Here is a 55,481-nt window from a genome sequence, read left to right as displayed (position 1 = left end):
GTTGTTCACTCAATTGTTCGCTGTCGTACACGGCCCGCACGGAGTCCATCAGCGGCGCGGGCCCGCACAGGTAGGTCAGCGCGCCCGCGTACCAGGGCGCGGCCTCGACCAGGTGTTCCCGCGAGAAGAACCCGCTCAGTTCGCCGCCCGCCGCGTGCGTGCAGGCGAGCACGACCCGCACGTTCGGAGCCTGCCGCGCCAGCTCGCGGGCGTAGAGCACGTCGTCCGGGGTGTTCGCGTAGTGCAGGAACACCACCTCGCCCTGGTGCCCCTCGTCGGCGAGGGTGCGCAGCATCGACATCAGCGGGGTGATGCCGCTGCCGCCGCTGATCAGCAGCAGCTTCTCCGGTCGCGGCTCGGGCAGGGTGAACGTGCCGTCCGCCTGGGACAGGCCGAGCACCCAGCCCGGCCGGGCCCGGTAGAGGTGCTGCGACACCAGCCCCTGCGCCTTGATCGTCAGCTCCAGCCGCCCGTCCCGGTGCTGCGAACCGGCCGGCGAGTAGCACCGGGTGCGGCGCACGCCGTCGATGTCCACCGAGACCCGCACGTACTGGCCCGCCTGGAAGCCGCGCCACGCCGAACTCGGCTTCAGCGTCAGGGTGACCGTGTCGGGGGTCTGGTGCTCGACCGCGGTGACCTCGCCGCGGATCTCGCGGCGGACCAGCATCGGGTCGATGAGCTCCAGGTAGCGGTCGATGCCGTGCGGGGTGAGCAGCGCCTCGGCGATCGCGGCGAGCCGCATGATTCCTCCCCGGGAACATTTTCGGAGAACACTTGTACACTCAATGGTGGCGTACCCGGCGGGGGCGCTGTCAACCGAAGGAGGTGCGGGCGTGACGCAGGTCGCACCCGGAACCGGACGTAGGATCGGCGACGTGTCGGCCGAGTCCGTGAAGCCCGTGAGCCGGCAGGAACGCAAGCAGCGCACCCGCCAGGCCCTGCTGGACGCCGCGCTCGCCCAGCTCGCCGACCGCCCGTTCGCGGTGCTCAGCCTGCGCGAGGTGACCAAGCAGGCGGACATCGTGCCCACCGCCTTCTACCGGCACTTCACGTCGATGGACGAGCTGGGCCTGGTGCTGCTCGGCGAGTCGATGGCGGTCCTGCGCCGGATGCTCGACGCCGCGCGCGACACCGGCACCGACTTCGACCAGGTCGCCCGCACCGTCGTGCGGACCCTGCACGAGTACACCCGCGCGCACGAGGCCCACTTCCGCTTCCTGACCAGGGAACGACACGGCGGGTCCGGCGCGGTGCCGCAGGCCGCGCGCACGGAACTGCGCATGTTCGCCGGCGACCTGGCCGTCGACCTCGCCCGGTTCGACTGCCTGCGCCGCTGGCGGACGGACGACCTGCGAATGCTCGCCGACATGATCGTCACGATGCTGCTGTCCACCGCGGTGGAACTCATCGAAACCGTGCCGCGCAGCGCGGAATCCGACGAACGCATTCTGGCCACCGCGGAAAACCGGCTGAAACTGATCGCCCGCGGGGCCGAGCACTGGCAGTGACCCTCATTCGAGGGACACCGGCGGTTTGCGCGCGCCGACCGGGCTTGTCACCGTCGGATTCATGCGAAAGATCGCCGTACTGACCGCCGCCGCGTTCCTGCTGGCCACGGCGCCCGCCGCCGCCGAGCCGGCGTTTCTCACGTCGTACTACGGGAACGGCTGGGGCCTGCAGGTCGAAGGCGCCGTGACCAAGGACGGCGACCAGGCCTATTCGATCGAGCTGAGCGTTTCCGGCACCTGCCCGGCGGCGCAGATGCTGAGCACGCCGAAAATGGGTGTGCGATACCGGTCGCCGCGCGAGGACTGGCACACGGTGATGTTCCCGTGCGGCACGAATCCGGAGCCGATCAAGGGATCCGGGTACCTCTTCCCCGGTGACAGCGTGTCGATCCAGGCCATCGGCGAAGCCGGTTTCCCGCCGTCTCCCGGCTACGGCTTCGAGGTCCAGGTGCAGCCGGCGGAACCTGAGACGGCACCCACCCCGAGCTTGTGATCATCGAACACCTGTTCTAGCGTCGTGCACGGAGGGTAGGGAGTGCACGATGAACCGGCAGGACGAGGAAGACCGCCTGGAGCGGAAGCGGATCGCCGAGCTGGCGGACCAGTGGCGCTCGCTCGCGGGCGCACTGCCGTTCTGGACCCAGGAGCGCGAGGGCGACGAAATCGTGCTGCGCAACCAGTTCGGCGACGAGCTGCTGGTGACCCTGCACGGGCGCTGGGCCCAGCACTTCGCCCAGTACCTGGGCTCGCTGCAGAAGACGGCGGGCTGCGCGCTGGCCGAGCTGCTCTGGACCATCGGCGGCCACGGCGACTCGGTGCAGATCCGCCGTCAGGCACGGGAACTCCTGCGCGCGATGCTGCTCGAAGAACCCCGGCCACCCGGCCGGCAGCGGTGACGGTGCGTGACCGTCCACTCGCGACAGATCAGCTGGCCGCCAGGAAGCGCGACGCCCGCTCGGCGACCTCCCCCACCGGGGCCGCGTCCGGCCACAGTTCCACCTCACCGCGCTGGAGCAGGGCACGCGCCCGGGCGTCTGCTCGCCGCGGGTCGTGCACGACGCTGCGGCCGGCGATGATCGCCAGCACCGGCACGGCGAGAGCACGCAATTGCTCGTCGGTGAACGGGACCGGCCGCGGCAGCGTGGTCCGGAAGTGCTGGAACCCGGCGCTGAGCAGCCGTCCTTCGACGGTGTCCGCCGGGTCCGCGCCGGTCGCCCAGCGGAGGAACCGCGGCCGGGCCCAGCTCGAGACGTAGCGCAGGCCGACCGGGAGGGCCCGCAGCACCAGCCCGGGCGGCACCGGGGCGAACGTGGCGACCGGGTCGGCCAGCGTCAGCGAAGCGACCCGCTCCGGCCGCCGGACCGCGAGGTTCGCGGCCAGCCACCCGCCGGTCGAGACGCCGAGCAGGTGCGCCCGCCCGAGGCCGAGCCGGGCCAGGGTGTCGTCGAGCCAGCGTGCCTGGTCCCCGGCGTCGCGGATCGGCGCGGTCTGCTCGCTGCGACCCGGTTCGCCGAGCGGATCGACAGTGTGGACGCGGTGGCGCCGGGCCAGCGCCGGGATGCCCGCCCGGAACGCGACGCTCGTGCCGCAGCGCCCGGGCAGCAGGACGAGCGGGTCACCGGCCGTGCCGAAGCGGTAGACGCGGACCACGCCGAAGGCCGTGGGCATATCGCGCACGGCGGCCGGCTCGGGCATCGCACGCATCGCTTCGTCGTAAACGGCGTCGTAGCGTGCCCGGTTACCCGCCGACCGAAACCCGCCGAGCCCGCTCATTCGCACCTCGCCATCGTGAAATTCGGCACCGTCGCGGCCGCCGTCGGTGACCCGGCACTGACACCCCGTTGCCACTCCGAGGAAAACGGCCATGTCGATCGTCGCCTCCCCCGGCCACGAGGTCGAATCCGGGAGTTACCGTGGAAGGCATGTTCGGTATGGCCGCGGTCTGGGCGGAACGCACGTCCCGTCGGACGCTGAATCATCTGCACAGCCAGCTGGGCGCCGCGGGGCTCGTCGCCGCCGTGGCCACCGCGCCCGGTCTGGCCGCGGTGGTCGACCAGCACGCGGCCGCGGTGCGCGACATCCTCGCCGCGGGCGTGGAAGGTTCGGCGGCCGTCGCGGGAGTCGTGTTGCTCGCCGGGTACGCGCGCGGCCTGCTCGACCACGCGCGCGAAGCCGGCTGGCGGCTGACCGTGCCGCACGGCCCGGAATCGGGGCCGATGGACTGGCTGACCTTCCGCCTGCTGGCGGTCTGCACGCTGGCGAACTCGATGGACGACCCCCACTACCGCCAGGGCTTCGAACTGGAACTGCGCTAGGCGCAAGAGAACGGCCGGTCCGTCGCCGGACCGGCCGCCTCTCCCTGTGCTCCCCGTCTTGAGGGTGCTCCCCGTCGTTACCGGAAGCTCTCCGGCGGCCGCATGGTCGCGCCGCGGTCCGACCCCATGGAACCGGTCGGCTGGCGCATCTCCTGCGTGGCCTCCTCCGCGCTCGGGGTGGTCGCGCGGGTCGCGTCCTCACGGCCACGCTGGTAGGCCTCGGCGTGCGCCTTGGCGGCCGGGATCTGCTCCTCGGCGCGGCCCAGCCAGCGCTCCCAGCGCTGCTGCATCGGCTTCACCAGGCCACCGCCCATGCCGACGATGACGACACCGCCGATCGTCGCGAGCACGGTGACCAGCACCGGCGTGGTGACGGTGGTGGCGACGCCGATCTGGTTCAGGGCCGCGATGATGCCCAGCGCCCAGATGAACACCGCCGCGATCGTGCCCAGTGTCTTGCCGTAGGACAGGCCGCTCAGCGCTCCGCCGACCAGGTCCTTCACCGCGCGGGCGATCGCGCCGGCGACCACCACGATGATGATCGCGACCGCGGCCTTCGGCAGCCACGCGACGATCCCCGTCAGCAGCCCGCTCACCGGGTTCGGCCCCCACACGCCGAAGGCGAACTGCAGGGCGATCAGCAGGACCGCGTAGTACACCAGCTTGGCGATGATGTCCGAGGCGTCGTACTTGCTCTTGGCGAGCATCTGCTTGATGCCGCCGCGCTCGACCACCCGGTCGAACCCGACCTTCTCGAGCACCTTGTTCACGATCTTGCCCAGTGCTTTGGCGATGAACCAGCCGATCGCGAGGATCACCAGGAACGCGACGAACTTCGGCACGAAGGTCGCCACCGCGCTCCAGGCGTTGGACACACCCTGGCCGAAGTCGACGGCCGCCAGGTTGGACGTTGCCACTGGCCTCTCTCCCTTCCGTTGCAGGAGCAACCTGCGCCCCGTTTCTGAAGCGCTTTCGATGAAGTGGCTACCCAGCCCTGGCAGGGCCACACTTCAATGACCTGCAGGTATCCCCCACGCGTGTGATGCAGGACCCATCGCGGCAGGGGTACCAAAACGGCTCCCACCGGCGGTTTCGCGACGATTTCGCGGCCGCGCCGACCGGGTGGAAAAAGTCAGTCGGCCGCCGCTCGCGCGGGGCGTCGCGCCGGCACGGCGATGCGGCTGATGTCGGATGCCACCACGATCTCGCCGCCGAACGACGCGGCCGCCTCGGCGCGGAACGCCTCCGGGTCCGGGTAGCGCTGCGAGAAGTGCGACAGGACCAGCTTCCGCACCCCGCACTCCGCCGCCACCCGCCCGGCCTGCGCGGCTGTCAGGTGCCCGTACTCGGTCGCCAGCGCGGCGTCCGCGGACAGGAACGTCGACTCGATCACCAGCAGGTCCGCGTGCTCGGCCAGCTCGAAGACGCCGTCGCAGAGCCGGGTGTCCATCACGAACGCGAACCGCTGGCCCCGGCGCGGCTCGCTCACCGCCGGCAGCTCGACCCGCCGCTCGCCGACCTCGACGAACCCGTCCCGCTGCAGCTGCCCGACCGCGGGGCCACGCACGCCCAGCGCCGCCAGCCGGTCCGGCAGCATCCGCCGGGTGTCCGGCTCGACCAGCTGGTACCCGAACGACTCGACAGGGTGCGACAGCCGCCGCGCGAGCAGACGGCCGAACGCGCCGCGCGCGATCTCACCCGGCTCGGCCACCGGCGACTCCACCAGCTCCGCCGTCTCGCGGAAGGCGCTCGCGTGCCGCAGCCGCGCGAAGTACTCCGCGCCGGAGGCCGGGTAGTGCGCGACCACCGGGTGCCGCACCCCGTCCAGCGACAACCGCTGCACCACGCCCGGCACGCCGAGGCAGTGGTCGCCGTGGAAGTGGCTCAGGCAGATCCGCGTGATCGAACTGGCCGCCACCCCGGCGAACAGCATCTGCCGCTGTGTGCCCTCGCCGGGGTCGAACAGCAGTCCCTCGCCGTCCCAGCGCAGCAGGTAGCCGTTGTGGTTGCGGGTGCGCGTCGGCACCTGGCTCCCGGTCCCCAGCACCACCAGTTCACGCACGGACACCCCCCGACCCTAGGCCGCGCAGCCGCAACGCCGTCCACAGCTCCGCCCGCACGTCCGGGTCGTCGAGATCGCGCCCGGTCAGCTCGGCCACTTTCGCCATGCGGTTGCGCAGGGTGTGCCGGTGGACGCCGAGCCGCGCCGCCGCCGGGTCCCACTGCCCGTGCCGCCGCAGCCACTCCGCGAGCGACGCCACCAGATCGCCACGCCCGGTCTCGTCGTGGCGCACCAACGGTTCCAGCACCGCCGCGGCAAACGCTTGCGCCTCCTCCGCGGGCAGCAGCGAGACCAGGTCACCGCGGAACCGCACCAGCTCAGTCGTCGACGCGACGCGCGTCGCCCGCTGGTGCGCCTGCGCCAGTTCGGCGTAACCGGCCGCCGGCGCCACCCCGCCGGCCAGCTCCGGGGACCAGCCGGACGGCGCGATCGCCACGACCAACCCGTCCAGTTCGGCGGCGAACGCCGGGCTGCCGTTGAGGGCGTCGAGCACGCGCTCGGCCTGACCGGTCAACGCGAACACTTCGACCGGCTCCGGCGGCAGGCCGACGATCCCGGCGACCAGCTCGTGCTGCCCGGCCAGCAACAAACGCATACATGCGGTATGTACCTTGCGGCGCTCCGACTCCAGCCCGCGCGCTCGCGTCAACGTGAGGGTGAGCAGTGACGCGGCAGCGCTCAGCACGTGCCCGCTGGTCCGGTCGAACGGCTCCGGCCGCCCGGCTACGAGGAACCCCTGGTTGCGCAGCACCTGGACGACCACGTGCTGCCCGTCCACCTCGAAACTGGCGCTCGCCGGCCCGCCACGCAGCCGCGCCAGCTCGTCCGCCACGGACGGCAGGCGTTCCGCGGCCGCCGCCGGGGCGGCCCGCACCAGCTCGCCGCCGCGGCCGACCAGCAGCACGAACCCGTCGAGCAGCCGAGCCAGCCGTCGCACCGCCGCGTCCGGCCCGCGCAACGCCGCCCGCGTCAGCTCCTGCTGCGCCGCGTTGGTGGCGGTGACCTCGGCGTAGGAGTCCGCAGCGAGGGCCGCCGACACCGCCTTGCTGATCGCGATGAACGGCGTCCGCCGCGGCACTTCCAGCAGCGGCAGCCCGGCGTCGGCGGCGGCGCGCACCAGCGCGGCGGGCGCCTCGGCGTGGCTGAGCCCGATGCCGAACCCGAGCCCGGCCAGCCCCCGCGCCGTCAGCCTGGTGACGTACTCAGGCTCGCCGGACAGCCGCAATCCCGTGGTGAGCAGCAGCTCGCCGCCTTCGAGGAACGGCGTCGGGTCGTCCAGCTCGCTGACGTGCACCCACCCCACCGGGCGGTCCAAACCGGACTCCCCGGCCAGCACGCGCAGACCGAGGGTCGGGTCGGCGAGCAGTCGCCGCAGGGTCACCGGCACGACCACCACTCTGCCACTTCGTCCAGTTCTCCGAGCCCTTATTGGCCGGTTCGGCCATTTCCGTCCGCGCCGGGCGAGCAGATGCTGGACCGATGAGCTTCCCCTACTGGGTCGCCGGCCGCCCGGCGACGAGCGACGACCTCGTCGAAGTCCGCAACCCCCGCGACGGCGCGCTCGCCGGAACCACCAGCAACGCGACCGCGGCCGACGTCGAAGCCGCCGTCGCCGCCGCGCACGACGTCCGGCACGAGGTCGCGCAGCTGCCGGCGTACGTGCGCGCGGACGCCCTCGACCACGTCTCCCGGCGCCTGGCCGAGCGCGCCGACGAGATCGCGGACCTGATCCACGCCGAGTCGGGCAAGCCGCTGAAGTGGGCGCGGGCCGAGGTCGGGCGCGGGGTGTCGACCTTCCGCTGGGCCGCCGAGGAGGCCCGCCGGTTCTCCGGCGAGCTGCAGCGGCTCGACACCGACGCCGCCTCCGCCGGGCGGCTGGCGCTGGTCCGGCGCGCGCCGCGTGGGCCGGTCCTGGGGATCACCCCGTTCAACTTCCCGCTCAACCTCGTCGCCCACAAGGTGGCCCCGGCGATCGCCGTCGGCTGCCCGATCGTGCTCAAACCCGCGCCCGCGACCCCGCTGACCGCGCTGGTCCTCGGCGAGCTGCTCGCCGAGACCGCCCTGCCCGCCGGCTCGTGGTCGGTGCTGCCCCTGCCGAACGAGGCGGCGAGCGAACTGGTCGCCGATCCGCGGTTGCCGGTCGTGTCGTTCACCGGGTCCGGACCGGTCGGCTGGTCGATCCAGGACCGGGTGCCGCGCAAGCACGTCACCCTCGAGCTGGGCGGCAACGCGGCGGCGATCGTCTGCCCGGACTGGACGGACCTGGAGTTCGCGGCGCAGCGCATCGCGACCTTCGGCACGTACCAGGGCGGCCAGTCGTGCATCTCGGTGCAGCGGGTCTACGCGCACCGCGACGTGTACGCCGAGCTGGCCGACCGGGTCGTCGCCCACGTGCGCAAGCTGGACGTGGACGGCGAGGTGGGCCCGCTGATCAACGAGGCGGCCGCGGTGCGGGTGCAGTCGTGGGTCGACGACGCGGTCGCGGCGGGCGCCGAGCTGCTCGCCGGCGGGACGCGGCAGGGCGCGACCGTGGCGCCGACCGTGCTCGCCGGTGCGCCGGAGGACTGCGCGGTCAACGCCGAGGAGATCTTCGGCCCGGTGCTGTCGCTCGCGCCGGTCGACTCGGTGGAGGAGGCCTTCGAGCGGGTCAACGCGTCGCGGTTCGGGCTGCAGGCCGGGGTCTTCACGCACGACCTGCGGGTCGCGTTCGAGGCGTCGGCGCGGCTGGAGGTCGGCGGCGTGGTGGTCGGCGACGTGCCGAGCTACCGGGCCGACCAGATGCCCTACGGCGGGGTGAAGGAGTCCGGCACCGGCCGGGAGGGGGTCCGCGCGGCCATGGAAGACCTCACTGAGCAGCGGGTTCTCGTGCTGACCGGGGTGCGCTGAAGATTTCCGAAAGAAAATTGTCCGCCGTTGTCGATTCGCCCGGTGCTCGATCGATGTCATCGTGACGGTCCCATTGGGGACCACCTCGACAGCAGGGAGAAGACGATGAAGTTCATGGTCCTGGTCAAGGGCGACGAGAACACCGAGGCCGGCGCCATGCCCACCGAGCAGGAGCTGGCGGACATGACCAAGTTCAACGAGGAGCTGGTCAAGGCCGGTGTGATGCTGGCGGGCGAGGGCCTGCACCCGAGCTCGAAGGGTGCGCGGGTGCGGTACTCCAGCGAGGGCACGACCGTGATCGACGGCCCGTTCGCGGAGTCGAAGGAGCTGATCGCGGGCTTCTGGATCCTCGACGTGAAGTCGAAGGAGGAGGCCGTCGAGTGGCTGAAGCGGGCGCCGTTCCGGGACACCGAGATCGAGATCCGGCAGGTGTTCGAGGCCGAGGACTTCGGCGAGGCGTACACGCCGGAGCTGCGTGAGGCCGAGGACCGGATGCGGCAGAAGATCGAGGAGCAGCACGGGCGGTAGGAACTTGCCCTCGCCGCGGTGAGGTGGTGTGCTCGGTGACCGTGACGGTCACCGAGGCACATCGCACCATCGACGCCGTGTGGCGCATCGAGTCCGCGAAGCTGATCGCCGCGCTGACGCGCATGGTGCGCGACGTCGGGCTGGCCGAGGAGCTGGCGCAGGACGCGCTGGTGGCGGCGCTGGAGCAGTGGCCGTCGTCGGGTGTGCCGTCGAACCCGGGCGCGTGGCTGATGACGATCGCCAAGCGCCGCGCGATCGACCACTTCCGGCACCTGAAGATGGCGGAGCGCAAGCACGAGGAGATCGGGCTCGACCTGGAGACGACGCAGCAGGCGATCGAGGTCGAGCCGGACGAGGTGCCGGACGACCTGCTGCGGTTGATCTTCACGGCGTGCCACCCGGTGCTGAAGACGGAGGCGCGGGTGGCGCTGACGTTGCGCTTGCTGGGCGGGCTGACGACGGACGAGATCGCGCGTGCGTTCCTGGTGCCGGAGTCGACGGTGGCGCAGCGGATCGTGCGGGCGAAGCGGACGCTGGCGCAGAAGAAGGTGCCGTTCGAGGTGCCCGCCGGGCCGGAGCTGGCGGAGCGGCTGGGGTCCGTGCTGGAGGTCGTGTACCTGATCTTCAACGAGGGCTATTCCGCGACGGCCGGCGACGACTGGATGCGCCCCCAGCTGTGCGCTGACGCGATGCGGCTGGGGCGGATCCTGGCCGGGCTGGCGCCGCAGGAGCCCGAGGTGTTCGGGCTGGTGGCGTTGATGGAGTTGCAGGCGTCGCGGTCCAGGGCGCGGGTGACGCCGGACGGTGAGCCGATCTTGTTGCTGGACCAGAACCGGGCGAAGTGGGACCGGTTGCTGATCGGGCATGGGCTGGCGGCGCTGGAGCGGGCGGAGAGCCTGTCGCGGGCGCGCGGACCGTACGTGCTGCAGGCGGCGATCGCGGCGTGCCATGCCCGGGCGGGTGCGCCGGAGGACACCGATTGGGAGCGGATCGCGGCGCTGTACGGGGAGCTGGCGGAGGTGACGCCGTCGCCGGTGGTGGAGCTGAACCGTGCCGTGGCGGTGTCGATGGCTTCGGGCCCGGAGGCGGCGCTGCCGTTGGTGGACGAGCTGGCGGCCTCGCCGGCACTCGCGAGGTACCACCTGCTACCCACAGTGCGAGGCGACTTGCTCGCGAAGGTGGGTCGGCTGGCGGAGGCGCGGGCGGAGTTCGAACGGGCGGCTGCGTTGACGCGGAATTCGCGGGAGCGGGATGTGCTGCTGGCGCGGGCTAAGGCTGCGGCTGGGGAGTGAGTGGGGTTTCTGGCGGCTGTCCGGAGTGGACGGTTCATGTTGGTGCGAGTGGTCCTTTCGCGGGGGGGATGAACGGACCGTTCACCTTGATGCGGCTGGTCTCTTCGTGTGGCGCTGGCTCGAACGTTCATCGTGATGCAGCTGGTCTCTTCGTGTGGCGATGAATGGACCGTTCATTGCGGTGCGACTAATGGACCGTCCATCGTCGTGCCGCTGGCCCCCACGCGCGGCGATGAACGGACCCGTTCATCGCCGCCGCCACCGCCTGTCCACCCGTGCGTGATTGAAAGGACCATTCATCAGGTCACCGCTGGCCCAACGGCTACACCGGTGAAGCGGTGCAGCCGTGAAGCGATGAATGGACCATTCATCGAGGCACCACCGGCCCACCCGCCCGCGAAGGCATGAACGGACCACTCATCGACACACGACCGGCCCACCCGCGAACCTATGAACGAACCATTCATCGAGGCGCGACATGCCTACCCGCCCCGAAGGCATGAACGGACCGTTCATCAAGCCACGACATGCCGCCCCGCTCGCGAAGGCATGAATGGACCGTTCATCTACCCATGAACGGATCATTCATCCACACACCACAGACCCCATCATCGCGGCATGAACGGGCCGTTCATCGGCGCACGACAGGCCCGCCCGCTCGCGAAGCCATGAACGGAGCGTTCACCTACCCGCCACAGATCCCGTCATCGCGGCATGAACGGGCCGTTCATCGGCGCACGACAGGCCCGCCCACTCGCGAAGCCATGAACGGAGCGTTCACCTACCCGCCACAGATCCCGTCATCGCGGCATGAATGGGCCCTTCATCGGCGCACGACAGGCCCACCCGCTCCCGAAGCCATGAACGGACCGTTCATCCACACACCACAAACCCCACTACCGCCGCGTGAATGGACCGCTCATCAAACCCGCTCGATCCCCTCCACGCCCGGGAGCCGTAGCAACTGAAGCTAGAGCGACCCCAGCCCAGCCTCCAGCAGATCGAACATCCGCTCCCCAGCGCGCCCCACCGCCGCCGCGATTTCTGGCTCCGGCTCGCCGGCTGCGGTGCGTCGCAGGACCTCGTCGAACAGCAGGCGGTGCACGCCGGCGATCTGGGCCGCCGCGGCGCGCGCCGTGTCCTCATCGAAGTCCGACAGCGCAGTAGCCAGCGCCTTCTCCCGCTCCTCGTGCAACTCACGCAACCGCGCGAGCAGCGTCGGGCTCTCGACGACCATCCGCGCGAACTCCGGCCCCGAGAAACCCAACAGCGCATCCCGGCGCTCGAGCCCCGCCCGCCACGCGCGTCGGAACGCCGGCACCAGCGGCCGCCCCCGCACCTCGGCCAGGCTCGCCACGAACGACTCGTGCACGTCGAAGACCAGGTCCTCCTTCCGCGGGAAGTGGTTGGTGACCGTCATCTTCGCCACCTCCGCCGCCTCCGCGACCTGCGCGATCGTCACCTCCTCGAACCCCCGCGAGATGAACAACCGCGTCGCCGCGTCGGAGATCGCCTGCCGTGTCCGCTGCTTCCTCAACCCGCGCTCCACGGACCCCACCCTACGCTATGCTTGACCTAATATTAGGTCCGACCTAATAAAACCCGGAGGCCGAGATGCGACTCATGACCGTCCACGCCCACCCCGACGACGAGTCCAGCAAGGGCGCCGCCACGATGGCGCGCTACGCCGCGGCAGGCGCGGACGTCCTGGTCGTCACCTGCACCGGCGGCGAGCGCGGCGACGTCCTCAACCCGCGCCTGGACACCCCCGAAGTCCGCGCGAACCTGCCCGAGATCCGCCGCCGGGAGATGGCCCGCGCGAGCGAGGTCCTCGGTGTGCGGCAACGGTTCCTCGGCTTCCGCGACTCCGGCCTCACCGACGACCCGCCCGCCGACAGCTTCGCCAGGCAACCCCTCGGCACCGCCGTCGACAGGCTCGTCGAGGTCATCCGCGAGTTCCGCCCGGACGTGCTCGTCACCTACGACGAGACCGGCGGCTACCCACACCCCGACCACATCCGCACCCACCAGGTCGCGGTCGCTGCGTTCGACGCCGTCGCCGAAACGCCCTGGCAGATCGCCAAGCTCTACTACCTCGCCACCCTCACCAAGGAGTGGTTCCAGGCCATGCACGACGCCCTCACCGCGCGCGGCCTCGACTCCGGCATGGCCGAGGTCCTCGCCGAACTGCCGGACACCCACACCCCAGTCACCACGCGGATCCACTGCGCCGACCACTTCGACACCCGCGACCGCGCCCTGCTCGCCCACGAGACCCAGGTCGGCCACGACAACCCGTTCCTGCGCCACCCGCGCGACGTCGAACGCGAGGTGTGGCCGACCGAGGACTACGTCCTGGCCCGCTCGCTGGTCCCGGCCGACCTGCCGGAGGACGACCTGTTCGCCGGGATCACGGCTGCTGCGGCGGATCCAGCATGACCGTCGAATCCGCAGGCGCCGGCTCGACCTGCTTGCGCCGCCGCTCCCGGAACACCCACCCGCCGACCACGCCCGACCCGAACCCGAACAGGTGCCCCTGCCAGCTGATGCCCTCCTCGGCCGGCAGCAGCGCGGTGAACTGGTAGGCGAAGCACAGCGCCATCACGAGCCCGATCACGATGTCGATCGGGCGCCGGTCGAACAAGCCACGCACGATGATGTAGCCGAAGTAGCCCAGCACCACGCCGCTCGCGCCGGCGGTCACCCCGTTCGGCGGCGACACCAGCCACACGCCGAGCCCGCTGCCGACCACGATCAGCGCCGTCACCCCGAGGAACTTCCGCACCCCGCGGTAGGCGGCGAGGAACCCGAAGATGAACAGGGGCCCGGAATTGCTTTCGATGTGCGCCCAGCTGAAATGCAGGAACGGCGCGGTCAGCGCCTCGGGCAGCGAACTCAGCTCGCGGGCGCGGATGCCGAAGTCGAAGCTCAGCGCGTAGTCGGTGGCCCAGTTGACGATCTGCACGATCCAGATGACGGCCAGGAACCCGACCATCACCCACAGCGCCTTGCGCGCCTCGGCGATCATGGCCTGGGCTTCGGCGCCGCTGGGCAACGCGCGTTCCTTCATCCGGTCAGGGTAATGGAATTATCGGCGTTTTCCCGGCGAATCCGTAGCGCGGACGCGAGCAGGGTGACCACGAGCCCGGCGGCGCCCCACACCACCAGCACGGTGATCGGGCCGCCGGTCGCGTTCCCGGCGAAGTAGACCTCGTCGCGGATCGCCTCGGTGCCGGCGCCGTTGGGCAGCCAGTCGCCGATCGCGCGCCAGAACGGCGGCAGCAGCTCGGTCTGGTAGGCGCCGCCCGCGCTCGGGTTGCCGAGCACCACGAAGATCAGCACGGTGATGCCGACGCCGATCACGCCGAACAGCACCTGGAAGGCCATGGTGACGGTCGCCGCCGCGAAGGTGAGGGCCGCGCCGATCCACCACAGGGACAGGAAGTGGCCGGTCAGCGCGCCGAGGACCTGGTCGACGACCAGCGCGCCGCCCAGCCCGGACACGATCGCGTAGGGCACCATCGCGGCGAGCCGGATCACCGTCCGGCGCAGCGTCGCGGGACGGGCACCCTTCGCGATGCCGAGTGCGGCGGCGGCGAGGTAGCCGCCGACGAGCCAGCCGACGACCGCGTAGAAGGCGGTCAGTCCGCGGGCGTCGCCGGCCTGTGGTGGGACGAGGTCCTGCACGACCGGAGCGCGGTTCTGGGCGGCGCCGAGTTGGGTGAAGACCTGCTCGACGGCGGTGGCGAGGGCCGGGCCCGCGGCGGTCGCGACCAGGAGGGTGCCGCTGTCGGCGAGGTAGGCCGCCTCCACGTCACGGTCGAGGACCCGTTGGCGCGCGTCGTCCGCATTTGGGCTCGGTGACGCCTCGACGGGCGTGCCGTCGAGGGCGTTGATGCGGTCGACCGTCTGTTGTGGACCGACGACGGCGACGGCGACCCGGTGCGGCGACGGGCTGTGGAAGGCGCCGACGTAGGACAGGATGAAGCCGAGCTGCAGGAGCAGCACCCCGAGCACCAGCAAGACGGTCCGCGGGGCGATCGCGTCCCGCAGATCGTGCGCAAGGCTCCGCGGTTCTTCGCTGGTCATGGCCCGAACCTAGGCGCGGCGGGGCCTAGCCGCGCGGCGAAGATTCACTCGATCCCGCTGTCATTCAGCTGTGACGCGCCCGGTGGCGAAAGCTGCGGGCGGCACCGGACGGTGACACCTGGCGGCACCGCCACGGCGCATCACTCGATCCGCTGTCCTCCGAGCAGCGCGGCCCGCCGCGTGACGGCATGACCGCACCGCGCGACGGAAACCTGCGGCCGGTACCACCGCGACGCATCGCTCGATCGGCTGTCCTCCGGACAGCACGGCCCGCGGCGCGGCGAAGGCTGCGCGCGGCACCGCCCCTTGCCAATACCGCCGCGACGAATCACTCGATTCCGCTGTCCTCCGGGCTTGAACGCGCCAGTGTGGCCAGCGTGTCCAGCGCCCCGGCCAGTACGTCGGTCCGCGGGGAAGCCAGTGCGAGCCGCACGGCGGTGGGGGCTCTGCCGGGGCTCACGGCGAACGCCGCGGCCGGGGTGACGGCTATCCCGCGCCGTGCGGCGGCCGCCACGAACGTCTCCGCCCGCCACGGCTCCGGCAGCTGCCACCAGCAGTGGTACGCCCGCGGGTCCGACCGCACCTCGAAACCCGCCAGGCGTTCGGCGACCAGCTCCTGCCGCGCCACCGCGTCGGCGCGCTTGGCGGCCTCGATCTTCGCCAGCGTGCCGTCCGCCATCAGGCGCGTCGCGGCCGCCGTCGGGAACCGCGCCGCCGCCCAGCCGCCCGAACGCACCGCGGCGGCCACCCGGTCACGCAGCGCCGGCGGCGCCACCACGAACCCCAGCGTCAGCCCGGGCGCGAGCCGCTTCGAGAGGCTGTCCAGCACGACCGTCCGCTCCGGCGCGACCTCCGCCAGCGGCGCCAGGTCCGGCCGCAGGAAACCGTTGATGCCGTCGTCGATCACCGGCAGATCCCGCTCCCGCAACACCTCGGCCAGCTCCACCCGCCGCGCCGCGGGCATCGCCAGCCCCAGCGGGTTGTGCAGCGCCGGCTGCAGGTACACCGCCCGCAACCGCGGCGGCAGGTCCGGCACCACACCGTGCTCGTCCAGCTCCAGCGGCACCAGCGTGACCCCGAGCCGCGCCGCGATGCCCTTCACCACCGGGTACGTCAGCGCCTCCACCCCCAGCCGCTCCCCGGCCGGGACCAGCGCGGCCACCGCGGCGGCGATCGCCTGGCGGCCGTTGCCCGTGAACAACACGTCCGGCGCGGACGGCGACCACCCGCCCCGCGCCAGCACCGACGCGGCCGCCGCCCTGGCTTCGGCCGTGCCCGTCACCACGGCCGGCCCCAGCCCCTGCACCAGCAGGTCCGGCCGCAGCAACGGCCCGAGGCTCGCGGCGATCCACTCGGCCTGTTCCGGCAGCACCGGGAAGTTCAGCTCCAGGTCGACCGTCGCGGAGGCGGGTTCGGCCAGCGCGGAACCCGGCTCCGGCGCGGCCCGGATGAACGTGCCCCGCCCGGTCTCGCCGACCGCGAGGCCACGCCGGACCAGCTCGCCGTACACCCTGGCCGCGGTGGAAACCGCGATGCCGCGCTGCCGCGCGAACCGGCGCTGCGGGGGCAACCGGTCGCCCGGCCGGAGCCGCCCGGCGGTGACATCGGCGGCGACGTCGTCCGCGATCGTCCGGTAGTCCACCCGCACCTCCACATTGCACCGAGAGCAATATTCGTATTGCACCGAGCGTAGCAGCCGATCTACCGTCGGGGCATGACGATCGAAATCGGCTACGACGACAAGGGCTCCGGCCCGGCCCTCGTCCTGGTCCACGGCCACCCGTTCGACCGCTCGATGTGGCGGCCCCAGCTGGACCACTTCAGCGAGCGCGGCTGGCGAGTCATCGCACCCGACCTGCGGGGTTACGGCGAGACCACGGTGGTGCCGGGCAAGACTCCGCTGGAGACCTTCGCCCGCGACCTGGCCGGCCTGCTCGACCGCCTGGACGTCGGCGAGTTCGTCCTGGGCGGGCTGTCCATGGGCGGCCAGATCGTGATGGAGTGCCACCGGCTCTTCCCGGAGCGGATCCGCGCGCTGGTCCTCGCCGACACCTCACCGCGCGCGGAGACAGCGGAGGGCAAGCGGAAACGCACCGAGATGGCCGAACGATTGCTCCGAGAAGGACTCCGGCCGTACGCCGACGAGGTGCTCACGAAGATGGTGGCGCCCGCCAACGTCGCCGCGATGCCGGACGTCGCGGAGCACGTCCACCGCATGATGCGCTCGACCGCGCCGGAGGGCGCCGCGGCGGCCTTGCGCGGCCGGGCCGAACGCCCGGACTACTTGCCGACGCTGGCCGGGGTCCGCGTACCGGCGCTGGTGGTCGTCGGCGACCAGGACGAGTACACGCCGGTCGCCGAGGCGGAATTCCTGCACTCACTCATCCCCGACGCGGAGCTGGCGGTCATCGAAGGCGCCGCGCACATGCCGAACCTGGAACGGCCCGCGGAGTTCAATTCCACCCTGGCGAACTTCCTCGCGAAGATTCCTCAATCGTCATAGGCAGCGCGCGCCTCGCAGTGGGATGCCGGTCCCGGTGCCCGGTCCGGGTCAGGTGCGGATCCGGGTGTCGGCCGGCTGCGGGACGGCGGGCTGCGCGGCCGTCTGGTCCTGCTGCCTCAATCACCGCGCCCGAGGTGGTGCTGGAACAGTTTCCGGCTGATCCGGCCCAGCTCGGCGAATTCGTCGTCGGTCAGCGGGTTCACCACCGATTCGTGCACCGCCCTGCGGTATCCGGGTGCCACGCCGTGGAGGAATTCGGCGCCCTCCGCGGTCAGCACCGCGTACAGGCCGCGGCGGTCGGTCGGGTGTTGTTCGCGCCGGACCCAGCCGAGGCCGGCCAGCCGGGTGATCCGGTAGTTCAGCCTGCTGCCCGGGGAGAACAGCACCGCGGCCAGCTCGCCCATTCGCATCCGGCGGTCCGGCGCGGCGTCCAGCCTGGTGAGGATTTCGTATTCCGCATGGGAAATCCCGGCGGTTTCGTGCAGGTGGCGCTCGATCGCGCGTTGCACGAGGGTCTGCGCGCCGAGGTAGTGCACCCAGGCCCGGAGCTGGTCATCGGACAGCCACCGGCTCTCCTGCATGGACCCTCCCAGTTGATCGGCAGGGCTGGAATATAGCCGATGGCGCGCCGGAAAACGGGTCAATCCAGGCAGCGCCGCACGTGGCCCGGCACCAGAATCGCCTTGCGGCGGAGGGTTTCGGTGAACGCCGACACGACGGGATCGCCACCCGGGCGCGTGTAAGCCGCCAATCGGCGTCGCACCGGCGGGTCCGGCCGCAGCAGGTGCGCGGCGAACCGCGGCGGCAGCACGTTCGCGGGCACCAGCGCCGGGCCGAGACCGGCGGCGGCCAGCGACGGCGCGGCGGCCGTCTGCTCGGTCCGCACCGCGGCCCTGGGCTGGAACCCGGCCGCCGCGCACACCTGGTCCAGCAGGTCGGCGAGACCGTTGCCGGGCGCGTAGTGGACCCACTCCCGCTCGGCGAGGTCCGCGAGCCGGACCGTGGTCGCCGTGGCCACCGGATCGTCCGGCGGCACCACCACGACGAACTCCTCCTCGCCGAGCGGGTGCACCGGACCGTCCCAATCGGACGGTTCCGGCCCGACGGCGAGATCGGCCTGCCCCTGGGCCATCGCGGCGGCCAGCTCGTCGGCGTGCCGGTGCTCGAACAACCGCACGTGCACGTCCGGGTGGGCGCGCCGCCACGCCTTGAGCACCGGCGGCAGCACGCCGAGGCTCACCGAGTACAGGGTCGCCACCATGATCTCGCCGCACTGCAGGCCGGCCGCCTGCCGGGCGGCGGACACCGACTTCCGCGCCGCCGCCAGCGCCGCCCTCGCGTGCGGCAGCATGGCCCGGCCCATCGGCGTCAGCCGCACCGACCGCGGCAGCCGCTCCAGCAGCGGCCCGCCGGTCGCCCGCTCCAGCGCCCGCACCTGGTGCGACAGCGCGGGTTGCGTGACGTGCAGCAGCTCGGCCGCGCGCGTGAACGAGCCCGCGTCGACGATCGTCACCAGGTACTCCAGCTGCCGCAGGGTCATGAGCACAGCTTATGCCGGAACCGGAACCGCTCGGGTCCGTTCATGCCGCTGCACCTGCCACAGCCACCAGGCGGCGCCCACCGCGACGGCCGAAGCGCCGGTCAGCCACCAAAACGCGACCTGGAAGGCGTGCTCGGCCCCGGTGGGCAGCAGCCGGGACAGCACGACCGCCGACATCGCGCCGCCGACCGCGCCGCCCACCCGCATCAGGATGTTCAGCACCGTGGTCGCGTCCGGGAGCTGCTCGCGCCGCACCGACGCGAACGCCGCCGTACCCGCCGGGGACGCCGACAACGCCAGCGCCATGCCGCGCAGGAACAGCAACGCCTGAAGCAGCACCGGGTCCGCGTCCGCGCCGAGGAGCGCGAACGGCGCGGTGGTGAGCACGGTGCACACACTGCCGACGAGCGCGACGATCCCGCCGCCGTGCCGGTCGGTCAGCCACCCGGCGAGCGGCATCACCACCATCGTGCCCAGGCCGAGCGACAGCAGGGACAGGCCGGTGGTCACCACGTCCGCGCCGCGCAGGATCTGGAAGTACAGCGGGAGCAGCAGCATCGCGCCGAACATGGCGGCGCCGAAGAACAGGCTGGACACCGTCCCGGCCGCGTACACCTGGTTGCGGAACAGCCGCAGATCGAGCAGCGGCCGTTCGCGCCGCCACGACCGCAGCGCGAACGCCACCAGCCCGGCCGCGCCGAGCGCCAGCGACACCAGCACCGACGGGCCGATCCCGCCGCCGCCCTCGCCGACCGAGGTGAGCGCGTAGACGAACAGCGGCAACCCGAGCCCCACCAGCGCGAACCCGGTCCAGTCCAGCCGCCCGGCGCCACCCGGCTCACCGCGCGGCACGTACTTCCACCCGAGCGCGATGCCGATCGCGCCGATCGGCAGGTTGATCAGGAACAGCCACTGCCAGGACAGCGAGTCCAGCAGCACCCCGCCGACGGTCGGGCCGATCGCGGGCGCGCTGCTCACCGCGATGCCGAGGATGCTCATCACCCGCCCCAGCCGCTCCGGGCCGACCGCCTGGCCGAGGATCGTCTGCCCGGCCGGGGTCAGCAGCCCGGCGGCCAGCCCCTGCACGACGCGCAGCACGACCAGCCACCCGATGTCGCCGGCCAGCGCGCACAGCCCGGACGCGACGGTGAACGCGGCGAAGGCGCCCAGCCACAGCCGCCCGACGCCGATCCGGCGGCCGAGCCACCCGCACAGCGGCAGCGACACCGCCAGCGCGATCAGGTAGGCGGTCGACACCCACTGCACCTCGTCGAGCGAGGCGCCCAGGTCCGTGCCGATCCGGTCGAGTCCGACGTTGACGAGCGACGAGTCGAGCATGCCGACGAAGGCGCCGAACACGATCACCAGCGAGATCCGCCACACGGGCCAGGGAATCCGTTGCATGATCCCGAAGCTAAAACCTCAAGTAATGTCGAGGTCAATGCCCGCTGAGCAGCACCGTAGGATGGGTGCGGCGAAATCCGGCGACACGGGACGGGACGATGAAGCACATCTATGCGGGCAAGGTCCGTGAGCTCTACTCCGACGGGGACGACATCCTGCTCGTCGCCTCCGACCGGATCTCGCTCTACGACGTGGTGATGCCCACCCCGATCCCGGACAAGGGCAAGCTGCTCACCCAGCTGTCGCTGTGGTGGTTCGAGCACCTGGCGGAGATCGTGCCGAACCACGTCGTGTCCACCGACGTGCCCGAGGAGTTCGCCGGCCGCGCGATCCGCGTCAAGCCGCTGAAGATGGTGCAGGTCGAGTGCATCGCACGCGGCTACCTGACCGGGCTGGGCCTGAAGGAGTACCAGAAGCAGGGCACCGTCTCCGGCGTCGCGCTGCCGCCGGGTTTGGTCGAGGGCAGCAAGCTGCCCGAGCCGATCTTCACGCCGACCACCAAGGCCACCGAGGGCCACGACGAGTTCATCACCTTCGACGACGTGGTCGCGCAGGAAGGCCGCGAGACCGCGGAGCGCCTGCGCGAGCTGACACTGGCGATCTACCGCGCGGGCGCCGAGCGGGCCGCGGAGAACGGGATCATCGTCGCGGACACGAAGGTCGAGTTCGGCTGGGACGCCGACGGTGTGCTGACCCTCGGCGACGAGGTCCTGACCTCCGACTCGTCGCGGTTCTGGCCGGCCGACCGCTGGCAGCCGGGCCGCCCGCAGTTCTCGTTCGACAAGCAGTACGTGCGTGACTGGGTCAGCGGCACCGGCTGGGACAAGACCCCGCCCGCGCCGGAGATCCCGGCCGACGTCGTGGCCACCACCCGCGCCCGCTACATCGAGGTCTACGAGCGGATCACCGGGAAGACCTGGGCATAAACAACGCTCATGGGTCCCGGTACCAACGGGACTTGGACTTATCGCCGCAGGCGGCCGAACCTGGGTGCATGAGCACGGAACGCAAGGTCGCCCTGGTCGCCGGGGCGAACGGGGTCATCGGCCGCAACCTCGTCGACCACCTGGTCTCCCTCGGGAACTGGGAGGTGATCGGGCTGTCCCGGCGCGGCGGTCCGTCGAGCGGGCCCGTCCGCCACATCGCCGTCGACCTGCTGGACCCGGCCGACGCGCGGGACAAGCTGGGCGGGCTGCGAGACGTCACGCACGTCTTCTACGCGGCCTACCAGGACAAGCCGACGTGGGCCGAACTGGTCGCGCCGAACGTCGGGATGCTGGTCAACCTCGTCGACGCGGTGGAGCCGGCCGCGCGCGGGCTGCGGCACATCAGCCTGATGCAGGGCTACAAGGTCTACGGTGCGCACCTCGGCCCGTTCAAGACGCCTGCCCGCGAGGACGACCCGGGGCACCTGCCGCCCGAGTTCAACGTGGACCAGCAGAACTTCCTGGAGCAGCGCCAACTCGGCAAGGCGTGGACGTGGTCGGCGCTGCGGCCGTCGGTGGTCTGCGGGTTCGCCCTGGGCAACCCGATGAACCTGGCCACCGTGATCGCGGTCTACGCGTCGATCTCGAAGGAACTCGGGGTGCCGCTGCGGTTCCCCGGCAAGCCGGGCGCGTACACGTCCCTGCTGGAGATGACCGACGCCGGGCTGCTCGCGAAGGCGACGGTGTGGGCGGCGACCGACGAGCGCTGCGGCAACCAGGCGTTCAACATCAACAACGGCGACCTGTTCCGGTGGAGCGAGCTGTGGCCCGAGCTGGCGCGCTGGTTCGACCTGGAGGTCGCGCCGCCGTTGCCGATGTCGCTGGAGACCGCGATGGCGGACAAGGAGCCGTTGTGGGAGTCGATGCGCGAGCGGTACGGGCTGGAGCCGTCGTTCGCCGAGGTGTCGTCGTGGCGCTTCGGCGACTTCGTCTTCGGCTGGGACTACGACGTGATCGCCGACGGCTCGAAGGCCCGCCGGTTCGGTTTCCACGAGTTCGTGGACACCAGGGAGATGTTCCAGTCGATCTTCGAGGAGCTGCGCAAGCGCAAAGTGATCCCCTGATGGTTAACCTGAAAGCATGAGCACTCCCGTCGAGTTCTACTGGCGTCCCGGCTGCGGCTTCTGCATGGCGCTGCGGGCCGGGCTGGAGCGGGCCGGCCTGCCGTTCACCGAGGTGAACATCTGGGAGGAGCCGGGCGCGGCGGAACGGGTGCGCGAGGTCGCGAACGGCAACGAGACGGTGCCGACGGTTTTCGTCGGCCCGGCGGCCATGGTCAACCCGAGCGTGGACGAGGTGCTTTCCGCCGTGCGCGAGCACGCTCCCGAGCTGCTCTGACGTACCTACCGATAGGTACAGTGACGGGGTGGACACCTCGGAGCGGCTGATCCGCAGCACGCAGGAGCTGCTGCGGGACCGCGGTTACGTGGGCACCAGCCCGAAGGCCATCCAGCAGCACGCGCAGGCCGGCCAGGGCAGCATGTACCACCACTTCAGCGGGAAGCCGGACCTGGCGCTGGCCGCGATCCGCCGCAGCGCGGAGGAGATGCGGGCCGAGGCCGAGACGGCGCTCGCCAGTGGCGGCACCGCCCTCGAGCGCATCGACGCGTACCTCCTGCGGGAACGGGAGGTCCTCCGCGGCTGCCCGATCGGGCGGCTCGCGCAGGACCCGGACGTCGTGGCCAGCGAGGCCCTCCGGCAGCCGGTGCAGGAGACCCTCGGCTGGCTGCAGGAACGGCTCGACGGGGTGCTCGCCGACGGTGTGGCGCGCGGGGAGCTGCCCGCGGACCTGGACACCGGCGCCATCGCGGCCACCATCGCCGCGGTGGTGCAGGGCGGGTACGTGCTCGCCCGCGCGGCGGGCTCCGTCGATCACTTCGATCGTGCCATTGACGGCGCACGCAAGTTGCTTGGAGCGATTTCCCAACACCGTCAGTAATTTGGACGTTGTTTCACAGCCCCGGCTGAGTCACCTTCACCCGGTTGCGGTACAAATGCGCGCAACTGTCGGTATGCCTTCGCGTCCGAAAGGTGGGTCCGGTGAACGACGAAGTGTCGGTGGCCGAACTGCTTGAGCGCGAGGGCTGGACGGAACAGCCCCGCGCGCCGAGATCCCGGTTCCAGGTGATGGCGGTCATGCTCGCCGTCGTGCTGGGCTGCGGGCTCGCCGCGATCCTGGTCAAGGTCGGCGCGGACACCTCGCCCAACAACGACGCCGCGTTGTTCAGCCTCCCGGCCGGGCCGACCGGCGGCCTCGCCGGTGGCGGCGTCCCCGGGAACCAGAGCACCACCGAGCGCACCAACAGCTCGTCGCGGATCACGGTCACCAACGCCTCCCCCGGCGCCGGGAACGGCGGCGACATCGTGCCGTGGGCCACGAGGTCGCGCACCAGCACGTCCACCGAGACGGTCACCGTCACCGACTCCAACCTGCCGCCCGCGTCGAGCACCGACCCCGGCGCCCCTGGCGATCCGACCGACCCCGGCCAGACGAGCGCCCCCACCGGCGGCACCAGCACCGGCGCGACCACGACCACCCCGTCCCGCACGCCGCCGAGTTGCATCCTGATCATCCTCTGCCGCCCGTAAGCTCGGCCGGGTGGAGATCTTTCACCTGCGTTACTTCGTCGTGGTGGCCGAGGAGCTGAACTTCTCGCAGGCCGCGCGGAAACTCCACATGGCGGCGTCGCCGCTGAGTCAGCGCATCAAGGACCTCGAACACGAGCTGGGGCACCGGTTGTTCCGGCGCAGCACCCACAGCGTAGAGCTGACCGACGCCGGCGCCGCGCTCCTCCCGCTGGCCCGGGAGGCACTCGAACACTTCAACGCGATCCCCTGGCGGCTGCGCGAGGCCCTCGGCCCGCGGCACCGGATGGCGCTCATCGGCGTGCCGGCCGGGCTGCACCCGGACCTGCGCGCCCGCGTGCAGGAGCTGGAGGAACGCTGCCGCGACCGGTTCGACCTCAAGCGCTGGCCGGGCCGCACCGGCGACCTGATCGAGGCGGTGCACGACGGGCGGCTGAGCCTCGCGCTGGTCCGGCTGCCGGTGAGCGATCCCGCGCTGGAGGTCGTGCGGGTGCTGTCGGAGCCGCTGGGCGCGGTCGTGCCCGCGGACCGGTTCGACGGCCGCGGCGCGCTGAGCCTCACCGACCTGGTGGACCTGCCGTACGTCCCGGTGCCGCCGGAGGCGCAGCCGGTTTATTTCGAACAACTGGACCAGGAACTGCGCGCGGCAGGCGTCAAGAAACGTCTCAAGCCGCCGCGAACGGACTATTCCGGGGTTGCCGAAATCGTCGCGAGCGGTCTCGGGTTCACCGTCTCGATGCTGGACCCGCGCAGTCCGATGCGCAACTACAGCGTGGAGAACGTGGCCGTGCTCCCGATCACCGAGTTCCGCCCCGAGCTGCAGACCGGGCTCATCTGGCGACGTGACCGGGCCTGTCCGGGAGCGGAACTGGCCGGACTCGTCGCGGACGCCAGAGAAGTTTTCCGGCAAACGGTATGACCACTGCGGTCATACCATTGTTCGCCCATTGATCATTCCCTTTCCCCGTTTTCGGACCTACCGTCGAATTGTCAGGTGAGGACGAGAACGAGGAGCAGTGATGAGTGGTCCACTCGACGGGATCCGGGTCATCGACCTCTCCACGGTGGTGATGGGCCCGTACGCCGCGCAGATCCTGGGCGACCTCGGCGCGGACGTGATCCGGATCGAGGCGCCGGGCGACTCGGCCCGCAACGGGCACTACCGCAACACCCCGGGGATGACCGCGCTGGCCCTGGCGGTGAACCGCAACAAGCGCAGCGTGGCCCTGAACCTCAAGGACGACGAGCAGCGCGCGCGGGCGCTCGACCTGATCGACACCGCCGACGCGCTGATCACCAACATGCGCCCTGGCGCGCTCGGCAGGCTCGGCCTGACCTACGACGAGCTGTCCCGGCGCAACCCGAAGCTGGTCTACGCGCACGCGCAGGGTTTCCGCGGCGACTCCGACCGCGCGGGCCACGCCGCCTACGACGAGACCGTCCAGGCCGCGTCCGGGCTGGTCGACATCGCGAACCGCGCGCTGGGCAAGCCGGTGTACCTGCCGACGATCCTCGGCGACAAGGTGTCCGCGCTGACCATCGCCTACTCGGTGCTCGCCGCGCTGCTGCACCAGCAGAAGACCGGGCGGGGCCAGCACGTCGAGGTCCCCATGACGGACACGCTGATCGCGTTCAACCTGGTCGAGCACCTCGCCGGGCACACGTTCGAGCCGCCGTCGGCGCCGACCGGGTTCCCGCTGTCCATGGGGCAGGGCCACCGCGCGGTGCGCACCAAGGACGGACTGGCGTGCGTGATCCCGTACAACCCGCAGAACTTCCGGGACTTCTTCGCCGCGGCGGGACGGCCCGAGCTGGCCGAGGACCCGCGCGTGAACGGCGACTACGTGGACTCCGCGGACAAGGACGCGCTGGCCGACCTGATCGAGGAGTGCGCCCCGGCGCTGACGACCGCGGAGTGGGCCGAGGTGTGCGCGAAGCACAGCATCCCGATGGCGCCGGTGCTGGAACTCGACCGCGCCGACGAGGACCCCTACGTCCGCGACGGCGGCCTGATCCGGCTGGTCGAGCACCCGACCGAAGGCCCGGTCCGCACGGCCGGCATCCCGGTGCGGTTCTCGGAAACCCCGGCAGAGATCCGCCGCCTGCCCTCGGCACCCGGCGCCGACACCGAAGAGGTGCTGCGCGAGGTGAGCGGACGATGAAGGCCGCCGACGTCGCGCGGCGCCACACGACCCCGCTGACGAACCCGGCCTACGCGCCGGTCGTGCCGCGGTTCACCGACCGCGAGTACCTCAACGTCGTCTACCGCACCGATTTCGACGCCCTGCGGGCCGTCGTCCCGGAGCCGCTGGAGATCGACGAGCCGCTGGTGCGCTTCGAGGTCATGCGCATGGGCGACGTGAGCGGCTACGGCCCCTACACCGAGGCCGGGCAGGCGATCCCGGTGCGGCTCGGCGACGAGCGCGGCGAGTACCTGCACGCGATGCACCTGGACAACTTCCCGGCCACCGCGTCCGGCCGCGAGGTCAGCGCCTACCCGAAAACTGTTGGCGCGCCACGGTTGTACGTCGACCACGGCGCCCTCGTCGGGACGCTCGACTACGGCACGCTCCGGGTCGCGACCGCGACCATGGGCTACAAGCACCACCCGCTCGACCTCGCCGAAGCACGCGAGCAGATCGCCGTCCCGACGTTCATGCTCAAGATCGTCCCCGGTTACGACGGCCGTCCGCGCGTCGCGGAACTGGTCCGCACCCGGATCACCGACGTGACGGTCAAGGAGGCCTGGACCGGTCCCGCGCGGCTGCAGCTGTTCGAGCACGTTCTCGCCCCGCTGGCCGACCTGCCCGTGCGGGAGGTCGTCTCGGCGAGCCACGTGCTCACCGATCTCACTCTGGCGCCGGCCACCCCGGTGCACGACTACCTGGAGGCGTCATGAAGATCGCGGTGATCGGCGCGGGCACGATCGGGCTGTCCTGGGCCGCCCTGTTCGCCGCGCACGGGCACGAGGTGCGGGTCAGCGATCCGCGGCCGGACCTCGCGGACGCGCTGGGCGACCTCGACGTGCACATCGCGGGCTCGGTCGGCGAGGCCGTGCGCGACGTGGACGTGGTGCAGGAGAACGGGCCCGAGCGCCTGGACTTCAAACGCGAGCTGTTCGCCCGGCTGGTCGCCGAGGCGCCCGCGCACGCGCTGCTGCTCAGCTCCTCCTCGGCGATCCCGTCCAGCGAGTTCACCGCGGACATCGACGGCTCGCGTGTCCTCATCGGACACCCGTTCAACCCGCCGCACATCATGCCCCTGGTCGAGGTCGTTCCCAACCCGCGCACGAAAGAAGAAGCCGTGCAAGAAGCCGTGGAGTTCTACCGCTCGCTCGGCCGCGTGCCGGTCGTCGAGCGCAAGGAGGTGCCCGGCTTCGTCGGCAACCGCCTGCAGAACGCCCTGCAGCGCGAGGCGATCCACCTGGTGCAGGAGGGCGTGGTCGATCCGGCCGGGCTGGACGAGGTCGTGGTCAACTCGCTCGGCCTGCGCTGGGCGGCGGTCGGGCCGTTCCTCGGCGCGCACCTCGGCGGTGGTCCCGGCGGGTACCGGCACCTCGCGACGCACATCGGCGCATCGATGGACCGGATCACGCCCGGGCAGCCGGACCCGGCAGCCACCGAGCGAGTCATCGAAGCCGTGGAGAAGGCCTACGGCGACAAGGCATACACCGATCTCGCGGCGGAGCGCGACCGCAAGCAGCTCGCGATCCTCGCCGCCCGAGGACAAGGAGACACCGAATGAGCGCCGACTTCTACGGCTACGAGGACCTGCTGTCCGAAGAGGAGCGCAAGACGCTGCTGAAGGCCCGCGACTTCATGCGGACCGAGGTCAAGCCGCTGGTCAACTCCTACTGGGCGCGCGGCGAGTTCCCGCGCGAGCTGATCGGCAAGTTCCGCGAGCTGGGCCTGGCCGGCGTGGCCTACGAGGGCTACGGCGACCCGCTGCCCCGCGGCAGCCACCTGCTGACCGGGATGCTCGCCGCGGAGTACTCGCGCGTCGACCCGTCCGTGGCGACCTTCTTCGGTGTCCACAACGGACTCGCGATGTACAGCGTGTACGCGGGCGGGGACCAGGAGCAGCGCGACCGCTGGCTGCCCGCCATGGCCGCGATGGACAAGATCGGCGCGTTCGCGATGACCGAGCCGCTCGGCGGGTCCGACGTGGCGGGCGGCATGCGCACCACCGCGAAGCGGGAAGGCGACACCTGGGTGCTCAACGGCGCCAAGCAGTGGATCGGCAACGCCACCTTCGCCGACCTGGTCGTCGTGTGGGCGCGGGACGTCGACGACAACCGCGTCAAGGGGTTCGTCGTGGAGACTCCGGCCGACGGCTTCGTCCCGGTCAAGATCGAGAACAAGGTGGCGTTCCGCATCGTCGAGAACGCCGAGATCACGCTGAGCGACGTGCGGGTGCCGGAGGCGAACCGGCTGCGGAACATCCGCTCGTTCCGGGACGTCGCCGAGATCCTGCGCGCCACCCGCGGCGGCGTCGCCTGGCAGGCGCTGGGCGTCATGATCGGCGCGTACGAGGCCGCGCTCGCGTACGCGAAGGAGCGCAAGCAGTTCGGCAAGCCGATCGCCGGCTTCCAGCTCGTCCAGGACCTGCTGGTCAAGAGCCTGGGCAACATCACCGCGTCGTGGGGCATGCTGGTCCAGCTGGCCCGCCTGCAGGACGCCGGGATCTTCCGCGACGAGCAGTCGTCGCTGGCGAAGGCGTTCGTCACCGCGCGCATGCGCGAGGTGGTGGCCTGGTGCCGTGAGCTGCTCGGCGGCAACGGGATCGTCCTGGACTACGACGTGGCCCGGTTCTTCGCCGACGCGGAGGCCATCTACTCCTTCGAGGGCACCCGCGAGATGAACACGTTGATCGTCGGCAAGGCCGTCACCGGCCAGAGCGCGTTCGTGTAGTAGATCTCGCATCACAGATCAATAACTCTCAGCAACGAAATCCCCCTTTCAGGCGAAGAGAAGTCGTACGCCTGGAAGGGGGATACATGCACTCTCGGTGGTTAGCCAAACGCTTACTCGCGTTCATCGGGACGGGACTGATCACGTTGGGCCTGGTCACGGCGATCTCGGCCCCGCAGGCCGCCGCCGCGCCACCGCCCGGCTTCGTGCTGCTCGACCAGCCGACCGGTCAGAACGCCTTCGACCTCACCGACTTCGCCTACCTGCCGGACGGGAGCTACCTGAGCACCGGCAAGAGCGGCAAGCTCAACTGGACCTCCACGGACGGCAAGACCACGCGGACCCTGCGCACCCTGACCGTGCGCAACCAGGGTGACCTGGGTCTCGTCAGCGTGGCCGTGGCGCCCGACTACGCCACGTCGAAGGCCATCTACCTGATCCGCTCGGTTCCCAACGGCACGACGTTCACGCTGCGTCTGGCGAAGTGGACGGTCACCGGCTCCCCCGAGCCCACCGGCATCACCGGCGAGCAGACGCTGATCGACATGCCCGGCGGGTCCGATGTGCACGGTATGACCGGTCTCATCGCGGCCGACGACGGCACGCTGTGGGTGTCGATCGGTGACAACTCCGACTACACGCGCGTCGACGAGAACGCGCTGAAGACCCTGGACGTCAACGCCCTCAACGGCAAGGTCCTGCACATCAACGCCAACGGCAGCGGGGTGTCCACCAACCCGTACTACGACGCGGCCAACCCCACGGCGACCCGCAGCAAGGTGTTCGCGAGCGGCTTCCGCAGCCCCTTCCGGTTCACGCTCGACCCCAGCAGCGGCCTGCCCGTCGTCGGCGACGTCGGCTGGAACGAGTGGGAGGAGCTCGACCTCGTGCAGCCGGGCCGCAACTACGCCTGGCCGTGCTGGGAGGGCAACCACCGCACCCCCGGCTACGCGGACCTGCCCGGCTGCGCGTCGGTGACCAACAGCGCGCCGCTGTGGGAGTACCACCACGGTGACGCCTCCAACCAGGGCAACAGCGTCACGGCCGGCCTCGTCTACACCGGATCCAGCTACCCGGCCGAGTACCAGGGCGCGTTCTTCTTCGGCGACTACGTCGGCAAGAAGCTGTGGACCGCGCGCTGGAACACCGCGGGCACCCTGACCCAGGCGCCGCAGGACCCGCCGCTGGCCACCGACATCGGCGGTCCGGTCAAGTTCGCCGCTGCCCCCAACGGCGACGTCGTCTACGCCGACATCTACACCGGCAACCTGCGCCGCCTCAGCTACGTCACCGGCAACACGACCCCGGTGGCGAAGGCGACGACCACCAGCGACCCGGCGACCCGCACCGTCACGTTCGACGCGTCCGAGTCGACGGACTACGACGGTGACGCGCTCACCTACACGTGGGACTTCGGCGACGGCACGACCGGCACCGGCGTCACCACGACGCACACCTACAGCTCCGACGGCCCGTTCACCGCGACGCTGACCGTGCGCGACCCGCTCAACAAGGCCGGGACCACGTCGTTCACCGTCGCACCGGCCAACCACACGCCGGTGATCACGCTGACCGAGCCGTCCGCGCGGGACTTCGCGATCGGCGAGGCGGTGTCGCTGGCCGCGACCGCGACCGACACCGAGGACGGCGCACTGCAGGTCACCTGGACCTCCACCGTGCTGCACTGCCCGGAGGAGGAGACCTGCCACTCGCACCCCGGCGTGGGCGCCAGCGGCTCGACCTTCAGCGTCCCGTTCACCGACCACCCGGACTCCCGGATGGTCCTGACGGCGACGACCACCGACAGCGCGGGCGTGTCCACCAGCACCAGCTACACGGCCTGGCCGCGCCAGCACCGGCTGACGCTGAAGTCGAACGTGCCCGCGTCGCTGCAGATCCCGTCCGAGGGCGGCGTGAACAGCGCGCTGGTGACCGAGGGCGTCACGCTCGACGTGGTGGCCGCGGAGACCGCGTCCGACGGCGCGTCCAAGTTCTCCGCATGGGAGAACGGATCCACCAGCCGGACGCGGACGCTGACGGTCACCTCGGACCTGACGCTGACCGCGACCTACGCGACGGCGATCGACCAGCGCTACAACAGCGACGCCGCCGTGCGCTCGCTGCTCGGCGCTCCGACCGCGCCCGAGGCGCAGGACGGCAACGTCAACTACCGCGTGTACGCCAACGGCCGGATGTACTGGTCGGCGCAGACCGGCGTGCACGAGGTGCACGGCGCGATCCTGGGCAAGTACCTGGAACTGGGCGGTCACACCCGCTTCGGCGCGCCGACGACCGACGAGCTGACCACGCCGGACGGGGTGGGCAAGTACAACCACTACATCGGCACGCCCGGCACGCTGACGGCGTCGATCTACTTCTCGCCGAACACCGGCACGCACGCCATCTGGGGTGTGATCCGGGAGAAGTGGGCGGAGAAGGGCTGGGAAGCCGGCCCGCTCGGCTACCCGACGACCGACGAGCTGGTGACGCCGGACGGCATCGGCCGGTACAACCACTTCAGCAAGGACGGCTCGATCTACTGGACGCCTGCCAACGGCGCCCACTCGATCTGGGGCCTGATCCGGCAGGTGTGGCAGCAGACCGGCTGGGAAGCCGGCCCGATGGGCTACCCGGCCACGGACGAGCTGATCACGCCGGACGGCATCGGCCGGTACAACCACTTCGACAAGGCGGCATCGATCTACTTCTCGCCGTCGACGGGCGCGCACGAGATCTACGGCGCGATCCGGGCGCGGTGGGCGGCTCTGGGCTGGGAGACGTCGTACCTCGGCTACCCGACCACGGGTGAGTTCGCCGCGGACGGCGGCAGGCGGAACAACTTCCAGCGGGGCTACATCCAGTGGTACCCGAACGGGACCGTGATCGACCGCCGGTACTGAGTTCTGATGCGAAAAACCGCCCTCCCCGCCGCGTGCGGGGAGGGCGGTTTTTCGTTGCTCAGTAGTAGAAGTGCAGGGTGTCGAGCAGGCGGTGGTCCGGTTTCGGGTCGCCGAGCTCGATCGCGACCTCGGTGATCAGCGCCTGGGTGAGCGCCGTCAGCGCGGTCAGCGAGCGGCTGTGCGAGACGCCGCAGGTCTCCGCGAACAACGCCACCTCGGCGGACTCCACCAGCGGCGACGCGGCGTTGTCCGTCAACGCCACCACCGGCAGCCCGGTCTCCCTGGCGTACCCGGCGACCCGGACCGTGTCGGCCGCGTATCGGCGCACCGAGAACACCAGCAGGACCTCGTCCTCGCACAGTTCCTTGAGCTCGTCCGGCAGCGAGCCGCCGCCGAGCCGGTGCACGGCGGGCAGGATCTCACCCAGCCGCTGCGCCGCCAGGTCCGCCACCGGCCGGCACTCGCGCAGCCCCATCACGTGCACGCGCGGCGCCCGCGCGAGCAGTTCCACCGCCCGCAGCCACGACGGCCGCTCCAGGTGGCTGAAAGTGCGCGAGAGGTTGGTCTGCTCCTGTTCCAGCACCGCGGAGAGCAGGCCGCCCGGCTCCGGCTCGGCGGCGTGCTCGGTGCGCCGGGCCACCTGGGCCTGCTCGGCCACCCAGGTGCGGCACAGCTCCATGATGTCGGGGTACCCGGTGAGCCCGAGGGAGTTCGCGAACCGCGTCACCGTCGACTCGCGGATCTCCAGCAACCGCGCGGCTTCCGAGATGCCGCGGTAGGCCGTGCCCTCCGGGTCGGCGAGCAGCAGGTGGGCGAGGCGCAGCTGCCCCGAGGCCAGTTTCGGCAACCGGCTCCGGAGCAGTTCCGCCAGCTCCTGGTAGCTCCCGGGGGCCTTCACACGCGCAACTCCACGACCGTGACGCCGGCGCCGCCGACCGGGTCGTCCATCGCCATCAACGCTGCCGGTGCTTCGTCCAGCGTGATCCGGCGGCCGATCAGCGCGTTCAGGTCCATTGTGGATCGTTCGACCATCGCCAGCATCTCCGGGTACTCGTGGGCCTGGATGCCGTGGCTGCCGAGGATTTCCAGTTCGTCGGCGATCACGCGGTGCATCGGGATCGGCGGGATGCCCTGCCCCGGCGGCATCAGCCCGACCTGGACGTGCCGTCCGCGGGGCCGCAGGCTCGCCACCGAGGCCGCGCAGGTCTGCGGCAGGCCGACGCAGTCCAGGGAGACGTGCGCGCCGCCGCCGGTGATGTCGCGGATGGCGGCGGCGGTGTCCTGGCCGGCGTCGACAGTGGCTTCCGCGCCCAGTTTCGCGGCCAGCGCAAGGGCTTCGGGAGAGAGGTCGACGGCAACGACCCGCGCGCCGGCGGCGACGGCGAGCATGACCGCCGAGATGCCCGCGCCACCGCAGCCGTGCACGGCGACCCACTGGCCCGCGGTCGTCCGCCCCTGCCGCAGCACGGCGCGGAAAGCGGTGCCGAAGCGGCAGCCGAGCGCCGCGGCCGTGCTGGACGCGAGGTCATCAGGCAGCCGGACGAGGTTGACGTCGGCGTGGCCGAGGGCGACCAGCTCGGCGAACGATCCCCAGTGCGTGAACCCGGGCTGGGTCTGGTTCACGCAGATCTGCTGGTTGCCGGTGACGCACTGCTCGCACGTGCCGCAGGCGCACACGAACGGGACGGTGACGCGGTCACCGGGTGACCAGTGGCGCACCCGGTCGCCGGTCGCGACGATCCGGCCGGCGAGCTCGTGGCCGGGCACGTGCGGGAGGGTGATGTCGCTGTCGTGGCCGCGCCAGCCGTGCCAGTCGCTGCGGCACACGCCGGTCGCCTCGACCGCGACGACCACGCCGTCCGGGGCCGGCGCCGGGTCGGGCACGTCGCGGACCTGCGGTGGGGCTCCGAACTCGGTGAAGACGACTGCGCGCACCCCGACACCCTACGTGGCGTCAGCGGCCCTTGAGCAGCTCCACGATCGGGGCGAAGCGGTCGGCGTAGCCGGAGTTGATGGTGATGTAGGAGATGCCCAGCTCGTCGCGGCGGCGCAGGAGGGTGTCGGCGGCCTGCTGCGCGGTGCCGGGCAGGACGCTGACGGAGCCGTGCGCGACCAGGTCGGCGATCGTGGTGCCGATGTAGCGCTCCAGCCACGGCGCGGGTTCGTCGCCGACGGCGAGCAGGTTCATGGCCAGTTCGACGTCCCGGCCGTGCGCGGCGTCGTGGACGGCGCGGACCAGTTCCCGTGCTTCGGCTTCGGTGGCGCGGGGCTGCCAGGCCATGGTGACGACGTCGGCTTCCCGGCCGGCGAGTGCCAGCATCTTCGGGCCGCCCGCGGCGAGGAGGAGCTTGGGGCGGTTCGCCTGCTCGTTGAGGTGCCGCACGGTTTCGGCGATGTGCGCGACCCGCTCTTTCGGTGTCCCGAACTCGCGGCCGAGCCGGCCGAGCGTGGCCTCGGCGCCCGGGCGGCCGGTGCCGAGGCCGAGTTCGAAGCGGCCGCCGGTGAGCCGGTGCAGGCTTTCCGCCTGCCAGGCCAGCAGCCGCCGGTCGCGGAACCCGTCGACGGCGACGAAAGTGCCGACGTGCAGTTCGGTGGTGACGGCCGCGGCGGCGGACAGGGTGGTGAAGGGGTCCAGACCGCCGAGCGGGTCGGGTGAGAGGAGCGTGTGGAAGCCCTGGATCTCGGTGCGGCGGGCGAGGGCGGTCCAGTCGGCGAGGTGGGTGATCTGCCCGGCGACGAGGCCGAAGCGGAAGGGTTTGTCAGTCATGCGGCCGATGGTGGACCCGTGGGCCTCGTCACCGCGTCCGTTCGTCGTCGGCTCTGCGGCCTACGTCGGGAGGCGCACGGTCAGAAGACGGCGACGCTCAGCGCCTGCGCGATTTCCTTGCCCAGCGCGTGGGTCGCCGCTTCGGCGCCCGAGCCGACCTTGACCACGAGTGAGCCGCCGAACGGTTGGCGTTCCACCACTTCGATCCGCTCGCCGAGGGCGATGGCGTGGTCGGCGAGGTAGCGCAGCATGTCCGGGTCGGTGTCCCACACGCGCACGATCTGGCCGACCGCGCCCGGCTCCATCTCGTCGAGCAGGCGGGTCGGCACCTCCTCGACGCTGCCGTCGGCGGCCGGGATGGGGTCGCCGTGCGGGTCGCGGACCGGGTTGCCGAGCTTGGCCGCGATGCGCTCGATGAGCCGGTCGGAGACCGCGTGTTCGAGCGCGTCGGCCTCGCCGTGCACCTCGTCCCACGTGTAGCCGAGTTCCTGCACCAGGTAGGTCTCGATGAGCCGGTGGCGCCGCAGGACACCCCGCGCGAGGCGGCGGCCTTCGGGGGTCAGCTCGATGCCGCGGTAGGGGACGTGCTCGACGAGGCCCTGCTGGGCGAGTTTGGTGACCATGCCGGACGCCGACGAGGGACTCACCTCGAGGCGGCCGGCCAGGGTCGTGTTGGTGACGGCCTCACCGCGCTCGACCAGGCCGTAGATGACCCGGATGTAGTCCTCGATCGACGAGGAGGACGAGCGGTGCGGACTGTCAGGCATGCTAATAACTCTACGTGCGGCCCCCGGTGGGAGTCAGCCTTGCCTAACTCCCCGGGGACCAGCGGTAGCGGATCCAGCCGGGCACCGGCTGGGCGCCGAGCTGGGCGTAGAAGGCCGCGGCGCGCTCGTTGCCCTCCTGCATGTCCCACTCGACGCGCCCATCGGTGCGCGCCCGCAGCGCGGCGAGCAGTTCGTTGCCCAGCCCGTGGCGGCGGTGCTCCGGGCGGACGTACAGGTCGTCCAGCCAGATGCCGGGGCGCCCCTCCCAGGTGGAGAAGTTCCAGGAGCAGAAGGCCATCCCCGCGACGGTGCCGGAGCCGGGCGGTTCCGCGATGAGGACCCACGCCTTGGGCTCCGGACCGAACAGGTGCTTGGTCATCTCGGCGCGGTCGAGGGTGAGCGTGTCGTTGCCCTCGTAGCGGGCGTGCTCCTCGATGAGCGCGCAGATCTCGTCGACGTCCCTGACCTCGGCTTCTCGTACCGGCATGTGACCCATGCTATGCGGCGATTTCGACCAACCGGAGGCCGTGGGTGATCCGGTCGCGCTAGTCTCTGCTTGAACTGCGTTCCACACGGGGGGTAGGGAACAGATGACCGAGGGCAACGGGCAGGTCTCGCTGGGGCCGACGGTGGGCGCGGGCCTGAGCGCCGTGGGAGGCGCCGGGTACCGCTTCGACCCCGACCAGATCGCCGAGCTGATCCCAAAGTGGGAGGAGCTCCGGGACGGTCTTGATGACGACCAGGCGAGGCTGAACGTCGCAGGCCTGCAAGCCTCTGCTCCGTCCGCTGATCAACCGGCGCAGGCCAACGCCCTGCGGATCAGCGCATCCATCCGGGCGGCGATCGAACACAATGCGAGTTTGCGTCGCTACGCTCAGGCGTGGATCGATACCCTGAAGAAGGCGAACGGCAGTTACCAGGAGCAGGACGACGAGACTCGCCGTGGCCTGAACCGGACCACCGGGGCGGCTGACGGCAGCGGGCTCTACGAGTAGGGGAACGAGTGAGCAAGTTCAGGACACTGACCGGCGCGACCCTGGTGAGCGCCGTACTGTTCGCGGCAGCAGCCTGCTCGGACGGCGGGGCGGAGGGGACCTTTCCGAGCGGAAATCCGGGCAGCACGCCCCCGGATCCGCCCTCTACCAGCGAAGGAACGACTGGCTCGGGGAACACGGCACCTCGCGTGACGGATCAGCTCGATCCTGCCGGACTCGTCGACAGCCCGTGCGAGAGCCTCACCGCCGAACAACTCGACCAGCTCGGGGTCACGGGCGAGGGGAAGGAGACGACCCTCAGCGCGAACGGCGTCAAGGGGTGCGACTGGAAGTTCGGCGCCAACCTCGAGTGGAAGATCCAGGTGGCGTACGTGGTACCCGACAGCAAGAACGGCCTGCAGAACGTGTACGACCAGAACGCGGCGGGCTTGTTCCAAGGCGGCTACTTCGTTCCCACCTCGGTTGCCGGCTACCCCGGCGTATTCAGCAACCAAGCTGACACCCGTCCGGATGGCCGGTGCGATCTCGCCGTCGGCATCAACAGCCAGATGTTGCTCACCTCTGCGGTGACCGGCGACGTCGGCAAGGACAATTGCAAAGCAGCGTCGAACGTCGCCGATCGAATTGTCGCGACCATCAAGGCCGGGGGGCATTGATGACGGGTGCGGTCTTGGGATCTACCGGTTCACTCACCGGCATGACCGGGCAGCAGATCTACGAGAACTTCATCAAAGCGCCAGGACCTCGCGGCCTTCAGGAGGCCAGCGTGAATCTCAGCACCGTCATGGAGAAGTACAAAACCCGCAGCGAGCAAATTCAATCGCTGTCGGAAATGATGCGCCAAGGTTGGTCCGGAGGCGCCTCGGACGCGGCATCGCATAGTGTCGAGAAATTGGGCCTGTCACATTTCGAAGCGGCCAGCGCCATGAAAACCGCAAGCGAGCTGATTGACAATCAGAGTCAGGCCTTCTTCGACACCAAGAACAAGGTCGTCCCGGTGCCGGAGGTTCCGCAGATCCCTCCGGGGCTCAAGGAGATCATCGGCGACTCGAACGGCGACCTCAGCCAGATGGCGAAGGTCGCGGCGGCGAACGCGGCCGCCAAGCAGAACGTCGAGGCCATGCAAGCCTGGTCGACCACCTCGGGCGACAACGGCGCGAAGATGCCGACCACCTACGGCACCCTCGACGCCGGCGTCCTCGGTGTCACCCAGGGCGCCCAGCCGGGCGGCAGCGTCGACATCCAGAACAAGCCGACCAGTGACGGGCCGCGCTTCGGGGGCGCTGGGGGTGCCTCCCGAGGCGGCGGTGGCGTCACCGGCGGCACCTCGTCCCTGTCGGGGCCATACCAGGCCCCGGCAGGTCAGATCCCGGCCGACGGGCGCACCGTCGCATCCGACGCGGCCTACGCGCCGCCCTCGGCGGGCTCCTATAGCCCTCAGCAGGGCGGGTACGGCGGCGGCAGCAACTACGGCACCCCCGGCGCGTACGGCATCCCCGGCTACGGGAACAGCGCGGGTTATCGCGGCGCCAACCCCGCGGGTGGGCCGGGCGCTGGAGCGGGCCGGGCCGGCGTCGGCTCCGGACGGGGCTTCGGCGCGGGTGGCGCGGGCCGTGGCGGCGGCTTCGGCGCGGGCCGTGCCAGCGGCTTCGGTCCCGGCAGCGGCGGCAACCCCCTCAGCGACGGCAAGCGCTTCGGCGCCGGGAACCCCGCCGCGGCGAGTGAGTCGTTCGGCCGTGGCGGCGCCGGTGCGGCCGGGCGGAGTGGCGCCGCCGGCAGTCCGGGCGCCATGGGCGCCGGCGCGGGCAACCGCGGCAAGGGCGACGACGACGGCGAGCACCAGCGGAAGTACATCGTGGACGAAGATGAGCACTTCCAGCTCACCGCGGAGGGCGAGAAGGCCGTCGACCCCGTCACGGGCATGACCGTCTCCCCGCCGGTACTCGGCCAGTAACGCCATGTGGTTCGCCGAACCGGAACGGTTCCAGGTCGACCTCCTCGCGGCCATGGTCGCCAAGGTCACCGGCGCCGAACTGCACCTCGCGCTCGCACCGCAGGCCGTGTGGCGCCCCGACGACGCCGATCTCGCCTTCAGACGCGCCGCTGACGCCGCCCTCGCGCGCTTCCACGTGCCCACCCGCGACGAGCCGACGTTCGCCGACCTCGCGCGCCTGCTCTCCACCCCCGCCGAGGCGCGGTTCGGGTGGCTGTCGGACACCACGCGGGGCGTCAACATCTCCACCCTGGTTGCCGCCGACCAGCGGTTCGGGGTCGTCGCCGTCCGGGACGGGCAGGAGGTCTCGGTCCGGACCTTCCAGCGCGACCGGCTCAGCAAGGTCCTCGCCGACGTCCTCCCTCAGGACGTGCGCAAGTCCCCGGAGCCGTCGCTGACCGTGCTGCGCAGCGAGGTCCGCGGCGCGCGCCAGGCCGAGCTGAACGGCACCCGGCCCAGCCGGGCGGTGATGCGCGCCGACTACCTGGCCTCGCTGGAGCCGTACTTCATCGCGGAGCTGCACGCCGAGGTCCGCGACCACACCGGACAGCCGCGGCACACGCGCTTCCCGCTCCGGGTCTACGACAACGCCGAAGGCCGGTGGACCGTCCAGGCGAAACCCCACTACGACGACCAGCTCCTCCACTTCGCCCCCGCCACGGCCACCGACGTTGCTGACCGCCTGGACGAGCTGCGCCGCGAGCTGAACTGAGCGACTGGGCCACTCACGCCCGCGCGAGAGGCACACTCGCGCAGGAGCAGGGGGTGGGGCAGGCGGCAGGGGGCCAGGGCAGACCAGGGCCAGGGGGGAGCGCGTGGCGGCGGGAGCGGCCGCGATCGCACGAGTGACACTCTCGTAACGCCACGAGAGGCACAGTCGTGCAGGAGGCAGGGGCAGGCGGCCAGGCCAGGCAGACCAGGGCCAGGGCAGGCAGACCGGGGCTAGGGCCAGGGCAGAGCGTGAGGCGGCAGGAGCGGCCGCGATCGCACGAGCGGCACTCTCGTGACGCCACGAGAGGCACAGTCGTGCAGGGGCCAGGTGGTGGTGCGGGCCGGCCGCTGAACGCCGCTCGAGGGTTCAGGCGCAAGTGCAGCCAAAGAGGGCGAAGCCCGGTGGAAACCAGGCCCGACCGAAGACGGAGGCCCAGGCAGGAGCGGGCCAAGCGCAAGCCCTGCTCGCGGCAGAGCTGAAGCGTGAAGAGGCCCGGTCGGCAGCGAAACAAGCGGGACCACCGTCGGCGGAAGCAGGACCGGGCGAAGGAGCGGGACCACCTGCGGCCGAAGCAGGACCAGGCGGCGGAAGACCCGCCGAACGGCACCACCGAGCACCACCGCCGGGCAGCGCGCACGCCCGCGGACAACGAAGCCAAGCAGCCCCGCCAGCCAAAGCAGCGGAAGACCCGGACAGCAAAGCCATCCCCCCACCAGTAGCCGAGGGACGGAGAGCAAGGCCCTCCCACCACACCCACAGCCGAGGGACGAACAGCACAGCCCTCCCACCACGCCCACAGCGGAGGGACGCATCCCGCATCACCAGTCGCCGAGGCCCGAAGAGCAAAGCCACCCACCGCACCCATAGCCGATCGATCGATCGATCGCCTAAGCTCCTCCCATGACCTCGGTGGACCTCGAGATCGACGAAGGCGTCGCGCACATCTGGCTCAACCGGCCGGACCGCCTGAACGCCGTCGCGCCCGAACTTGTCGACGACCTGCTCACCGCGCTGGACCGGACGACCGGCACCAAAGCCGTCGTGCTCGGCGGGCGGGGGCGGGCCTTCTGCGCGGGCCACGACCTGAAGGAAAACCCCCAGGGCGACTCCCGTACACGCATCGAGCGCCTTCAGGAAGTCACCCGCCGGCTGCGCACCATCCCGCAGCCGGTCATCGCCGCCGTGCATGGGTACGCCATCGGCGCCGGGGCGGAGTTCGCGCTCGGCTGTGACCTCGTGCTCGCCGCCGAGGACGCCGTCTTCGCGTTCCCCGAGGCGAGCCTCGGCCTCAGCGTCACCGGCGCCGCGTCCCGCCTCCTGCCCCTCATCGTCGGGCCCCTCAAGGCGAAAGAGCTCCTCCTCCTCGGCGAGCGCGTCGACGCCCGCACCGCCCACGAGCTCGGCCTCGTCAACGCCGTCGTGCCGGACGTGCACGAGACGGCGCGCGACTGGGCCCGCCGCATCCCCGCCCACCCGGCCACCACCCTCGCCAAGCGCGCCCTCGACGCGGGCATCGACAGCGCCCTCGAACAGGCCCTCGAACTCGAGGTCAGCCACGCCCTGATCACCGAGCACCTGCCCGGCAACGCACTCGGCAGCCGCGCATGATCCCCGACGACCTGGTCGCCCTCACGAAACGCGCCGCGCGGAACTGGCCGGACAAAACCGCGTGGCTCTTCGACGAGACGGGCACCCGCTTCACCTTCGCCGACATCGACCGCGAAACCGACCGCCTCGCCGGCAGCCTCGCCGCGCTCGGCGTCAACCCCGGCGACCGCGTCGCCGTCATGCTCCGCAACGAGCCCGCCTTCCCCCTGCTCTGGCTCGCCCTCGCCAAACGCGGCGCCGTCCTCGTCCCCGTCAACACCAACTACCGCGAACTCGACGGCGCCCACGTCATCCGCCACTCCGGCGCCCGCCTCGCCATCGCCGCGCCGGAGTTCACCGACCTGCTCACCCGCATCGGCATCACCACCCGCACCCCGGACGACCTGCCCGCCGGCACGCCGCCCGAACACCACCCGGCCGCCGAGGCGCCCACCAACATCCAGTACACCTCCGGCACCACCGGCGCCCCCAAGGGCTGCGTCCTGCCGCACCGCTACTGGACCACCCTCGCCCGCAGCCTCGTCGACGACTTCCCCCACCTCACCGACGACGACACGATCCTCACCGCCCAGCCGTTCCACTACATTGATCCACAGTGGAACGTCGCGGCCGGCCTCGCCGCGGGCGCGACGCTCGTCGTGCTCGACCGCTTCCACCCCAGCACCTTCTGGGCGAAGGTCCGCGAACACGGCGTCACCTGGTTCTACTGCCTCGGCCTGATGCCGACGCTCCTGCTGCGCCAGCCGGAGCACCCGGACGACAAGAACCACCGCGTCCGCTCGGTCATGGCCTCGGCCATCCCCCGCGACCGGCACGCCGAACTCGAAGCCAGGTGGGGCGTGCCCTGGTACGAGGCGTTCGGCATGACCGAAACGGGCGGCGACATCCGCGACCGCCCCGAGGACCACCGGCCGGGCAGCGGCAGCATCGGCCGCCCCATCCGGGAGCGCGAGGTGGTGATCGCCGACGACGACGGCAAGCCGGTGCCCCGCGGCCGGACCGGGGAGCTGCTCATCCGCGGCGTCGGCCTCATGCACGGCTACCACGACGACCCCGAGGCGACCGCCCGCGCCTTCCGCGGCGGCTGGTTCCACACCGGCGACCTGGCCACAATGGACGCCGAGGGCCGGGTCCACTACGTGGGCCGCACGAAGGACATGATCCGCCGCAGCGGCGAGAACATCTCGGCCGACGAGGTCGAGCGCGCGCTCCTGCTGCACCCCGCCGTCGCGCTGGCGGCCGTCATCGCGGTGCCCGACGACCTGCGCGGGGAAGAAGTCAAAGCCTTCATCGTGCCTGCGAAGGACACCACCCCGGACGAGCTGGCCGAACACTGCGCGTCCCAGCTGGCCTACTTCAAGGTCCCGCGCTACTGGTCGCTCACCGCGGACCTGCCGCGCACCCCGTCGGAACGCATCGCGAAGGGCAAGCTCGCCGCCCTCGACACCCCGACCTACGACCGGGTGGCGGGCACATGGCTCTGACCACCGAGCAGCGCGTCCGCCGCGCCGCGGTCAAGCTGTTCGCCGCCAAGGGGTTCCACGGCACCGGCATCCGCGACCTGGCCCAGGCCGCCAAGATCTCCAGCGCGAGCCTCTACCACTACATGGGCACCAAGGAGGACCTGCTCGTCGACATCATGCGGGAGTGCCTCGACCGGCTCCTGCTGGCCGCGCGCCGGGCCCTGGACACCGTCGACGACCCGGCCGACGCGCTGTCCGCCCTGGTCACGCTGCACGTCATGGCCCACGCCGCCCAGCCGGACGAGACCCGCGTGGTGGACAACGAGGTCAGCGCCCTGTCCCGGGCCCCGCGGCGGCGGATCGTGGCGCTGCGGGACCAGTACGAGGCCATCTGGGCGGACACCATCGACAAGGGTGTCTCGGCGGGCGTGTTCGACGCCCCCGAACCGGCCGTGACCAGGCTCGCCCTGCTGGAGATGTGCACCGGCGTCGCCCGCTGGTACTCACCACGGGGTCCACTGCCGCTGGACCGCCTCGCCGCCCGATATGCCCAGCTCGCGCTGCGCATGCTGGGAAGCCCGGCGCTCCTCGGCGGCGACGGCGCCGAACGGGCACGCGAGGTCGCCGCTGAGGTGTGGCGCATACGGCCCTAGCTGGGGTCTTGCCGACTCGGCCGGGCTGAGGGACCCTCGAAGGGTGACTGAGCGAACGATCCAACTGGAATTGGATGAGCAGGGTCTCGCACTGGGCCTCCCTGCACCGTCCCACCCTCAGGATCATGTACACGATGTGCCCTACCGCCCCGTCCAGTTCCGTGACGACGACCTGCCCACCGCGCTCGAGCGCTGTGCGCACTGGCTCAGGTCGGCACAGGAGTGGCTGGGCGAGCCGGTGGATGTGGTCTCCATCCACCTCGACTACGACGACCGCGAAGGCGCGCCGTACTACGACCTGAAGCTCCTCTGCAACGAGGAGGACCTGGCCGGGGCGCCGCGCGCACTGCGGGACGCCGCCAACGAATCCTGAGTCAGTTGTCAGATCCCTCGGGGCCGCCTCCGGAACTTTCCGGGGGCGGCCCTGAGGGTTGTTCTCAACCCAGCGCGCCGCCGACCTTGACGTGCCCCTTCAACAGGTTCCGGGCGATGGTGCGGCGCTGGATCTCGTCCGTGCCCTCGTAGATGCGCAGCAGGCGCAGCTCGCGGTACCACCGCTCGATCGGCAGCTCCCGCGTGTAACCCATGCCACCGTGGATCTGCAGCACGCGGTCGACGATCTCGTTGGCCTTGATGCCGCCGTACAGCTTCGCGATCGACTGCGCGTGGCGGGAGTCCATTCCGGAATCGACCTGCCAGGCCGCGTGCAGCACCAGCCAGCGCAGCGCTTCCAGCTCCACACCGGAGTCCGCGATCATCCACTGGATGGCCTGCCGGGTCGCGATCGGCGCCCCGAACGTCTCACGCGTGTTGGCGTGCTCGATCGCCATCGAAATCAGCCGCTCGCAGGACCCGATCGCGCGAGCCGGCAGCAGGTAGCGGCCGCGGCCGATCCACTGCATCGCCAGCGCGAAGCCCTGGCCCTCCTCGCCGAGGATCTGGCTCTCCGGGACGCGCACGTTGTCGAACACCAGCGACGCCGGGCCCCACTCGCCCATGGTGTCGATCGGCTCGGACTTCCAGCCCATGTCGCGGTCGACGAGGAAGCAGGTGACGCCGCCGCCCGCCCCCTTCTCCGGGTCGGTCACGGCGAACACCATCACGAAGTCGGCCTCGTTGCCGCCGGTGATGAACGTCTTCTCGCCGTTGATGATCCAGTCCGCGCCGTCCTTGCGAGCCGAGGTGCGGATGTTCTTCGCGTCGGAGCCGGCGCCCGGCTCGGTGATCGCGAAGCACGACTTGCGCTCGCCGGAGATCGTCGGGAGCAGGTAGCGCTCCTTCTGCTCCTCGTTGGCGTGGAACAGGATGTTGTCCGCCGCGCCGCCGAAGCGGAAGGGCACGAAGGTGCGGCCGAGTTCGGCCTCCAGCAGCGCGGTCATCACGGCCGACAGGCCCATGCCGCCGTACTCCTCCGGGGTCTGCACGCCCCAGAAGCCGGACTCCTTCGCCTTGAGCTGCAGCGCGGTCAGCTCGTCCGAGGTGAGGCCGGGTTCGCCGCGGCGTTCGCGGCGCAGCACCTCCTGTTCGAGCGGCATCAGCTCACGCTGCACGAACGTGCGCACCCAGTCGCGCACTTCCCGCTCTTCGGTGCTCAAGCTGAAGTCCATCGTCGGCCCTCCTACTAAGCGCTTGCTTACCTGTCAGGCTAGCGCACGCGGCTCGTTCCCGGAATGGCGTTCGGCGAGGAACCCACGCAGCGCGGCCGTGACCCGGTCCGGCCGTTCGACCGGCGGGAGGTGACCGGTGTCCGGCAGGTCGAGCCGCCGAGCTCCGGCGATACCCGCGCTGAGCAGGCCGGACACCTCCTGGATCTCCGGCACGTCGAGGAGGCCGTTGACCACCAGCGTGGGCGCCACCACCTCGGCCAGCCGGCCGGCCGGGCCCGGTTCCAAATGGCGTTCGGTCCGCTGCGGCCCGCTCCAGGTCCGCTGGAAGACGCCGCGGAGCATGTCGAGGACGAGTTCGGACGGTTCCGGCACCAGGAACCGCGCCTGGGCCAGCGCCATCGCCTCGACGTCGGCCGGGTCGGGCGCCCGGGTCCGCGCCGCGTAGGCGCGCAGCCGCTCGGCCGGCACCGCGCTGTGCACCTCGCGCGCGGCGCGGGCGCGCATCGACTCCGGCCACTCACGGCCGGACAGCCCCGAGCAGATCAGCACCAGCCCGCTGACCCGGTCGGGCGCCGCGAGCGCGGCCTCCAGCGCGTACGACCCACCCATCGAGCAGCCGACCAGGGCCGCCCGGCCGACGCCGAGCGCGTCCATCAGCCCGAGGAGGTCCTCGTAGTGGCAATGGTCGCCGACGGCGTCGCTGGAGTCGCCGAAGCCGCGCTGGTCGTAGCGGATCACCCGGTGGGTGTCGGCGAGCCCGTCGAACTGGGCGGCCCACATGCGCCGGTCGGCCGCTCCGGCGTGCACAAAGACCACCGGCGAGCCCGCGCCGGCCTCGTCGTAGGCCAGGTCTGCCCCGTTGACGTGAACCAGGTTCATGACGGCCAACGTAGGAGGATCATCCGCTGTTCGCGCCCGTGTTCGCGCACCGCGTAGGTTTGGGGGCGTGATCGAGTGTGCGGTGTGGTGGGCGGTGCCGCTGCCGAACGAGCCCGGGTACCTCGACCTGCTGGACGACGTGGAGCGCGGACGGCACGCCGGCTACCGCAAGGAGATCGACCAGCGGCGGTTCCTCACCGGGCGGGTGCTGGCCAAGACGGTCGCCGCCGAGCTGCTCGGTCGCGCGCCCCACGAGGTGTCCTTCGACGCGACCTGCGACGACTGCGGCAAGCCCCACGGCAGGCCGCGGGTGCCAGGCGCCGGGTTCGACCTGTCCATCTCGCACTCCGGCGAGCGGATCGGGGTGGCCGTGACCAGCGGCGTTCCGGTGGGCCTGGACGTCGAGACGGCCACCCGCCGCGCCGAGGACTCGCTGATCGCCTACGCGCTGAACGAGACGGAGGTCGCCGCGCTGGACGGCCTGACCGGCGCCGAGCGGGTGGCCGCGTTCTTCCGGTACTGGACCGGCAAGGAGGCGCTGATGAAGGCCACCGGGCGCGGGCTGCGGATCCCACTGCAGAGCATCACGCTGGCCGGTCCGGACGAACCGCCCCGGCTGCTCTCCTCGACCGACCCGGCATTGGACCCGGCGCGCGCCCGGCTGGCCGACCTGGACCCGGGCGAGGGCTACCGGGCGGCGATCGCCGTGCTGAGCGACGACGAGTTGAAGGTCACCGAGCGCTGGTGGAGCCCTACAGCTCCAACCCCATAGCGCGCAGCAGCGTCTGGAACTTCGCGGACGTCTCGTCCAGCTCGGCCTTCGGGTCGGACGCGGGCACGATCCCCCCGCCGGCGTACAGCCGCAGCCGCGACGAGGACACCTCGGCGCAGCGGATCGACACCGCCCACTCGCCGTCGCCGTTGGCGTCCATCCAACCGACGGTTCCGGCGTAGTACCCGCGGTCGAACGGCTCCAGCTCGCCGACCAGCTGCCGCGCGTCCTCGGTGGGCGAGCCGCAGATGGCGGGCGTCGGGTGCAGCGCGCCGGCCAGGTGCAGCGCCGTCACGTCCGGGTCGGTCAGCTCGCCCGTCACCATGGTGCTCAGGTGCCACATTGTGGGCGTCGACACGAGTGAGGGGGTCCGCGGCACGTGCAGGTCGCGGCAGAACGGCCGCAGCGTCTCGACGATCGCCTCGGTCAGGACCGCGTGCTCGACGTGGTCCTTGCGCGAGGCGGCCAGCCGTTCGGCGTTCTCCCGGTCGGTGGCCGGGTCGGCCGAGCGCGGCGCGGACCCGGCGTGCGGGTGCGACACGACGCGACGGCCGCTGCGGGACAGCAGCAGCTCCGGCGTCGCGCCGATGAGGGACCGCCCGCCGGGCAGGGCCGCGGCGAACGTGTAGCCGTGCGGGTTGTCCTTGACCAGGTTGTGCAGCACGGCCTTGACCGGCACCTCGCCGGAGAACTCCAGGTCGAGGGCACGCGCGAGCACGACCTTGCGCATACCGCGATCGGACAGGGCCCGGACGGCACGGGCGACCGCCTCCGCGTGGTCGACCGGTTCGGGCACGGCCCGGACGACGTCCGGACCGTCGACGGCCATCCGCGGCAGGTCAGCGGCCGCGGGGTGCGCCGGGGCGGCCACCTGGACCGCCTCGGGCACGACGAGGTGCCCGGGCGTCGCGGTGGTGTCGAAGGGCAGGACACCGACCGCGAGCGACCCCGGGGTCCCGGCCAGAGCGGCCGGGACCGCGTCACCGAGTGCCGGCACGTCGGTGCCGGTGAAGGTCAGCCGGGAGCCGGACCCGAAGATCGTGTGCCGTGAGGTGGCGAAGTAGAAGTCGCCTGGCGTGTACTCCTCGAGCGTCTCCCTGGCATCCACACCCCCATTGTGCTCCCGCTCAGGCGGCGGCGAGCGGAAGTGTCACGGGCGCAACACTTCGCCGCCGACCTGCGGAAACGGTTACTTGAGGGCGTCGATCAGCGCCGCGCGCTGGCGCTCGCCGAGTCCGCCGGCCCGCCGGTCCGGGTCGATCCCGGCCTTCTCCAGCAGCGCGGCGACCTTGACGGCGCCGAGCCCGGGAACCGCCTTCAGCAGCTGGGTGACCTTGGTCTTGCCGATCGTCTTGTCGTCCTTGGCCTTCGACAGCACCGTGTCGATCGACTGCTGACCGGACTTGATCGACGCGAGCAGCTCGGAGCGAGCCTTCCGGGCCTCGGCCGCCTTGGCCAGGGCCTCCGCACGCTGCTCCGGGGTCAACGTGGGCAGAGCCAACGTAGTAGTCCTTCCGTGTGTCGGATATCCGCTCTCGCGGCGACGGCTGGCACCCAGCGAGGTGCTTGCTCGTGCAAGCGCTGGCCAGGCCGTCTGGTCCACGCGCCCAGTAAACGCCACCTGGGCTGATGCCGCGACACCGACACGCGAGGAAACCCCCGGTCGGGGCGGGGGCGATCAGTCCTGGCAACAGGCGGTCTCTTCCACTTAGAGTGACCGCAACACGTTCAACGCCGAACTTCACCGCGCGGGAGTGCCCATGCTGAGCACGATGCAGGACGGACAGCTTTCCCTTGCCAACCTGCTGCAACACGGAAGCCGGGTGCATGCCACCAGTCAGGTGACGACCTGGACCGACCAGGGGCCCCGCCGCGAGTCGTACGCGGATCTGGGTCGTAACGCTGCGCGACTGGCGAATGCGCTCCGTAGTCTGGGTGTCACCGGCGATCAGCGGGTCGGCACGTTCATGTGGAACAACGCCGAGCACCTGGCGGCCTACTTCGCGATCCCCGCGATGGGCGCCGTGCTGCACACCCTCAACATCCGGCTGTTCCCCGAGCAGCTGACCTTCGTCGCGAACCACGCCGAGGACCACGTCGTGATCGTGGACGGCTCGCTCGTCCCGCTGCTGGCCAAGCAGCTGCCGGAGCTGAAGACCGTCCGGCACGTGATCGTGGCCAACGGCGACCCGGCGACGCTGCAGGCCCCGGACGGCGTCGAGGTGCACTCCTACGACGCGCTGCTGGCCGAACAGCCGGACACCTTCGACTGGCCGGAGATCGACGAGCGCTCCGCGGCCGCGATGTGCTACACGTCGGGCACGACCGGTGACCCGAAGGGCGTCGTCTACTCGCACCGCTCGATCTGGCTGCACTCGATGCAGGTCTGCATGACCGACAGCATGCAGCTCTCGCCCGCCGACAACGCGCTGGTCATCGTGCCGATGTTCCACGCGATGTCGTGGGGCCTGCCGTACGCGGCGTTCATGGTCGGCGCCTCGCTGGTCATGCCGGACCGGTTCCTGCAGCCAGGCCCGCTCGCGCAGATCCTCGCCTCGGAGAAGCCGACGTTCGCCGGCGCGGTCCCGACGATCTGGCAGGGCCTGCTGCAGCAGCTGGAGGCCCAGCCGCAGGACATCTCGCACCTGCGTGAGGTGGTCGTCGGCGGGTCGGCGTGCCCGCCCGCGCTGATGCACACCTTCGAGGAGCGCTACGGCGTGCCGATCCTGCACGCGTGGGGCATGACCGAGACGTCCCCGCTGGGCAGCGTGGCTCGTCCGCCCGCGGGCGCGACCGGCGAGGAGGCCTGGAAGTACCGCTACACGCAGGGCCGCTTCCCCGCGTCGGTGCGCGCGCGGCTCATCGACGACAACGGCAACGAGCAGCCGTGGGACAACGAGAGCGTGGGCGAGCTGGAGGTCGCCGGGCCGTGGATCGCCGGCGCCTACCACGGCGGCGCGGACCCGGAGAAGTTCCACGACGGCTGGCTGCGCACCGGTGACGTGGGCAAGATCAGCCCGGACGGTTACCTGACCCTGACCGACCGCGCGAAGGACGTCATCAAGTCCGGCGGCGAGTGGATCTCCTCGGTCGATCTGGAGAACACGGTGATGAGCCACCCGGCGGTCGCCGAGGCCGCGGTGGTCGGCGTGCCGGACGAGAAGTGGGACGAGCGGCCGCTGGTCGCGGTCGTGGTCCGGGAGGGCCAGAGCGTGACCGCCGAGGAGCTGCGTGAGTTCCTGGCCGACAAGGTCGCGAAGTGGCAGCTGCCGGAGCACTGGACGTTCATCGACGAGGTGCCCAAGACCAGCGTCGGCAAGTTCGACAAGAAGCGGCTGCGGGCCTTCCACTCGCAGGGCAAGCTGGACGTGACGCACTTCTGACGTTCACCGGGAGGCCACCCGCGTCTGCTTCGATGCGGGTGGCCTTCGCACATCTGGGGGATGCATGGGAATCAGCAGGCGGCACGTGCTGGCGGCGACCGGTGCGGCCGGGCTCGGGCTCGTCGTCGGCGCACCGTCGGCGCAGGCGATCGACCGGGCGCTGCGGGAAAGCAGCCGGCGCGCGGTCGGCACGGCCGGCACCACGCTGGAGAGCGTGGCCACCCCGCTGGACGGCGCCGCGGCGTACACGCGACTGACCGGCGGACCGGGCTGGCCGCTGGTGGTGCGCGAGGACCTGGCGGCGGGCAAGGCGGGCCGGGACGACCGGCGCACGGCGCTCACCGCGTTCGTCCAGTTCACCGACCTGCACATCACCGACTCCGAATCGCCGGCGCGGTTCGAGTACCTGCACCCGCTGATCGGGTCCGCCCACCGTCCACAGGAGACACTGGGTTCGGTGGCCACGGCCGCGCTCGTGGACCGGGTGAACAGCCTGCGGCAGGGGCCGTTCACCGGGCGGCCGCTGGACTTCGTGATGACCACCGGCGACAACACGGACAACCACGAGCACCTCGAACTCGGCTGGTTCCTGGGCGTGCTCAACGGCGGCGAGGTCACCCCGAACTCCGGCGACCCGGGCGCCTACGAGGGCGTGCAGGCCTCCGGCGACCCGCTGTACTGGAACCCGGACCGCCGCCTGGACGGCGACTGGTCGGCGTTCCCGGTGCTGCCCGGCATCCTGACCGCAGGCACGCGCACGTTCACGTCGGCGGGACTCGACGTGCCCTGGTACTGCACGTTCGGCAACCACGACGACAGCATCGTCGGCAGCCTGCCCGACCTGCCAGGGATGGCGCACTGGTACACCGGCCGCTACAAGGTGATCGGCAAGGACTCCGGGACCGCGGAGAAGCTGGCGCGGGCCATCCGGACACCGGGCGCGAGCGTGCCGGTCACCGAGCTGTTCGGCGGCAGCGGCACGATCCGTGAGATCACGCCGGACGAGCGGCGACGGCCGTTCACCACCGCCGAGTTCGTGCAGGCGCACCTCGACCCCGCCAACACCGGGCCCGGCCCGGAAGGCCACGGCTTCACCGGCGGCAACGCCGACGGCGTGGACGTCTACTACACGTTCCGCATCGCCCCGGGCATCACCGGCATCAGCCTCGACACCACCACGCTCGCCGGGTTCGCGGACGGTTCGATCGGGCTCGGGCAGTACCTGTGGGTCGAGCGGACGCTCAAGCGCGGCAGCTCGGTCCACTACGACTTCTGGGGCAACCGCGTCACCCGCCCGGTCACCGACGAGCTGTTCATCCTGTTCAGCCACCACACCTCGGACACGATGGGCAACGTCCTGCCCGACGCCCGCCACCCGCTGGAGCCGCGCCTGACCGGGGACGCGTTCGTCGCGCTCCTGCACCGGTTCCCGAACGTGCTCGCGTGGGTCAACGGGCACACGCACGAAAACCGCATCACGCCGCGGCCGGGCGCGACCCCCGAGCAGGGGTTCTGGGAGATCAACACCGCGTCCCACGTCGACTTCCCGCAGCACGCGCGGGTGATCGAGGTGGCGGACAACGCCGACGGCACGTTGTCGCTGTTCACCACCCTGATCGAGGCGCAGGCGCCGTACTCGGCCGACTACGGCGACACCTCGCCGTCCGCGCTGGCGTCGCTGTACCGGGAGCTGTCGTTCAACGACCTGCACGCCGACCCGGCCCGCACCGGCGCGGCGGCCGACCACAACACGGAGTTGTTGCTGGTCCACCCCTTGCGGTAGGAACGGATCATGACTCAGCTCGACGAGGCCGGGACGGCGTTGTTCCACCAGTCGATGCCGTTCTCCGAGCGGCTCGGCATCGAGGTCCTGGAGCACTCGAAGGACGTCGTGCGGGCGCGGCTCGCCTGGGACGCCACCCTCTGCACGATCGGCGGCGTGCTGCACGGCGGCGCCCTGATGGCGCTGGCCGACTCGACCGGCGCGGTGTGCGCGTTCCTCAACCTGCCCGAAGGCGCGCAGGGCACCTCGACCATCGAGTCGAAGACGAACTTCCTGCGCGGGGTGCGCGAGGGGCACGTGACCGCGACCGCCCGCCCGCTGCACGCGGGCCGCAAGGTGATCGTGGTGGAGACCGAGCTGCACGACGACGCGGGCAAGCTGGTCGCGAAGGTGACGCAGTCGCAATCAGTCCTTTGACTGGTTTACACCACCGGCGGCGGCGGGGAGAATTCCCGGATGACCCGCGCCCTGCTCGCCGTGCTGGCCGCCGCCATGATGGCGACGGTGACCGTGCAACCCGCGTCCGCCGCCCCCGGCCGGGCCGACGAGGCCGTCGACTACCACGAGTGGACGCCGGCAGGCCCGTTCGCGCCCGCAGGCACCGAGTCGTACGAGGGCCGGGACTACGAGCGGGCACAGTGGACCTCGCCGTTCCACGCGCCCGGGTTCGACGCGACCGAGCTGATCGCGTCGTGGAACGCGCAGACGCCGCCGGGCACCTGGATCCAGGTCGAGGCGCAGGCGCGCACCGCGACGGGCGCGGAGACCGCGTGGTACGTGATGGGCCGGTGGGCCGCGGGCGACGGTGACATCAAGCGGACGAGCGTGGACGGCCAGGACGACGCGCACGCGCAGGTCTCGGTCGACACGCTCGTGATGAAGCCCGGCGTGCTGCTGCGCTCGTACCGGCTGCGGGTCTCGCTCTACCGCGCGCCCGGCACGCGCGCCACGGCCACGGTGGGCGCGGTCGGCGCGATGACGTCCAACGTGCCGGACCGGTTCGAGGTGCCGGTTTCCCGGCCGGGCAAGGCCTCCGGCATCGAGCTGCCGGTCCCGGCGTACGCGCAGAACATCCACAAGGGACACTTCCCGGAGTACGGCGGCGGCGGGGAGAGCTGGTGCAGCCCGACCTCCACCGAGATGGTCGTCGAGTACTGGGGCAGGCGGCCGCGCGAGGAGGACATGACCTGGATCCCGGCCGACTACCCGGACCGGACGGTCGACTACGCGGCCCGGCACACCTACGACCACTCCTACGAGGGCACCGGCAACTGGCCGTTCAACACCGCGTACGCGGCGACCTTCGGCCTGCGCGGGCACGTCACGCGCCTGCACTCGCTGACCGAGCTGGAGGACTACATCGCCCGGGGCGTCCCGGTGATCACGTCCCAGTCGTTCCGGGCCGACGAACTGGACGGCGCGGGTTACGGCACCGCGGGGCACATCATGGTCGTCGTCGGGTTCACGGCGGACGGCGACGTCATCGCCAACGACCCGGCCGCGAACAGCAACGCGAACGTGCGCACGATCTACCCGCGGGCCCAGTTCGAGAACATCTGGCAGCGCACCAAGCGGCACACCGAGGACGGCTCCGCCGCGAGCGGCCCCGGCGGCGTCGTCTACCTGATCACCCCGTGACGCCGCGAACGGGGACATCGAGGTCAGAGCGCTTACTGGTAACTGGTGAACCCGTTCGGGTCACGGCGGTGACCTCGTCCGCGATCGTCTAATATCGCCCGCCTACAAAAGGCACCGCGCCTCACACCGGATTTCCCGATACCCTCGGTACCGGTGGGGGCAACGAACCACGAGGCATGGTGGTCAACAATGGCGGCAACGGGCTGCAGTGCGACAGATGGACGATGAGAGTCGCGCTGTGATCGGCGAGGCCCGGCCCTCCAGCGCGCTCGCGAACGCCCGCGGACGTCCCACGGCGGCACGCGTGTCCGACGACGTCCTGCTCGACGCGGCGCGCCGGTGCGTCCTCGCCTCCGGGCTGCGGCGCACCACGCTGGCCGAGATCGCGCGCACGGCGAAGGTCAGCCGGATGACGCTCTACCGGCGGTTCCCGGACGTGCGCAGCGTGCTGTCCGCGCTGATGACCCGCGAGTTCGGCGCGCTGCTGCACCAGGCGACGGTGAGCGGGGCCGACGCCCCGACCGCCCGCGCGCGCCTGGTGCGCAGTTCGGTGACCGCGGTGCGGCTGCTCAACGCAGATCCGCTCATGCGCACGGTCCTCGACGTCGACACCGCGCTGGTGGTGCCCTACGTCCTGGAACGGCTCGGCGGCACCCAGCGGCTCGGCGAGAAGTTCATCGTCGCGCTGCTGGAGGCCGGGCACCGGGACGGCTCGATCCGGCGCGCGGCCACGGCCGTGCAGGCGCGGTCGGTCCTGCTCGTGGTGCAGTCGTTCGTGCTGTCGCTGCGGCCGGCCACCGCGGACGTCGCGGCCGAGGCGCTGCTCGGCGAACTGGCCCACCACCTCAACGCGGCGCTGCGGCCGCTGTGACCCCAGGGATGCCCGCACCGGCACTGAAAATTGACCGGTTGTCCAAACGCTACGGATCGGTGGTTGCCCTCGACGGGATCTCCTTCGAGGTCGCGCCGGGCGAGCTGTTCGGGTTCGTCGGCAGCAACGGCGCCGGCAAGACCACGACGATGCGCATCGTGCTGGGCGTGCTCGCGGCGGACAGCGGCGCGGTGCGGTTCGGCGGGGAGCCGGTCACGCACGCCACCCGGACGCGCATCGGGTACATGCCGGAGGAACGGGGCCTGTACCCGAAGATGCGGGTGCTCGACCAGCTCGTGTACCTCGCCGAGCTGCACGGGCTGGACAACACGCGGGCGCACCAGGCGGCGGAGGGCTGGATCGAGCGGCTCGGGCTGCGTGAGCGGCGCCGGGACGAGGTGCAGAAGCTCAGCCTCGGCAACCAGCAGCGGGTGCAGCTGGCGGCCGCGCTCGTGCACGACCCGGCGGTGCTGGTGCTGGACGAGCCGTTCTCCGGGCTGGACCCGATCGCGGTCGACGTGATGAGCGAGGTGCTGCGCGAGAAGGCGGCGACCGGGGTGCCGGTGGTGTTCTCCAGCCACCAGCTGGATCTGGTCGAGCGACTGTGCGACCGCGTCGGGATCATCCAAAAGGGACGGATGGTGGCGTGCGGGACGGTGGCGGAGCTGACTTCCGCGGCGCTGCTGGTCGTGTCCGCGCCGGACGCGCCGTGCGGCTGGGCCGGGCAGCTGCCCGGGGTGCGGGTGGTGGCCGACGAGCCGGGGCGGACCGTGCTGGAGCTGGATCCCGGGGTGGACGACCAGCGGGTGCTGGCGGCCGCGCTCGCGACGGGCGTGGTGCGAGAATTCCGGTGGCGGCGGCCGAGCCTGGCCGAGCTGTTCCGGAACGTGGTCACGGGGAGCGGGGAATGACGGTCTCACCCATCAAGGGTGTCGTCCTGGTCGCGCGGCGGGAGCTGAACACCCGCCTGCGCACGCGGTCGTTCGTGGTCGGGACCTTGGTGATCCTGCTGGTGATCGGCGGGTACCTGCTGCTGCAGGCGACGCTGATCAAGGGCGCGGACACGTCGAAGGTCGGGCTGACCGGGCAGGCCACGGCCGTCGCGGAGCAGCTGCGGGAGGCGGCCGAGGCGGCAGGCGCGCACGTCGAGACGGTGCCGGTGGCGAACCCGGAGCAGGGCGAGCAACAGGTGCGCGACGGCGACCTGGACGCGCTGGTGTCCGGCAGCGCGGCCGATCTGCGCGTGGTGGTGAAGGCGGAGCTGGACCAGCAGCTGCGGGCGTTGCTGAACGGGATCGCGCAGCAGCAGGTGCTGAACGCGAAGCTGCTGGAGGCCGACCTCGATCCGGCGCAGGTGATGCGCGAGGTGGGGCAAGCGCAGGTCCGGCTGACCGAGCTGGAGCCCCGCGACGCCGACAGCGGCCAGCGGCTCGCGATCGGGCTGGTGATCGTGTTCCTGATGTTCTTCGGCATCCAGGCCTACGGCGGCATGGTCGCGCAGGGCGTGGTCGAGGAGAAGGCCAGCCGGGTCGTGGAGATCCTGCTGTCGACGCTGCGGCCGTGGCAGCTGATGCTGGGCAAGGTGATCGGGCTCGGGCTGGTCGGCCTGGTGCAGCTGTTGATCCTGGCGGTGGCCGGGCTCGCGATGGCCGTCGGCAGCGGTGCCGTGACGCTGGGCGGGGTCGCGATCGGCACGGTCGCCTGGGGGCTGCTGTGGTACCTGCTGGGCTTCTTCCTGTACGCGACGGTCTACGCCGCGGCCGGCTCGCTGGTGTCGCGGCAGGAGGACACCGCGTCCGTGGTGACTCCCGTGAGCATGACGCTGATGGTCGGGTTCGTGGCCGGGTTCAACGTGCTGATCCAGGACCCGGATTCCACGGGCGCTCAGGTGCTGTCGCTGATCCCGGTGTTCTCGCCGATCCTGATGCCGGGCCGGATCGCCGCCGGGGTGGCCGCGTCGTGGGAGGTGGCGGCGGCGCTGGCGCTGACCGTCGTGTTCGGTGCGCTGCTGACCTGGGTGAGCGGCCGGGTGTACCGCAACGCGGTGCTGCACACCGGCAGCCGCGTGCGGTTGCGCACGG

57 protein-coding genes (2 of these 57 only partly in view) are annotated in these 55,481 nt (G+C 71.3%); 36 read left to right on the top strand and 21 right to left on the bottom strand.

The window, feature by feature from the left end:
* Positions 1 to 742, bottom strand: partial view of a ferredoxin reductase gene (locus ABZ193_RS09325; protein WP_354709506.1) — the 5' portion only. 305 nt of this gene lie to the left of the window's left edge; 742 of the gene's 1,047 nt are visible here — the first part of the coding sequence; the start codon lies at positions 740 to 742; the stop codon falls past the left edge of the window.
* A gap of 91 nt (positions 743 to 833) precedes the next feature.
* Here ABZ193_RS09325 and ABZ193_RS09320 point away from each other — a divergent pair, with 91 nt between their 5' ends.
* The 3 genes from ABZ193_RS09320 to ABZ193_RS09310 are packed head-to-tail and all read left to right on the top strand — an operon-like array spanning position 834 to position 2,404.
* Positions 834 to 1,508: a TetR family transcriptional regulator gene (locus ABZ193_RS09320; protein WP_237339636.1), complete on the top strand. Its 675-nt coding sequence runs from the start codon at positions 834 to 836 to the stop codon at positions 1,506 to 1,508.
* A 25-nt stretch (positions 1,509 to 1,533) separates the two neighbouring features.
* A complete protein-coding gene (locus ABZ193_RS09315) occupies positions 1,534 to 2,001 on the top strand; it encodes a hypothetical protein (RefSeq protein ID WP_237339637.1) in 468 nt (155 codons plus the stop codon).
* 49 nt (positions 2,002 to 2,050) lie between these two features.
* Positions 2,051 to 2,404 (top strand): hypothetical protein, encoded by a 354-nt coding sequence (locus ABZ193_RS09310; protein ID WP_020421627.1) that lies wholly within the window; start codon positions 2,051 to 2,053, stop codon positions 2,402 to 2,404.
* A gap of 28 nt (positions 2,405 to 2,432) precedes the next feature.
* Here ABZ193_RS09310 and ABZ193_RS09305 read toward each other — a convergent pair whose 3' ends face one another.
* Positions 2,433 to 3,212 carry an alpha/beta hydrolase gene (locus ABZ193_RS09305; protein WP_354709505.1) on the bottom strand — a complete coding sequence of 260 codons (780 nt, stop codon included), beginning with the start codon at positions 3,210 to 3,212 and terminating at the stop codon, positions 2,433 to 2,435.
* 227 nt (positions 3,213 to 3,439) lie between these two features.
* Between ABZ193_RS09305 and ABZ193_RS09300 the strand changes: the two genes are divergently transcribed.
* Entirely contained in the window at positions 3,440 to 3,823 is a 384-nt protein-coding gene (locus tag ABZ193_RS09300) for a DUF6401 family natural product biosynthesis protein (RefSeq protein WP_237339654.1), read from the top strand.
* Positions 3,824 to 3,900: 77 nt separating this feature from the next.
* Here ABZ193_RS09300 and ABZ193_RS09295 read toward each other — a convergent pair whose 3' ends face one another.
* From ABZ193_RS09295 to ABZ193_RS09285, 3 genes are all read right to left on the bottom strand, one after another.
* Positions 3,901 to 4,740, bottom strand: a complete 840-nt coding sequence (locus ABZ193_RS09295) for a hypothetical protein (RefSeq protein WP_237339639.1) — start codon at positions 4,738 to 4,740, stop codon at positions 3,901 to 3,903.
* A gap of 215 nt (positions 4,741 to 4,955) precedes the next feature.
* The gene (locus ABZ193_RS09290) at positions 4,956 to 5,891 is read right to left on the bottom strand and encodes a ribonuclease Z (RefSeq protein WP_237339640.1); all 936 of its coding nucleotides are present in this window, start codon (positions 5,889 to 5,891) and stop codon (positions 4,956 to 4,958) included.
* The gene (locus tag ABZ193_RS09285; RefSeq protein WP_354709504.1) at positions 5,878 to 7,281 is read right to left on the bottom strand and encodes a PucR family transcriptional regulator; all 1,404 of its coding nucleotides are present in this window, start codon (positions 7,279 to 7,281) and stop codon (positions 5,878 to 5,880) included. The genes ABZ193_RS09290 and ABZ193_RS09285 overlap by 14 nt, the downstream gene beginning before the upstream one ends.
* Positions 7,282 to 7,364: 83 nt before the next feature.
* On the opposite strand from ABZ193_RS09285, the gene ABZ193_RS09280 reads away from it, so the two are divergent.
* The 3 genes from ABZ193_RS09280 (at position 7,365) to ABZ193_RS09270 (ending at position 10,591) form a co-directional block, all read left to right on the top strand.
* Entirely contained in the window at positions 7,365 to 8,771 is a 1,407-nt protein-coding gene (locus tag ABZ193_RS09280; RefSeq protein WP_354709503.1) for an aldehyde dehydrogenase family protein, read from the top strand.
* Between the two features lie 105 nt (positions 8,772 to 8,876).
* On the top strand, positions 8,877 to 9,299 hold the full coding sequence (locus tag ABZ193_RS09275; protein WP_020421634.1) for a YciI family protein: 423 nt from the start codon (positions 8,877 to 8,879) through the stop codon (positions 9,297 to 9,299).
* A gap of 41 nt (positions 9,300 to 9,340) precedes the next feature.
* A complete protein-coding gene (locus tag ABZ193_RS09270) occupies positions 9,341 to 10,591 on the top strand; it encodes an RNA polymerase sigma factor (RefSeq protein WP_354709510.1) in 1,251 nt (416 codons plus the stop codon).
* A gap of 970 nt (positions 10,592 to 11,561) precedes the next feature.
* Here the strand turns inward: ABZ193_RS09270 and ABZ193_RS09265 are convergent.
* Entirely contained in the window at positions 11,562 to 12,149 is a 588-nt protein-coding gene (locus ABZ193_RS09265) for a TetR/AcrR family transcriptional regulator (RefSeq protein WP_354709502.1), read from the bottom strand.
* A 56-nt stretch (positions 12,150 to 12,205) separates the two neighbouring features.
* Here ABZ193_RS09265 and mca point away from each other — a divergent pair, with 56 nt between their 5' ends.
* Positions 12,206 to 13,030 (top strand): mycothiol conjugate amidase Mca, encoded by an 825-nt coding sequence (gene mca / locus ABZ193_RS09260; protein ID WP_354709501.1) that lies wholly within the window; start codon positions 12,206 to 12,208, stop codon positions 13,028 to 13,030.
* On the opposite strand, the gene ABZ193_RS09255 is transcribed toward mca, so the two are convergent.
* The 3 genes from ABZ193_RS09255 to ABZ193_RS09245 all read right to left on the bottom strand — a co-directional run bounded on the left by ABZ193_RS09255 (position 13,002) and on the right by ABZ193_RS09245 (position 16,322).
* Entirely contained in the window at positions 13,002 to 13,661 is a 660-nt protein-coding gene (locus tag ABZ193_RS09255) for a rhomboid family intramembrane serine protease (protein ID WP_020421638.1), read from the bottom strand. The two genes, mca and ABZ193_RS09255, sit on opposite strands and share 29 nt — an antisense overlap.
* Positions 13,658 to 14,680 carry a DUF3533 domain-containing protein gene (locus tag ABZ193_RS09250; RefSeq protein WP_354709500.1) on the bottom strand — a complete coding sequence of 341 codons (1,023 nt, stop codon included), beginning with the start codon at positions 14,678 to 14,680 and terminating at the stop codon, positions 13,658 to 13,660. Before ABZ193_RS09250 ends, ABZ193_RS09255 begins: the two co-directional genes overlap by 4 nt.
* A 328-nt stretch (positions 14,681 to 15,008) precedes the next feature.
* On the bottom strand, positions 15,009 to 16,322 hold the full coding sequence (locus ABZ193_RS09245) for a PLP-dependent aminotransferase family protein (RefSeq protein ID WP_354709499.1): 1,314 nt from the start codon (positions 16,320 to 16,322) through the stop codon (positions 15,009 to 15,011).
* A 72-nt stretch (positions 16,323 to 16,394) separates the two neighbouring features.
* On the opposite strand from ABZ193_RS09245, the gene ABZ193_RS09240 reads away from it, so the two are divergent.
* Positions 16,395 to 17,183 (top strand): alpha/beta hydrolase, encoded by a 789-nt coding sequence (locus ABZ193_RS09240; RefSeq protein ID WP_354709498.1) that lies wholly within the window; start codon positions 16,395 to 16,397, stop codon positions 17,181 to 17,183.
* A 116-nt stretch (positions 17,184 to 17,299) separates the two neighbouring features.
* Here ABZ193_RS09240 and ABZ193_RS09235 read toward each other — a convergent pair whose 3' ends face one another.
* Genes ABZ193_RS09235 through ABZ193_RS09225 form a run of 3 tightly spaced genes read right to left on the bottom strand, consistent with a single transcriptional unit; the run spans position 17,300 to position 20,127 of the window.
* Complete coding sequence (locus tag ABZ193_RS09235; RefSeq protein ID WP_020416811.1) at positions 17,300 to 17,764, bottom strand: MarR family transcriptional regulator; 465 nt, start codon at positions 17,762 to 17,764, stop codon at positions 17,300 to 17,302.
* Positions 17,765 to 17,823: 59 nt separating this feature from the next.
* Positions 17,824 to 18,723, bottom strand: a complete 900-nt coding sequence (locus ABZ193_RS09230) for a LysR family transcriptional regulator (RefSeq protein WP_354709497.1) — start codon at positions 18,721 to 18,723, stop codon at positions 17,824 to 17,826.
* A 9-nt stretch (positions 18,724 to 18,732) separates the two neighbouring features.
* Positions 18,733 to 20,127 (bottom strand): MDR family MFS transporter, encoded by a 1,395-nt coding sequence (locus ABZ193_RS09225; protein WP_354709496.1) that lies wholly within the window; start codon positions 20,125 to 20,127, stop codon positions 18,733 to 18,735.
* A 98-nt stretch (positions 20,128 to 20,225) separates the two neighbouring features.
* Between ABZ193_RS09225 and ABZ193_RS09220 the strand changes: the two genes are divergently transcribed.
* The 11 genes from ABZ193_RS09220 (at position 20,226) to ABZ193_RS09170 (ending at position 31,509) form a co-directional block, all read left to right on the top strand.
* Complete coding sequence (locus ABZ193_RS09220; protein WP_020416814.1) at positions 20,226 to 21,053, top strand: phosphoribosylaminoimidazolesuccinocarboxamide synthase; 828 nt, start codon at positions 20,226 to 20,228, stop codon at positions 21,051 to 21,053.
* A 68-nt stretch (positions 21,054 to 21,121) separates the two neighbouring features.
* Entirely contained in the window at positions 21,122 to 22,177 is a 1,056-nt protein-coding gene (locus ABZ193_RS09215; protein ID WP_354709495.1) for an SDR family oxidoreductase, read from the top strand.
* Between the two features lie 16 nt (positions 22,178 to 22,193).
* On the top strand, positions 22,194 to 22,451 hold the full coding sequence (locus ABZ193_RS09210; RefSeq protein WP_020416816.1) for a glutaredoxin domain-containing protein: 258 nt from the start codon (positions 22,194 to 22,196) through the stop codon (positions 22,449 to 22,451).
* 28 nt (positions 22,452 to 22,479) lie between these two features.
* Complete coding sequence (locus tag ABZ193_RS09205; protein WP_354709494.1) at positions 22,480 to 23,052, top strand: TetR/AcrR family transcriptional regulator; 573 nt, start codon at positions 22,480 to 22,482, stop codon at positions 23,050 to 23,052.
* A 101-nt stretch (positions 23,053 to 23,153) separates the two neighbouring features.
* Positions 23,154 to 23,702: a hypothetical protein gene (locus ABZ193_RS09200; protein ID WP_354709493.1), complete on the top strand. Its 549-nt coding sequence runs from the start codon at positions 23,154 to 23,156 to the stop codon at positions 23,700 to 23,702.
* 10 nt (positions 23,703 to 23,712) lie between these two features.
* Positions 23,713 to 24,618, top strand: a complete 906-nt coding sequence (locus ABZ193_RS09195; protein WP_354709491.1) for a LysR family transcriptional regulator — start codon at positions 23,713 to 23,715, stop codon at positions 24,616 to 24,618.
* 100 nt (positions 24,619 to 24,718) lie between these two features.
* A complete protein-coding gene (locus ABZ193_RS09190) occupies positions 24,719 to 25,861 on the top strand; it encodes a CoA transferase (RefSeq protein WP_354709490.1) in 1,143 nt (380 codons plus the stop codon).
* Positions 25,858 to 26,598: an acetoacetate decarboxylase gene (locus ABZ193_RS09185; RefSeq protein WP_354709488.1), complete on the top strand. Its 741-nt coding sequence runs from the start codon at positions 25,858 to 25,860 to the stop codon at positions 26,596 to 26,598. Before ABZ193_RS09190 ends, ABZ193_RS09185 begins: the two co-directional genes overlap by 4 nt.
* Positions 26,595 to 27,443, top strand: a complete 849-nt coding sequence (locus tag ABZ193_RS09180) for a 3-hydroxyacyl-CoA dehydrogenase NAD-binding domain-containing protein (RefSeq protein WP_354709486.1) — start codon at positions 26,595 to 26,597, stop codon at positions 27,441 to 27,443. The genes ABZ193_RS09185 and ABZ193_RS09180 overlap by 4 nt, the downstream gene beginning before the upstream one ends.
* Entirely contained in the window at positions 27,440 to 28,609 is a 1,170-nt protein-coding gene (locus ABZ193_RS09175) for an acyl-CoA dehydrogenase family protein (RefSeq protein WP_020416823.1), read from the top strand. Before ABZ193_RS09180 ends, ABZ193_RS09175 begins: the two co-directional genes overlap by 4 nt.
* Before the next feature lie 146 nt (positions 28,610 to 28,755).
* Positions 28,756 to 31,509, top strand: a complete 2,754-nt coding sequence (locus ABZ193_RS09170; RefSeq protein ID WP_020416824.1) for a PQQ-dependent sugar dehydrogenase — start codon at positions 28,756 to 28,758, stop codon at positions 31,507 to 31,509.
* A 58-nt stretch (positions 31,510 to 31,567) separates the two neighbouring features.
* On the opposite strand, the gene ABZ193_RS09165 is transcribed toward ABZ193_RS09170, so the two are convergent.
* From ABZ193_RS09165 to ABZ193_RS09145, 5 genes are all read right to left on the bottom strand, one after another.
* Entirely contained in the window at positions 31,568 to 32,407 is an 840-nt protein-coding gene (locus ABZ193_RS09165) for a MurR/RpiR family transcriptional regulator (protein ID WP_020416825.1), read from the bottom strand.
* On the bottom strand, positions 32,404 to 33,444 hold the full coding sequence (locus ABZ193_RS09160; RefSeq protein WP_020416826.1) for a zinc-dependent alcohol dehydrogenase family protein: 1,041 nt from the start codon (positions 33,442 to 33,444) through the stop codon (positions 32,404 to 32,406). Before ABZ193_RS09160 ends, ABZ193_RS09165 begins: the two co-directional genes overlap by 4 nt.
* Before the next feature lie 19 nt (positions 33,445 to 33,463).
* Complete coding sequence (locus ABZ193_RS09155; protein WP_020416827.1) at positions 33,464 to 34,276, bottom strand: LLM class flavin-dependent oxidoreductase; 813 nt, start codon at positions 34,274 to 34,276, stop codon at positions 33,464 to 33,466.
* Between the two features lie 80 nt (positions 34,277 to 34,356).
* Positions 34,357 to 35,043: a metal-dependent transcriptional regulator gene (locus ABZ193_RS09150; RefSeq protein ID WP_020416828.1), complete on the bottom strand. Its 687-nt coding sequence runs from the start codon at positions 35,041 to 35,043 to the stop codon at positions 34,357 to 34,359.
* Positions 35,044 to 35,086: 43 nt separating this feature from the next.
* Positions 35,087 to 35,530 (bottom strand): GNAT family N-acetyltransferase, encoded by a 444-nt coding sequence (locus ABZ193_RS09145; protein WP_020416829.1) that lies wholly within the window; start codon positions 35,528 to 35,530, stop codon positions 35,087 to 35,089.
* Between the two features lie 103 nt (positions 35,531 to 35,633).
* On the opposite strand from ABZ193_RS09145, the gene ABZ193_RS09140 reads away from it, so the two are divergent.
* The 8 genes from ABZ193_RS09140 (at position 35,634) to ABZ193_RS09105 (ending at position 42,840) form a co-directional block, all read left to right on the top strand.
* On the top strand, positions 35,634 to 36,038 hold the full coding sequence (locus ABZ193_RS09140) for a hypothetical protein (protein WP_354709483.1): 405 nt from the start codon (positions 35,634 to 35,636) through the stop codon (positions 36,036 to 36,038).
* Between the two features lie 8 nt (positions 36,039 to 36,046).
* The gene (locus ABZ193_RS09135) at positions 36,047 to 36,694 is read left to right on the top strand and encodes a DUF3558 domain-containing protein (RefSeq protein WP_354709482.1); all 648 of its coding nucleotides are present in this window, start codon (positions 36,047 to 36,049) and stop codon (positions 36,692 to 36,694) included.
* Between the two features lie 41 nt (positions 36,695 to 36,735).
* Positions 36,736 to 37,992: a hypothetical protein gene (locus ABZ193_RS09130; protein ID WP_354709481.1), complete on the top strand. Its 1,257-nt coding sequence runs from the start codon at positions 36,736 to 36,738 to the stop codon at positions 37,990 to 37,992.
* Positions 37,993 to 37,996: 4 nt separating this feature from the next.
* On the top strand, positions 37,997 to 38,743 hold the full coding sequence (locus ABZ193_RS09125; protein ID WP_020416833.1) for an ESX secretion-associated protein EspG: 747 nt from the start codon (positions 37,997 to 37,999) through the stop codon (positions 38,741 to 38,743).
* Positions 38,744 to 39,643: 900 nt separating this feature from the next.
* Positions 39,644 to 40,351 carry an enoyl-CoA hydratase/isomerase family protein gene (locus ABZ193_RS09120; RefSeq protein WP_020416834.1) on the top strand — a complete coding sequence of 236 codons (708 nt, stop codon included), beginning with the start codon at positions 39,644 to 39,646 and terminating at the stop codon, positions 40,349 to 40,351.
* Positions 40,348 to 41,835 (top strand): AMP-binding protein, encoded by a 1,488-nt coding sequence (locus tag ABZ193_RS09115; RefSeq protein WP_020416835.1) that lies wholly within the window; start codon positions 40,348 to 40,350, stop codon positions 41,833 to 41,835. Before ABZ193_RS09120 ends, ABZ193_RS09115 begins: the two co-directional genes overlap by 4 nt.
* The gene (locus ABZ193_RS09110) at positions 41,826 to 42,467 is read left to right on the top strand and encodes a TetR/AcrR family transcriptional regulator (protein ID WP_020416836.1); all 642 of its coding nucleotides are present in this window, start codon (positions 41,826 to 41,828) and stop codon (positions 42,465 to 42,467) included. Before ABZ193_RS09115 ends, ABZ193_RS09110 begins: the two co-directional genes overlap by 10 nt.
* Positions 42,468 to 42,510: 43 nt before the next feature.
* Positions 42,511 to 42,840 (top strand): hypothetical protein, encoded by a 330-nt coding sequence (locus tag ABZ193_RS09105; protein WP_026153533.1) that lies wholly within the window; start codon positions 42,511 to 42,513, stop codon positions 42,838 to 42,840.
* A 64-nt stretch (positions 42,841 to 42,904) separates the two neighbouring features.
* On the opposite strand, the gene ABZ193_RS09100 is transcribed toward ABZ193_RS09105, so the two are convergent.
* On the bottom strand, positions 42,905 to 44,074 hold the full coding sequence (locus ABZ193_RS09100) for an acyl-CoA dehydrogenase family protein (RefSeq protein WP_020416837.1): 1,170 nt from the start codon (positions 44,072 to 44,074) through the stop codon (positions 42,905 to 42,907).
* 33 nt (positions 44,075 to 44,107) lie between these two features.
* Entirely contained in the window at positions 44,108 to 44,953 is an 846-nt protein-coding gene (locus ABZ193_RS09095) for an alpha/beta hydrolase (RefSeq protein WP_020416838.1), read from the bottom strand.
* Positions 44,954 to 45,020: 67 nt separating this feature from the next.
* On the opposite strand from ABZ193_RS09095, the gene ABZ193_RS09090 reads away from it, so the two are divergent.
* Positions 45,021 to 45,725, top strand: coding sequence for a 4'-phosphopantetheinyl transferase superfamily protein (locus tag ABZ193_RS09090; RefSeq protein ID WP_020416839.1), 705 nt, complete (start codon positions 45,021 to 45,023; stop codon positions 45,723 to 45,725).
* Here the strand turns inward: ABZ193_RS09090 and ABZ193_RS09085 are convergent.
* Both ABZ193_RS09085 and mihF read right to left on the bottom strand, forming a co-directional pair.
* Positions 45,706 to 46,833, bottom strand: a complete 1,128-nt coding sequence (locus tag ABZ193_RS09085; protein WP_354709477.1) for an isochorismate synthase — start codon at positions 46,831 to 46,833, stop codon at positions 45,706 to 45,708. The two genes, ABZ193_RS09090 and ABZ193_RS09085, sit on opposite strands and share 20 nt — an antisense overlap.
* An 81-nt stretch (positions 46,834 to 46,914) precedes the next feature.
* The gene (gene mihF / locus ABZ193_RS09080; RefSeq protein WP_026153534.1) at positions 46,915 to 47,226 is read right to left on the bottom strand and encodes an integration host factor, actinobacterial type; all 312 of its coding nucleotides are present in this window, start codon (positions 47,224 to 47,226) and stop codon (positions 46,915 to 46,917) included.
* A gap of 259 nt (positions 47,227 to 47,485) precedes the next feature.
* Between mihF and ABZ193_RS09075 the strand changes: the two genes are divergently transcribed.
* The 7 genes from ABZ193_RS09075 to ABZ193_RS09045 form a co-directional block, all read left to right on the top strand.
* A complete protein-coding gene (locus ABZ193_RS09075) occupies positions 47,486 to 49,108 on the top strand; it encodes a long-chain fatty acid--CoA ligase (RefSeq protein WP_354709476.1) in 1,623 nt (540 codons plus the stop codon).
* Positions 49,109 to 49,172: 64 nt separating this feature from the next.
* Entirely contained in the window at positions 49,173 to 50,891 is a 1,719-nt protein-coding gene (locus ABZ193_RS09070; protein WP_354709474.1) for a TIGR03767 family metallophosphoesterase, read from the top strand.
* Positions 50,892 to 50,900: 9 nt separating this feature from the next.
* Positions 50,901 to 51,308 (top strand): PaaI family thioesterase, encoded by a 408-nt coding sequence (locus ABZ193_RS09065; RefSeq protein ID WP_020416843.1) that lies wholly within the window; start codon positions 50,901 to 50,903, stop codon positions 51,306 to 51,308.
* A 39-nt stretch (positions 51,309 to 51,347) separates the two neighbouring features.
* A complete protein-coding gene (locus ABZ193_RS09060; protein ID WP_354709473.1) occupies positions 51,348 to 52,529 on the top strand; it encodes a C39 family peptidase in 1,182 nt (393 codons plus the stop codon).
* A gap of 217 nt (positions 52,530 to 52,746) precedes the next feature.
* Positions 52,747 to 53,400, top strand: coding sequence for a TetR/AcrR family transcriptional regulator (locus tag ABZ193_RS09055; RefSeq protein WP_027935681.1), 654 nt, complete (start codon positions 52,747 to 52,749; stop codon positions 53,398 to 53,400).
* 8 nt (positions 53,401 to 53,408) lie between these two features.
* Positions 53,409 to 54,311 (top strand): ATP-binding cassette domain-containing protein, encoded by a 903-nt coding sequence (locus ABZ193_RS09050; protein ID WP_354709471.1) that lies wholly within the window; start codon positions 53,409 to 53,411, stop codon positions 54,309 to 54,311.
* Positions 54,308 to 55,481, top strand: partial view of an ABC transporter permease gene (locus tag ABZ193_RS09045; protein ID WP_020416847.1) — the 5' portion only. Its footprint extends 14 nt past the window's final position; the window shows 1,174 of its 1,188 coding nt (coding positions 1-1,174); the start codon lies at positions 54,308 to 54,310; its stop codon lies off the right edge, out of view. Before ABZ193_RS09050 ends, ABZ193_RS09045 begins: the two co-directional genes overlap by 4 nt.

The organism is Amycolatopsis sp. NPDC006125 (assembly GCF_040614195.1).
In the GTDB taxonomy this organism is placed as follows: Bacteria; Actinomycetota; Actinomycetes; order Mycobacteriales; family Pseudonocardiaceae; genus Amycolatopsis_E; species Amycolatopsis_E tucumanensis.
Note: the sequence above shows the minus strand (reverse complement) of the source record. Positions and strands in the feature narration are given on the sequence as shown.

Bases quoted from the DNA above. Each gene is read 5' to 3' on its own strand.
- ABZ193_RS09180 (WP_354709486.1), top strand. From the start codon at position 26,595: ATGAAGATCGCGGTGATCGGCGCGGGCACGATCGGGCTGTCCTGGGCC.
- ABZ193_RS09190 (WP_354709490.1), top strand. From the start codon at position 24,719: ATGAGTGGTCCACTCGACGGGATCCGGGTCATCGACCTCTCCACGGTG.
- ABZ193_RS09215 (WP_354709495.1), top strand. From the start codon at position 21,122: ATGAGCACGGAACGCAAGGTCGCCCTGGTCGCCGGGGCGAACGGGGTC.
- ABZ193_RS09280 (WP_354709503.1), top strand. From the start codon at position 7,365: ATGAGCTTCCCCTACTGGGTCGCCGGCCGCCCGGCGACGAGCGACGAC.
- ABZ193_RS09150 (WP_020416828.1), bottom strand. From the start codon at position 35,043: ATGCCTGACAGTCCGCACCGCTCGTCCTCCTCGTCGATCGAGGACTAC.
- ABZ193_RS09185 (WP_354709488.1), top strand. From the start codon at position 25,858: ATGAAGGCCGCCGACGTCGCGCGGCGCCACACGACCCCGCTGACGAAC.
- ABZ193_RS09100 (WP_020416837.1), bottom strand. From the start codon at position 44,074: ATGGACTTCAGCTTGAGCACCGAAGAGCGGGAAGTGCGCGACTGGGTG.
- ABZ193_RS09055 (WP_027935681.1), top strand. From the start codon at position 52,747: ATGGACGATGAGAGTCGCGCTGTGATCGGCGAGGCCCGGCCCTCCAGC.
- ABZ193_RS09235 (WP_020416811.1), bottom strand. From the start codon at position 17,764: ATGCAGGAGAGCCGGTGGCTGTCCGATGACCAGCTCCGGGCCTGGGTG.
- ABZ193_RS09130 (WP_354709481.1), top strand. From the start codon at position 36,736: ATGACCGGGCAGCAGATCTACGAGAACTTCATCAAAGCGCCAGGACCT.
- ABZ193_RS09140 (WP_354709483.1), top strand. From the start codon at position 35,634: ATGACCGAGGGCAACGGGCAGGTCTCGCTGGGGCCGACGGTGGGCGCG.
- ABZ193_RS09175 (WP_020416823.1), top strand. From the start codon at position 27,440: ATGAGCGCCGACTTCTACGGCTACGAGGACCTGCTGTCCGAAGAGGAG.
- ABZ193_RS09220 (WP_020416814.1), top strand. From the start codon at position 20,226: ATGAAGCACATCTATGCGGGCAAGGTCCGTGAGCTCTACTCCGACGGG.
- ABZ193_RS09050 (WP_354709471.1), top strand. From the start codon at position 53,409: ATGCCCGCACCGGCACTGAAAATTGACCGGTTGTCCAAACGCTACGGA.
- ABZ193_RS09095 (WP_020416838.1), bottom strand. From the start codon at position 44,953: ATGAACCTGGTTCACGTCAACGGGGCAGACCTGGCCTACGACGAGGCC.
- ABZ193_RS09155 (WP_020416827.1), bottom strand. From the start codon at position 34,276: ATGACTGACAAACCCTTCCGCTTCGGCCTCGTCGCCGGGCAGATCACC.
- ABZ193_RS09120 (WP_020416834.1), top strand. From the start codon at position 39,644: ATGACCTCGGTGGACCTCGAGATCGACGAAGGCGTCGCGCACATCTGG.
- ABZ193_RS09305 (WP_354709505.1), bottom strand. From the start codon at position 3,212: ATGCGTGCGATGCCCGAGCCGGCCGCCGTGCGCGATATGCCCACGGCC.
- ABZ193_RS09110 (WP_020416836.1), top strand. From the start codon at position 41,826: ATGGCTCTGACCACCGAGCAGCGCGTCCGCCGCGCCGCGGTCAAGCTG.
- ABZ193_RS09065 (WP_020416843.1), top strand. From the start codon at position 50,901: ATGACTCAGCTCGACGAGGCCGGGACGGCGTTGTTCCACCAGTCGATG.
- ABZ193_RS09230 (WP_354709497.1), bottom strand. From the start codon at position 18,723: ATGACCCTGCGGCAGCTGGAGTACCTGGTGACGATCGTCGACGCGGGC.
- ABZ193_RS09275 (WP_020421634.1), top strand. From the start codon at position 8,877: ATGAAGTTCATGGTCCTGGTCAAGGGCGACGAGAACACCGAGGCCGGC.
- ABZ193_RS09255 (WP_020421638.1), bottom strand. From the start codon at position 13,661: ATGAAGGAACGCGCGTTGCCCAGCGGCGCCGAAGCCCAGGCCATGATC.
- ABZ193_RS09250 (WP_354709500.1), bottom strand. From the start codon at position 14,680: ATGACCAGCGAAGAACCGCGGAGCCTTGCGCACGATCTGCGGGACGCG.
- ABZ193_RS09075 (WP_354709476.1), top strand. From the start codon at position 47,486: ATGCTGAGCACGATGCAGGACGGACAGCTTTCCCTTGCCAACCTGCTG.
- ABZ193_RS09210 (WP_020416816.1), top strand. From the start codon at position 22,194: ATGAGCACTCCCGTCGAGTTCTACTGGCGTCCCGGCTGCGGCTTCTGC.
- ABZ193_RS09060 (WP_354709473.1), top strand. From the start codon at position 51,348: ATGACCCGCGCCCTGCTCGCCGTGCTGGCCGCCGCCATGATGGCGACG.
- mca (WP_354709501.1), top strand. From the start codon at position 12,206: ATGCGACTCATGACCGTCCACGCCCACCCCGACGACGAGTCCAGCAAG.
- ABZ193_RS09125 (WP_020416833.1), top strand. From the start codon at position 37,997: ATGTGGTTCGCCGAACCGGAACGGTTCCAGGTCGACCTCCTCGCGGCC.
- ABZ193_RS09310 (WP_020421627.1), top strand. From the start codon at position 2,051: ATGAACCGGCAGGACGAGGAAGACCGCCTGGAGCGGAAGCGGATCGCC.
- ABZ193_RS09240 (WP_354709498.1), top strand. From the start codon at position 16,395: ATGACGATCGAAATCGGCTACGACGACAAGGGCTCCGGCCCGGCCCTC.
- ABZ193_RS09145 (WP_020416829.1), bottom strand. From the start codon at position 35,530: ATGCCGGTACGAGAAGCCGAGGTCAGGGACGTCGACGAGATCTGCGCG.
- ABZ193_RS09115 (WP_020416835.1), top strand. From the start codon at position 40,348: ATGATCCCCGACGACCTGGTCGCCCTCACGAAACGCGCCGCGCGGAAC.
- ABZ193_RS09070 (WP_354709474.1), top strand. From the start codon at position 49,173: ATGGGAATCAGCAGGCGGCACGTGCTGGCGGCGACCGGTGCGGCCGGG.
- ABZ193_RS09225 (WP_354709496.1), bottom strand. From the start codon at position 20,127: ATGCAACGGATTCCCTGGCCCGTGTGGCGGATCTCGCTGGTGATCGTG.
- ABZ193_RS09300 (WP_237339654.1), top strand. From the start codon at position 3,440: ATGGCCGCGGTCTGGGCGGAACGCACGTCCCGTCGGACGCTGAATCAT.